This window comes from Sphaerisporangium sp. NPDC005289 (assembly GCF_040607455.1).
In the GTDB taxonomy this organism is placed as follows: domain Bacteria; phylum Actinomycetota; class Actinomycetes; order Streptosporangiales; family Streptosporangiaceae; genus Sphaerisporangium; species Sphaerisporangium rhizosphaerae.
On the sequence record NZ_JBEXGS010000031.1, the window covers coordinates 1 to 55,270 of the forward strand.

Annotated in this window: 55 protein-coding genes and 1 tRNA gene (1 of these 56 cut by a window edge); 33 read left to right on the forward strand and 23 right to left on the reverse strand. The window is 71.7% G+C overall.

Annotated features, from left to right (window positions below):
* The first annotated feature begins 304 nt into the window (after nt 1-304).
* Together ABZT47_RS35795 and ABZT47_RS35800 are read left to right on the forward strand one after the other, a co-directional pair.
* Nucleotides 305-1,036, forward strand: a complete 732-nt coding sequence (locus ABZT47_RS35795) for a GntR family transcriptional regulator (protein WP_354852246.1) — start codon at nt 305-307, stop codon at nt 1,034-1,036.
* A gap of 115 nt (nt 1,037-1,151) precedes the next feature.
* Complete coding sequence (locus tag ABZT47_RS35800) at nt 1,152-2,024, forward strand: site-specific integrase (protein ID WP_354852247.1); 873 nt, start codon at nt 1,152-1,154, stop codon at nt 2,022-2,024.
* A gap of 83 nt (nt 2,025-2,107) precedes the next feature.
* On the opposite strand, the gene ABZT47_RS35805 is transcribed toward ABZT47_RS35800, so the two are convergent.
* A tRNA-Gly gene (locus ABZT47_RS35805) sits at nt 2,108-2,178 on the reverse strand.
* A 124-nt stretch (nt 2,179-2,302) separates the two neighbouring features.
* Here ABZT47_RS35805 and dcd point away from each other — a divergent pair.
* The 3 genes from dcd (at nt 2,303) to ABZT47_RS35820 (ending at nt 4,846) form a co-directional block, all read left to right on the forward strand.
* On the forward strand, nt 2,303-2,878 hold the full coding sequence (dcd, locus tag ABZT47_RS35810; RefSeq protein WP_354852249.1) for a dCTP deaminase: 576 nt from the start codon (nt 2,303-2,305) through the stop codon (nt 2,876-2,878).
* 351 nt (nt 2,879-3,229) lie between these two features.
* On the forward strand, nt 3,230-3,847 hold the full coding sequence (locus ABZT47_RS35815) for a DUF47 family protein (RefSeq protein WP_354852251.1): 618 nt from the start codon (nt 3,230-3,232) through the stop codon (nt 3,845-3,847).
* On the forward strand, nt 3,848-4,846 hold the full coding sequence (locus ABZT47_RS35820; RefSeq protein ID WP_354852252.1) for an inorganic phosphate transporter: 999 nt from the start codon (nt 3,848-3,850) through the stop codon (nt 4,844-4,846).
* Nucleotides 4,847-4,862: 16 nt separating this feature from the next.
* On the opposite strand, the gene ABZT47_RS35825 is transcribed toward ABZT47_RS35820, so the two are convergent.
* Both ABZT47_RS35825 and mshD read right to left on the reverse strand, forming a co-directional pair.
* Nucleotides 4,863-8,615: a tetratricopeptide repeat protein gene (locus tag ABZT47_RS35825; protein ID WP_354852254.1), complete on the reverse strand. Its 3,753-nt coding sequence runs from the start codon at nt 8,613-8,615 to the stop codon at nt 4,863-4,865.
* A gap of 168 nt (nt 8,616-8,783) precedes the next feature.
* Nucleotides 8,784-9,755, reverse strand: a complete 972-nt coding sequence (mshD, locus tag ABZT47_RS35830) for a mycothiol synthase (protein ID WP_354852256.1) — start codon at nt 9,753-9,755, stop codon at nt 8,784-8,786.
* Between the two features lie 100 nt (nt 9,756-9,855).
* Between mshD and ABZT47_RS35835 the strand changes: the two genes are divergently transcribed.
* A complete protein-coding gene (locus ABZT47_RS35835; RefSeq protein ID WP_354852258.1) occupies nt 9,856-11,568 on the forward strand; it encodes a bifunctional metallophosphatase/5'-nucleotidase in 1,713 nt (570 codons plus the stop codon).
* A 244-nt stretch (nt 11,569-11,812) separates the two neighbouring features.
* Here ABZT47_RS35835 and ABZT47_RS35840 read toward each other — a convergent pair whose 3' ends face one another.
* Nucleotides 11,813-12,532, reverse strand: a complete 720-nt coding sequence (locus tag ABZT47_RS35840) for a response regulator transcription factor (protein WP_354852260.1) — start codon at nt 12,530-12,532, stop codon at nt 11,813-11,815.
* A 294-nt stretch (nt 12,533-12,826) separates the two neighbouring features.
* Between ABZT47_RS35840 and ABZT47_RS35845 the strand changes: the two genes are divergently transcribed.
* From ABZT47_RS35845 to ABZT47_RS35890, 10 genes are all read left to right on the forward strand, one after another.
* Nucleotides 12,827-13,084, forward strand: coding sequence for a MoaD/ThiS family protein (locus ABZT47_RS35845; RefSeq protein WP_354852262.1), 258 nt, complete (start codon nt 12,827-12,829; stop codon nt 13,082-13,084).
* 216 nt (nt 13,085-13,300) lie between these two features.
* Nucleotides 13,301-13,978, forward strand: coding sequence for a DUF2993 domain-containing protein (locus tag ABZT47_RS35850; protein ID WP_354852263.1), 678 nt, complete (start codon nt 13,301-13,303; stop codon nt 13,976-13,978).
* 31 nt (nt 13,979-14,009) lie between these two features.
* On the forward strand, nt 14,010-14,522 hold the full coding sequence (locus ABZT47_RS35855; RefSeq protein WP_354852265.1) for a sigma-70 family RNA polymerase sigma factor: 513 nt from the start codon (nt 14,010-14,012) through the stop codon (nt 14,520-14,522).
* On the forward strand, nt 14,519-15,337 hold the full coding sequence (locus ABZT47_RS35860; RefSeq protein ID WP_354852267.1) for a zf-HC2 domain-containing protein: 819 nt from the start codon (nt 14,519-14,521) through the stop codon (nt 15,335-15,337). Before ABZT47_RS35855 ends, ABZT47_RS35860 begins: the two co-directional genes overlap by 4 nt.
* A 384-nt stretch (nt 15,338-15,721) precedes the next feature.
* Complete coding sequence (locus tag ABZT47_RS35865) at nt 15,722-16,051, forward strand: thioredoxin family protein (protein ID WP_354852414.1); 330 nt, start codon at nt 15,722-15,724, stop codon at nt 16,049-16,051.
* 32 nt (nt 16,052-16,083) lie between these two features.
* On the forward strand, nt 16,084-16,167 hold the full coding sequence (locus ABZT47_RS35870; RefSeq protein ID WP_352231756.1) for a putative leader peptide: 84 nt from the start codon (nt 16,084-16,086) through the stop codon (nt 16,165-16,167).
* Nucleotides 16,168-16,253: 86 nt separating this feature from the next.
* On the forward strand, nt 16,254-16,664 hold the full coding sequence (locus tag ABZT47_RS35875; RefSeq protein WP_354852268.1) for a DUF4395 domain-containing protein: 411 nt from the start codon (nt 16,254-16,256) through the stop codon (nt 16,662-16,664).
* A gap of 15 nt (nt 16,665-16,679) precedes the next feature.
* Nucleotides 16,680-17,519 (forward strand): sulfurtransferase, encoded by an 840-nt coding sequence (locus tag ABZT47_RS35880; protein ID WP_354852270.1) that lies wholly within the window; start codon nt 16,680-16,682, stop codon nt 17,517-17,519.
* Nucleotides 17,516-17,818, forward strand: coding sequence for a DUF1416 domain-containing protein (locus ABZT47_RS35885; RefSeq protein ID WP_354852272.1), 303 nt, complete (start codon nt 17,516-17,518; stop codon nt 17,816-17,818). The genes ABZT47_RS35880 and ABZT47_RS35885 overlap by 4 nt, the downstream gene beginning before the upstream one ends.
* Before the next feature lie 201 nt (nt 17,819-18,019).
* Complete coding sequence (locus ABZT47_RS35890; protein WP_354852274.1) at nt 18,020-19,357, forward strand: hypothetical protein; 1,338 nt, start codon at nt 18,020-18,022, stop codon at nt 19,355-19,357.
* Here the strand turns inward: ABZT47_RS35890 and ABZT47_RS35895 are convergent.
* Genes ABZT47_RS35895 through ABZT47_RS35905 form a run of 3 tightly spaced genes read right to left on the reverse strand, consistent with a single transcriptional unit; the run spans nt 19,302 to nt 21,639 of the window.
* Entirely contained in the window at nt 19,302-20,252 is a 951-nt protein-coding gene (locus tag ABZT47_RS35895) for a hypothetical protein (protein ID WP_354852276.1), read from the reverse strand. The genes ABZT47_RS35890 and ABZT47_RS35895 overlap by 56 nt on opposite strands.
* On the reverse strand, nt 20,249-20,914 hold the full coding sequence (locus tag ABZT47_RS35900; RefSeq protein ID WP_354852278.1) for a hypothetical protein: 666 nt from the start codon (nt 20,912-20,914) through the stop codon (nt 20,249-20,251). The genes ABZT47_RS35895 and ABZT47_RS35900 overlap by 4 nt, the downstream gene beginning before the upstream one ends.
* Complete coding sequence (locus ABZT47_RS35905; RefSeq protein WP_354852280.1) at nt 20,914-21,639, reverse strand: hypothetical protein; 726 nt, start codon at nt 21,637-21,639, stop codon at nt 20,914-20,916. The genes ABZT47_RS35900 and ABZT47_RS35905 overlap by 1 nt, the downstream gene beginning before the upstream one ends.
* A gap of 229 nt (nt 21,640-21,868) precedes the next feature.
* Here ABZT47_RS35905 and ABZT47_RS35910 point away from each other — a divergent pair, with 229 nt between their 5' ends.
* Complete coding sequence (locus ABZT47_RS35910) at nt 21,869-23,224, forward strand: hypothetical protein (RefSeq protein ID WP_354852282.1); 1,356 nt, start codon at nt 21,869-21,871, stop codon at nt 23,222-23,224.
* On the opposite strand, the gene ABZT47_RS35915 is transcribed toward ABZT47_RS35910, so the two are convergent.
* From ABZT47_RS35915 to ABZT47_RS35925, 3 genes are read right to left on the reverse strand one after another with little or no spacing between them, the layout of a single operon-like run.
* Nucleotides 23,191-24,327, reverse strand: a complete 1,137-nt coding sequence (locus tag ABZT47_RS35915) for a hypothetical protein (RefSeq protein WP_354852284.1) — start codon at nt 24,325-24,327, stop codon at nt 23,191-23,193. The two genes, ABZT47_RS35910 and ABZT47_RS35915, sit on opposite strands and share 34 nt — an antisense overlap.
* Nucleotides 24,324-25,070: a hypothetical protein gene (locus ABZT47_RS35920; RefSeq protein ID WP_354852285.1), complete on the reverse strand. Its 747-nt coding sequence runs from the start codon at nt 25,068-25,070 to the stop codon at nt 24,324-24,326. Before ABZT47_RS35920 ends, ABZT47_RS35915 begins: the two co-directional genes overlap by 4 nt.
* Nucleotides 25,070-25,738: a hypothetical protein gene (locus ABZT47_RS35925; RefSeq protein ID WP_354852286.1), complete on the reverse strand. Its 669-nt coding sequence runs from the start codon at nt 25,736-25,738 to the stop codon at nt 25,070-25,072. Before ABZT47_RS35925 ends, ABZT47_RS35920 begins: the two co-directional genes overlap by 1 nt.
* Nucleotides 25,739-25,942: 204 nt before the next feature.
* Between ABZT47_RS35925 and ABZT47_RS35930 the strand changes: the two genes are divergently transcribed.
* From ABZT47_RS35930 to ABZT47_RS35945, 4 genes are all read left to right on the forward strand, one after another.
* Nucleotides 25,943-27,886, forward strand: coding sequence for a hypothetical protein (locus ABZT47_RS35930; protein WP_354852287.1), 1,944 nt, complete (start codon nt 25,943-25,945; stop codon nt 27,884-27,886).
* Nucleotides 27,887-27,979: 93 nt separating this feature from the next.
* Nucleotides 27,980-31,063 carry an ATP-binding protein gene (locus tag ABZT47_RS35935; protein ID WP_354852289.1) on the forward strand — a complete coding sequence of 1,028 codons (3,084 nt, stop codon included), beginning with the start codon at nt 27,980-27,982 and terminating at the stop codon, nt 31,061-31,063.
* A 76-nt stretch (nt 31,064-31,139) separates the two neighbouring features.
* A complete protein-coding gene (locus ABZT47_RS35940; RefSeq protein WP_354852291.1) occupies nt 31,140-32,369 on the forward strand; it encodes a MurT ligase domain-containing protein in 1,230 nt (409 codons plus the stop codon).
* A complete protein-coding gene (locus ABZT47_RS35945; RefSeq protein ID WP_354852292.1) occupies nt 32,359-33,072 on the forward strand; it encodes a glutamine amidotransferase in 714 nt (237 codons plus the stop codon). The genes ABZT47_RS35940 and ABZT47_RS35945 overlap by 11 nt, the downstream gene beginning before the upstream one ends.
* Before the next feature lie 11 nt (nt 33,073-33,083).
* On the opposite strand, the gene ABZT47_RS35950 is transcribed toward ABZT47_RS35945, so the two are convergent.
* Entirely contained in the window at nt 33,084-33,446 is a 363-nt protein-coding gene (locus ABZT47_RS35950) for a DsrE family protein (RefSeq protein WP_354852294.1), read from the reverse strand.
* 100 nt (nt 33,447-33,546) lie between these two features.
* On the opposite strand from ABZT47_RS35950, the gene ABZT47_RS35955 reads away from it, so the two are divergent.
* From ABZT47_RS35955 to ABZT47_RS35975, 5 genes are all read left to right on the forward strand, one after another.
* The gene (locus tag ABZT47_RS35955; protein WP_354852295.1) at nt 33,547-34,035 is read left to right on the forward strand and encodes an FABP family protein; all 489 of its coding nucleotides are present in this window, start codon (nt 33,547-33,549) and stop codon (nt 34,033-34,035) included.
* 415 nt (nt 34,036-34,450) lie between these two features.
* On the forward strand, nt 34,451-34,864 hold the full coding sequence (locus ABZT47_RS35960) for a Fur family transcriptional regulator (protein WP_354852296.1): 414 nt from the start codon (nt 34,451-34,453) through the stop codon (nt 34,862-34,864).
* 38 nt (nt 34,865-34,902) lie between these two features.
* Nucleotides 34,903-35,967: a folate-binding protein gene (locus ABZT47_RS35965; RefSeq protein WP_354852298.1), complete on the forward strand. Its 1,065-nt coding sequence runs from the start codon at nt 34,903-34,905 to the stop codon at nt 35,965-35,967.
* A gap of 451 nt (nt 35,968-36,418) precedes the next feature.
* Nucleotides 36,419-36,982 (forward strand): DUF3887 domain-containing protein, encoded by a 564-nt coding sequence (locus tag ABZT47_RS35970; RefSeq protein WP_354852416.1) that lies wholly within the window; start codon nt 36,419-36,421, stop codon nt 36,980-36,982.
* Between the two features lie 53 nt (nt 36,983-37,035).
* Nucleotides 37,036-37,974 carry a CPBP family intramembrane glutamic endopeptidase gene (locus ABZT47_RS35975; protein ID WP_354852417.1) on the forward strand — a complete coding sequence of 313 codons (939 nt, stop codon included), beginning with the start codon at nt 37,036-37,038 and terminating at the stop codon, nt 37,972-37,974.
* 137 nt (nt 37,975-38,111) lie between these two features.
* Here ABZT47_RS35975 and dtd read toward each other — a convergent pair whose 3' ends face one another.
* A complete protein-coding gene (dtd, locus tag ABZT47_RS35980) occupies nt 38,112-38,537 on the reverse strand; it encodes a D-aminoacyl-tRNA deacylase (protein ID WP_354852300.1) in 426 nt (141 codons plus the stop codon).
* Between the two features lie 311 nt (nt 38,538-38,848).
* On the opposite strand from dtd, the gene ABZT47_RS35985 reads away from it, so the two are divergent.
* Nucleotides 38,849-39,805, forward strand: coding sequence for an asparaginase (locus tag ABZT47_RS35985; RefSeq protein ID WP_354852301.1), 957 nt, complete (start codon nt 38,849-38,851; stop codon nt 39,803-39,805).
* 58 nt (nt 39,806-39,863) lie between these two features.
* On the opposite strand, the gene ABZT47_RS35990 is transcribed toward ABZT47_RS35985, so the two are convergent.
* The 7 genes from ABZT47_RS35990 to ABZT47_RS36020 all read right to left on the reverse strand — a co-directional run bounded on the left by ABZT47_RS35990 (nt 39,864) and on the right by ABZT47_RS36020 (nt 46,636).
* Nucleotides 39,864-41,492: a DUF2207 domain-containing protein gene (locus ABZT47_RS35990; RefSeq protein WP_354852303.1), complete on the reverse strand. Its 1,629-nt coding sequence runs from the start codon at nt 41,490-41,492 to the stop codon at nt 39,864-39,866.
* Between the two features lie 102 nt (nt 41,493-41,594).
* Entirely contained in the window at nt 41,595-41,936 is a 342-nt protein-coding gene (locus tag ABZT47_RS35995; protein WP_354852305.1) for a DUF2516 family protein, read from the reverse strand.
* 132 nt (nt 41,937-42,068) lie between these two features.
* Nucleotides 42,069-42,515, reverse strand: a complete 447-nt coding sequence (locus ABZT47_RS36000) for a hypothetical protein (protein ID WP_354852307.1) — start codon at nt 42,513-42,515, stop codon at nt 42,069-42,071.
* A gap of 3 nt (nt 42,516-42,518) precedes the next feature.
* The gene (locus tag ABZT47_RS36005; RefSeq protein ID WP_354852309.1) at nt 42,519-43,001 is read right to left on the reverse strand and encodes a helix-turn-helix domain-containing protein; all 483 of its coding nucleotides are present in this window, start codon (nt 42,999-43,001) and stop codon (nt 42,519-42,521) included.
* 69 nt (nt 43,002-43,070) lie between these two features.
* Nucleotides 43,071-43,997: a M56 family metallopeptidase gene (locus tag ABZT47_RS36010; protein WP_354852311.1), complete on the reverse strand. Its 927-nt coding sequence runs from the start codon at nt 43,995-43,997 to the stop codon at nt 43,071-43,073.
* A complete protein-coding gene (locus ABZT47_RS36015) occupies nt 43,994-44,353 on the reverse strand; it encodes a BlaI/MecI/CopY family transcriptional regulator (protein WP_354852313.1) in 360 nt (119 codons plus the stop codon). Before ABZT47_RS36015 ends, ABZT47_RS36010 begins: the two co-directional genes overlap by 4 nt.
* 72 nt (nt 44,354-44,425) lie before the next feature.
* Entirely contained in the window at nt 44,426-46,636 is a 2,211-nt protein-coding gene (locus tag ABZT47_RS36020; protein WP_354852315.1) for a transglycosylase domain-containing protein, read from the reverse strand.
* A gap of 142 nt (nt 46,637-46,778) precedes the next feature.
* On the opposite strand from ABZT47_RS36020, the gene ABZT47_RS36025 reads away from it, so the two are divergent.
* Nucleotides 46,779-47,297 carry an O-acetyl-ADP-ribose deacetylase gene (locus tag ABZT47_RS36025; protein WP_354852317.1) on the forward strand — a complete coding sequence of 173 codons (519 nt, stop codon included), beginning with the start codon at nt 46,779-46,781 and terminating at the stop codon, nt 47,295-47,297.
* Nucleotides 47,298-47,363: 66 nt separating this feature from the next.
* Here the strand turns inward: ABZT47_RS36025 and ABZT47_RS36030 are convergent, their stop codons facing one another.
* Both ABZT47_RS36030 and ABZT47_RS36035 read right to left on the reverse strand, forming a co-directional pair.
* The gene (locus tag ABZT47_RS36030) at nt 47,364-48,206 is read right to left on the reverse strand and encodes a class I SAM-dependent methyltransferase (protein WP_354852319.1); all 843 of its coding nucleotides are present in this window, start codon (nt 48,204-48,206) and stop codon (nt 47,364-47,366) included.
* 330 nt (nt 48,207-48,536) lie between these two features.
* Nucleotides 48,537-49,277 (reverse strand): SDR family NAD(P)-dependent oxidoreductase, encoded by a 741-nt coding sequence (locus ABZT47_RS36035; protein ID WP_354852321.1) that lies wholly within the window; start codon nt 49,275-49,277, stop codon nt 48,537-48,539.
* A gap of 203 nt (nt 49,278-49,480) precedes the next feature.
* Between ABZT47_RS36035 and mshA the strand changes: the two genes are divergently transcribed.
* The 3 genes from mshA (at nt 49,481) to ABZT47_RS36050 (ending at nt 52,279) form a co-directional block, all read left to right on the forward strand.
* Nucleotides 49,481-50,761: a D-inositol-3-phosphate glycosyltransferase gene (mshA, locus tag ABZT47_RS36040; RefSeq protein WP_354852323.1), complete on the forward strand. Its 1,281-nt coding sequence runs from the start codon at nt 49,481-49,483 to the stop codon at nt 50,759-50,761.
* 84 nt (nt 50,762-50,845) lie between these two features.
* Entirely contained in the window at nt 50,846-51,370 is a 525-nt protein-coding gene (locus tag ABZT47_RS36045) for a YbjN domain-containing protein (RefSeq protein ID WP_354852325.1), read from the forward strand.
* 159 nt (nt 51,371-51,529) lie between these two features.
* Nucleotides 51,530-52,279, forward strand: coding sequence for a phosphoglyceromutase (locus tag ABZT47_RS36050; protein WP_354852327.1), 750 nt, complete (start codon nt 51,530-51,532; stop codon nt 52,277-52,279).
* Nucleotides 52,280-52,483: 204 nt separating this feature from the next.
* Here the strand turns inward: ABZT47_RS36050 and phoU are convergent, their stop codons facing one another.
* Nucleotides 52,484-53,143 carry a phosphate signaling complex protein PhoU gene (gene phoU / locus ABZT47_RS36055; RefSeq protein ID WP_354852329.1) on the reverse strand — a complete coding sequence of 220 codons (660 nt, stop codon included), beginning with the start codon at nt 53,141-53,143 and terminating at the stop codon, nt 52,484-52,486.
* A 106-nt stretch (nt 53,144-53,249) separates the two neighbouring features.
* Here phoU and ABZT47_RS36060 point away from each other — a divergent pair, with 106 nt between their 5' ends.
* Nucleotides 53,250-54,431 carry an ATP-binding protein gene (locus ABZT47_RS36060; RefSeq protein ID WP_354852419.1) on the forward strand — a complete coding sequence of 394 codons (1,182 nt, stop codon included), beginning with the start codon at nt 53,250-53,252 and terminating at the stop codon, nt 54,429-54,431.
* Nucleotides 54,428-55,117: a response regulator transcription factor gene (locus ABZT47_RS36065; RefSeq protein WP_354852330.1), complete on the forward strand. Its 690-nt coding sequence runs from the start codon at nt 54,428-54,430 to the stop codon at nt 55,115-55,117. The genes ABZT47_RS36060 and ABZT47_RS36065 overlap by 4 nt, the downstream gene beginning before the upstream one ends.
* 63 nt (nt 55,118-55,180) lie before the next feature.
* Here the strand turns inward: ABZT47_RS36065 and ABZT47_RS36070 are convergent, their stop codons facing one another.
* Nucleotides 55,181-55,270 carry the end of a copper chaperone PCu(A)C gene (locus ABZT47_RS36070; RefSeq protein WP_354852332.1) on the reverse strand. It continues 537 nt past the right edge of the window, so 90 of the gene's 627 nt are visible here — the last part of the coding sequence; its start codon lies off the right edge, out of view; the stop codon is at nt 55,181-55,183.

Here is a 55,270-nt window from a genome sequence, read left to right on the forward strand (position 1 = left end):
ATCTTCGGATGTCATCACAAACACCGATGATCACGCGGTGGCCGTACCCATGTCCCCACAACCAGCGAGATCACGAACGGTCACTGGAGTACTAGAGCCGGCCGGCGAGACAGGCGCTCTTCCCAGGGTTCGGGCCTGGCGAGGGGCCCGCCTCCTGTCTCGTCGCGCCGTTCCAATTCGATCTACCGCTGATCGGCCATGCTCCATGGGGTGGGCTGGGACGATTCCTGTTTGCGTGACAGGCGAACGGGTGCGGGTTACGCTCAGCTTGGTAAAACAACCTGTCGGGTGATGGACGGTCGTGATGTCGCTAGAATCCGTGCCGCCGAAGTACGCACAAGTCGTGCAGACGCTTCAACGGCGCATCGATGCGGGAACTTACCCGCCCGGGTCACTGCTGCCCAGTGAGAACCAACTGATCCAGGAGTTCGGCGTCTCGCGCCCCACGATCGTGGCCGCGCTGAGGATGCTGCGGGAACAGGGGTGGATCGACTCCCAGCAAGGCAAGGGCCGTTACGTACGGGGCCGGCCGATGCTGTCGACGGTCGAGCAACCCCGGCCGGGACAGGCGTACATGGCCAACCCGGAGACCGGCTCGCCCGGTGAGGTGCTGGATGTCGGCGCGGTGGCGGCACCCAACCGGGTGGCGGTCCTGCTCGGCGTCAAGCCCAAGACCAAGGTGTTCCTGCGTCGTCGCGTTGTCTCCCATGAGGGTGAGCCGTCGGAGATCGTCTCGGTCTGGCTGCCCTTGGAGTTGTCGGAGGGAACCGATCTGACCAGCGCTGAGCCCCTGCCCCAAGGGCTCCGTGAGCACATCGAGGCGCGCAAGGGCGTCCGGTTCGATCACGCGGTGGAGCAGATCCTTGCCCGGATGCCCACTGCCACGGAAGCGCGCCAGCTCGGCATGCCCAAGAACGTGCCGTTGCTGGTGGTGTTCGCCTCCTTGCGGGATGCGGCCGGCCGCACTCTGGCCGTGATGGACGTGCTGCTTCCCGGTGATCGTCATGAGTTGGAGGACGCCTATCCGATCAGTTGACCCGGTTTGCTCGGAGAAAGCCCGCTTAGGCACTTGACCTATCAAGCGGGCTTTCTTTATGCTCTAGTCAGTTGACAGGTTAAGTGCCTGTCATCCAAGACAAGGAGTAACGGCCATGGCCCTGCAAGGCCCCATCCCCGTCACCTTCGACATGGTCTTCCCGCACGGCTGCTACGTCGTCGGAGAGGTCGAGAAGGTCAAGGACTTCGACGCATCCACCAACGGCCGGTTCGTCCAGGCGCGGGACAAGCAGACCAGCGAACTGGTCTGGCAGGTCGCGGTCATGGACGCCGACCCGACCCTCAAGCCCGCTCAGAAGACCGTCGCCGTGAAGATCCTGGCGCCCGAGGAGGAATCACCGGAGCGACCAACGCTGACCATGGAACAGGTCTTCGTGTTGGCCGGTGCGATCGATCCGCGGTTCCGGGCGCTGGTGCTGGTGGCGACATTCGGCAGTCTGCGTTGGGGTGAACTGGCGGCGCTCCGGCGCAAGCATGTCGACCTGGAGGTCCGGACGGTGCGGGTCGTGGCCTCGACCACCGAACTCAAGGACGGATCGGTCACCGTTGGGCCGCCCAAGTCCGCAGCCGGCCTGCGTACGGTCACGTTGCCCGTGGTGGTGAACTCGGAGCTTCGGGCGCACCTGGATGCCTACACCGGTTCGGATGATGAGGCGTTCGTCTTCGTGGGTGCGAAAGGGGCGGTGCTTCGCCGGCCGACGTTCAGCCGTACATGGGCCAAGGCTCTCAAGGCGGCAGAGCTTTCCGGCTTCCATTTCCACGATCTTCGTCATACAGGGAACAAGTTCGCCTCACAGTCGGGCGCGACGCTCCGGGAGTTGATGAACCGCATGGGGCACTCGACCACGCGGGCCGCGTTGATCTATCTGCACGCGGAGGGTGAGCGGGACCGGATGATCGCGGACAGCATGGGGAAGCTCGTCGCAGAGGCGTTCCCGAGCGAAGATCACGGCGCATCGGGCACGTAACGGGCACGGAAGATCGAAAACGGCCGCAGAAACGATCAAAGCCAGGTCGGGAAACTATCCCTGACCTGGCTTTTCGTGAGGAGAGCGGGTGACGGGAATCGAACCCGCGCTGTCAGCTTGGGAAGCTGATGTTCTGCCATTGAACTACACCCGCGTCGATCAGTAGCTGACGACGGACCTAACTCTAGCGGAACTTGGGGCGTGCCACCTCCCCTCGTGTGGGGTGAGTTGGTGTGGAGGGGCCTTGGGGGTGGCGGGCGGGTTGGTAGGTTGCTGAGGTGCTGCTATCCGATCGTGATATCCGGGGCGAGATCGAGTCAGGGCGGGTCAAGATCGATCCGCTGGACATGGTGATGATCCAGCCGTCGAGCATCGACGTGCGCCTCGATCGGTACTTCCGAGTGTTCGAGAACCACCGTTATCCCCATATCGATCCCGCGGTCGAGCAGCCGGAGCTGACGCGGCTCGTGGAGCCGGACGGGGAGGAGCCGTTCATCCTGCATCCGGGGGAGTTCGTCCTGGCGTCGACCTACGAGGTGATCGGCCTGCCGGACGACATCGCGAGCCGGCTGGAGGGGAAGTCGAGTCTGGGGCGCCTTGGGCTGTTGACGCACTCGACGGCGGGGTTCATCGACCCGGGGTTCGAGGGGCATGTCACCTTGGAGCTGTCGAACGTGGCCACGCTGCCGATCAAGCTGTGGCCGGGGATGAAGATCGGTCAGCTGTGCATGTTCCGGCTCAGCTCCCCGGCGGAGCACCCGTACGGCAGTGCCAAGTACGGGTCGCGCTATCAGGGGCAGCGGGGTCCGACACCGAGCAGGTCGTTCATGAACTTCCACCGGACGAGGGTGTGATCGGACCCTTCCCGGTGAGCGGGGGTCTGATCGGACCCTTCCCGGTGGGCGGGGTCTGATCGGACCCTTCCCAGTAGGCGGAGGTCTGATGGGATCTTCCGCCGGACCCGGACGGAAGGTGTGATCGATCTTTCGCGGAGAAGGGGCGATCGGTCTTTCGCGGAGGGGAAGGCGGGGGCCGGTGGAACGTTCTGGGGGGAAGTTGCGATCTATCGGTGTGAACGGGCGAACGGAGGGCAACGCCCAGGGGAAGGGAAGGTTACAACGGGGAGTGCATGTCACGAACTTCGCATTTCAGCCGGTACCCCTTACTCTTCTCTGCGGACCGTCCCCGCACATCTGGAGAACGACGTGCGCCTGCGTCTCACGCCTCGTGAGGACAGCTACTACGACTTGTTCGCCGACTCGGCGAACAATCTCGTCACCGCATCCCGTCTGCTGGTGGAGATCATCAGCGACGGCTCGGACCGGGAGACCCTGGCCGAGAAGATGCGTGCCTGCGAGCACGCGGGCGACGAGCGTACTCACGCGATCATGAACCGTCTCAACGAGAGCTTCATCACGCCGTTCGACCGCGAGGACATCTATCGTCTCGCGTCGAATCTCGACGACGTGATGGACTACATGGAGGCCGCCGCCGATCTGATCGGCCTCTACCAGATCGACCACCTGCCCAAGGAGGTCGTCCGCCAGGTCGAGGTGCTCGAACGCGCGGCCGAGCTCACCGCCGAGGCCATGCCCCGCCTGCGCGGCATGAACAACCTCAACGAGTACTGGATCGAGATCAACCGGCTGGAGAACCAGGCGGACCAGGTCTATCGACGCCTGCTCGCCAAGCTCTTCGGCGGTGAGTACGACGCGCTCACCGTCATGAAGATGAAGGAGGTCATCGACCAGTTGGAAATGGCCGCCGACGCCTTCGAGCACGTGGCGAACACGATCGAGTCGATCGCGGTCAAGGAAAGCTAAGTGGAGCTAGCACTTGTCATCGGCGTCATCGTCATCGCGCTGGTGTTCGACTACACCAACGGGTTCCATGACGCCGCGAACGCGATCGCGACCTCGGTCTCGACCCGCGCTCTGACCCCCCGGGCCGCGCTGTTCATGGCCGCCGCCATGAACTTCGTCGGCGCCCACATCAGTACGGAAGTGGCGAGAACCGTCGGGACGGGCATCATCGAGCCGCCGTCGGGGACGCACGGTCTGGTCGTCGTCGGCGCCGGTCTGATCGGCGCGATCACCTGGAACCTCATCACCTGGTACTTCGGCCTGCCCTCGTCGAGCAGCCACGGCCTGATCGGCGGGCTGGTGGGCTCGGCGCTGGCGGCCTCCAGCGTGGTCCACTGGGACGGCGTGGTGCAGAAGGTCGTCATCCCGATGATCCTGTCGCCGTTCGTCGGGTTCCTCCTGGGCGCGATCATCATGATCGCCATCCTGTGGATCTTCCGCCGGTCGAACCCGCACCGGACGAGCAAGGGGTTCCGGTACGCCCAGACTGTCTCGGCGGCCGCCATGGCGCTCGGCCACGGCCTTCAGGACGCGCAGAAGACGATGGGCGTCATCTTCCTCGCCCTCTACACCGGCGGTTTCCTGGCGATCAACGACCCGATTCCGCAGTGGGTGATCCTGGCCGCCGCCGCCGCGATCTCGCTCGGCACCTACTCGGGCGGCTGGCGCATCATGCGGACGCTGGGCCGCCGCATCATCCACCTGACCCCGGCGCAGGGGTTCGCGGCCGAGTCCGCGGCCTCGGTCGTGCTCTACACGATGGCCATCGCCGCCAAGGCGCCCATCTCCACCACCCACACGATCACCAGCGCCATCATGGGCGTCGGCGCGACCAAGCGCCTGTCGGCCGTGCGGTGGGGCGTCGCCGGCAACATCGTCACGGCGTGGGTGCTCACGATCCCCGCCGCCGCGTTCGTGGCCGCGTTGTCGTACTTCCTCCTCCACTGGGTCATCGAGTAGCGCGGGCGGGCGTGGATCACGCGCCGCCGAGCCAGCGCTGGATGTTCTGGATGCGCTGGTCGCACTCCTCCACCTCGCGGACGTTGCCGATGGCCTGGTGGGACAGGCGCAGCGCGCGCAGGGCCTCCACCTGGCCCGAGTGGTTGCCGGTCTCGCGGTGCAGGCGCAGGTTCTCCGCGAGGTCGCGCAGCGCCTCGGCGTGGTCGCCGCGGCGCTGCGCGACCAGTCCGAGGGTGTGCCGGCAGGCGGCCTGTTCCCACAGGTCTCCCACCTCCTTGACGATGTCGAGCGCCTGCCTGGCGTAGGTCTCGGCCTCGTCGGCCCGGCCGAGGGCGAGGAAGACGCGCGCCAGGTTGTTGACCGCGGCCCCCTCGTACTGCCGGTCGCCGGTCTCGCGGATCTCCCTGATGGCCCGCACGGCCTTGTCCAGGGCCTGCTCGGGCTGGCCGGTGCGCAGCAGGACGCGGGCCATGGTGTCCAGACCGAGCCCCGTGCCGTTCCCGTCGCGCTGGCGGATGGACAGCGACGCCTCGGCGGTCCGCAGCGCCTCCTGGGAGCGGCCGAGCCGGACGTAGGTGCGCGCCAGGCCGCCGAGCGCGCGCGCCTCGCCGGTGCGGACGTCGAGCTCGCGCCACAGGTGCAGCGCGTGCAGGCCGTTCTGCACGGCGTCCTCGTACCGGGCCAGCCTGCGCAGGGTGCGGTTGAGGTTCTCCAGGTCCTGCGCCTCCCCGGCGCGGTCGGCGATCTCCCTGCGGATCTCCAGGGCGAGGTTGAGGTGCTCGCGCGACTCGGCGTAGCGGCCGAGCTTGAAGTACACCAGCCCGATGGCGGCCCGGGCCTCGGCCTCGCCGCGCCGGTGGCCGATCTCCTGGGCGAGCCGCACGGCGTACCAGAGGCGCGACAGCGCCTCGGCGTGGGCGCCCTCGTCGCGCAGGAGCTTGCCCAGGACGATGAGCGCCTCGCCCTCGCCGTGACGGTCGCCGCTGGCCCGGCAGATGCGCAGAGCCTGGGCGGCGTCGTGGCGGGCGATGCCGCGCAGGCCGAGCTGGCGGTGGATGCGGGCCAGCTCGCGGTAGGCGTCGGCGCACTGCGGCTCGTCGCCCAGGTCGACGCGCAGGGCCAGGGACTCAAGGCCGTGGAGGGCGGCCTGGCGCGGCGCGCCCCAGTAGTAGTACAGGCGGGCCAGGTTGAGCAGCGTCTCGGCCTCGCCGGCCCGGTCCTCGATGGCCTTCCTGATGGCCAGGGCGCGAAGCGCGTACTCCTCGGCGCCGGCGTACTCGCCGAGCCGGCGCAGGTTCTGCGAGATGGTGTCCAGCGCCTCGGCCTCGCCGCCGCTGTTGTCGGCGACGCGGTGCAGGCGCAGGGCTTCCTCGGAGTGCTCGATGGCCAGGCGGTAGCGGCCGAGCACGCCGCGCACGTCGGCGAGGTTGTCCAGGGCGTTCGCCTCGCCGAGGCTGTCGCCGAGCCGTTTGAACCCCCACCGCGCGTCCTCGCCGTAGCTGAGCGCCTTGACGTTCTGGCCGATGGTGCGGTGGGCGATGGCCAGGTGGTGGAGCATCTGGGCGGTCGCGGGCCACTCGTCCACGGCCTGGGCCGAGGCGAACCCGGCCTTGTGCACGTCGATGAGGTCGCGGACGTAGCCGCGCGAGGTCATGAAGTCGAACACCGCGTCGGCGAGGTTGAAGGCGTAGGAGTGCAGGCCGTGCTTGACGGCCTGGTGGACGGCGGCGACGAGGTTGGAGCGTTCGATCTCGAACCAGCGCAGGTGCGGCTCGCGTTCGGTGTCGGAGGTGGCCGGGGGCGGGACGGCGCGGTCGTGCAGGACGCGCCGCGGCCGGCCGAGCGCGTCTCCGGCGCGCATGGCGGAGGCGAGGTAGTGGGTGAGCAGCCGCCGGACGGCGCCGGCGCGTTCGGTCTCGCCGTCCTCCAGCAGGACGCGTTCCCTCGCGAAGGCCCGCAGCAGCTCGTGGACGACGAACCGCTCGCCGCCCGGGCGCTCGGCGCCGGTCGCGGTGATCAGGTGGAGGCGGGTGAGAGCCCTCAGGCGGCGCCGGGTGTCGGGCACCGCGTCGTCCAGCAGGGAGGCGCAGGCCTCGGCGCCGACGTCCGGGCCGGTCATGAGGCCCAGGTAGCGGAAGGTGCGCCGCAGTTCGGGGGAGAGCGCCCGGTAGGACACCTCGAACGCCGGCCGCACGGCGGCGCGCGGCTCGTCCTCGCGGGCCAGCTTGGACAGCCGGTCCTGCCCGTCCAGGTCGCGGACGGTGTCGGCGATCTGCTCCCGGGGGTTCTCCACCAGCTTGGCGGCGGTGATGCGCAGCGCGAGGGGGAGCATGGCGCACTGCCGGACGAGCCGGGTGGCGTCGGAGGGGTTCTCGCGGACCCGGGAGTCGCCGGGGCCGAGGACGGCGGCGACGAGCTGGATCGCCTCGTCCTCGGGCAGGACGTCCAGTTGGAGCGGCTCGACGCCGTCGGCGGGGGTGAGGCCGGGACGGCCGGCGAGCCCGGCCTGGGTGGTGACGAGCATGAGGCAGCGGTTGGAGGGCGGGATGAGCGCGCGGACCACCTCGGGGTCCTCGCCGGCGTTGTCCAGGACGATCAGCAGCCGCCGGTCGGCCAGGCGCCGGTGGTAGGCGGCCAGGAGCTCGGTCTCCTCTACGGGCATCTGGCGGCCGCCGAGGCCGAGGCCGCGCAGGAGCTGCCCGGCGGCCTCGGCGACGGTGAGCGGCCGCGTGGCGGTGCCGTGCAGGTCCAGGTACAGCTGCCCGCCGCTGAAGTGCTCGTCTTTGACCGAGTGGCCCCACGAGGTGGCCAGGGCGGACTTGCCGACCCCGGCCATGCCCTCGACGATGACCGCCCGCGGGCGGTTGGCCTCGGCGACCAGCGTGTGGAGGAACTTCAGCGCGGTCTCCCTGCCGGTGAAGCAGGGCACCTCCGGCGGGAGCTGCGCGGGGCCGCTGCCGGTCGCCGGGATGCGCAGCGCGGGAAGCTGCCGCTTGGACGCCGCGCGGCCGGTGAGGCCGCCGGGAGAGGCCAGGGGGGAGTCCCACTCGGCGGCCCAGGCGCCGGCCGCGCCGCGCAGGGCGTCCATGTCCTTGACGGTGATCGTGGACCCGTGCTGTTCGATGATGTCGGCGTGCGGGTGGGCGCAGGTGGCGCGGGCGCCCTTGGGCCGCCACACGTGGAAGGCGCGGGCGACGGCGATGCGGTCGACGCCGGCGAAGCTGGCCAGGTCGGACTGGGTGAGCGGCGGCCCGATGGCGAGGCCCGCTCCGACCGGCCGCCCGAAGCGCAGCGCCAGCTCGATGAGGTGCAGGGCGATCTTGGCGGGCGCGCGCACGGCGGCGCCGGGGGCCCGGCGCCGGGCGGCCAGGACGCGGCGGTGGCCGAGGCTCTTCATCAGCGCCGCCCCCGCGGACAGCTCCTCGGCCAGGAAGTTGACGAACTTGTCCTTGGGCACGTGCAGCGCGCGCACGGCGGTCAGGGTCTCGATGCGGCCGCGGTGGGGCCAGTCCCACAGGGCCAGCTCGCCCTCCAGGTGGCCGGGGCCGAAGATCTCGATGATGGCCTCGTCGCCGTCGGCGGAGCCGTACAGCTCCTTGGCGTAGCCGTCGAGCAGGACGGTGACGCTGTCGGGCAGGGCGTCGCGGTCGCCGAGGGTCTCGCGGGGGGCCAGTTCCCTGACCCAGCCGATGGCGTGGAGGGATTCGCGCTCGATGCGGCCGAGCAGGGACCAGAACGTGCCGGGCCCTCCGGAGCTGAGACTGTTCACGTCGTTGCCTCGCTGTGCTTGTCGGCGGCGGGGCGGGCACGCGCCGGGGGTGTGCGCGCGCCTTCAAGCGTGACTGTCGGCTCGGCCGCGAGGTGTGTCAAATGACACCTCACGGGATGTTCCGCGGGCCGGTGACCACGTTCGGACATGCCACCGGCCCGGCGGAGGTCAGATGTGGCGGTACATGACGTCGACGTCCCACCGGGTGAAGCCGAGGGACTCGTACAGGCGGATGGCGGAGGTGTTGTCCTCGTCGACGTAGAGCATCACCTGGGGGAGCCCGCGCGAGCGCAGGTGGGCGAGGCCGGCGAGGGTGAGCGTGCGGCCGAGGCCGCCGCCCTGCTCGGAGGGGTCGACTCCGACGACGTACACCTCGCCGATGGCGTTGTGGCCGTGCGGCGCGTCGTGGTCGTCGTCGCCGTGCACCTTGGTCCAGTGGAACCCGACCAGCCGCGATCCGTCCCCCGTCACGGGCGCGCCGTCCCCCGCGTCCTGCCGGTCGTCCGCCGCGTCGCGCACGGCGAGGAAGAAGCCGGCCGGGTCGAACCACGGCTCCTGCTCGCGGCGCCGCAAATCCTCGATCGTCCACGACCCCTGCTCGGGGTGGTGGGCGAAGGCGCGCGCGTTGATCTCCAGCCACGCCTTCTCGTCCGAGCCGGGCTCGAACGTGCGCAGCCGCACCCCCGGGGGCAGGTCGGCGCCGGGGAGCGGCGCGAACAGCGAACGGCGCATCTGCCACAGCGAACGCACCCGGGTGAAGCCGAGGGAGGTGGCCAGCCGTTCGGCCTCGGGCTGGTCGCCGTGGGCCCACAGGCGCAGCCGGCCGTCGCTCTGGGCCAGGGCGACCTCGGTCAGCCGCCGTCCGAGGCCCTTGCGCCGGTGGGCGGGGTGGACGACCAGCTCGCCGCTCGGCCCCTCGACGGGGTCGGTCGGGTCGATGTGGGCGAAGCCGGCCAGCGTGTCCCCGTCGTACAGGAGCACCACCTTGGCGCCCGGATCACCGCCGTAGCGCAGGTGGAGCATGACGTGTTCGTTGAGAGGACGGACGGAGTCGGCGTCGGTGGCGGCGTCGACCAGGGCGACCACCGCGGCCACCTCCTGCTCGCCGAGCCGCTCCCGGATGTCCACGCGCGCATTCATGTACCGACTTTAAACGGGGGGGACATGTCACGAAGTCGTAGGGTGAATCGTTACCTCGGCGTCGTTTCGCGCTGAGGTTGCCTCTCTAACCTCGTGACTTATGAGCTCACGATCGTTCACGCGGATCGCGGTCGCCGGCATCGTCGCGGCCACCGGTCTCGCGTTCGCCGCCGGCCCCGCCTCGGCGCACCCCAAGCCCCCGAAGCCCCCGGTCACGGTTCCCGTCCGGCTCATTTCGATCAACGACTTCCACGGCAACATGGAGCCCCCGACCGGCTCCGGCGGCGCCATCGTCAACGAGAGCGGGGTCTCGGTCCCGGCGGGTGGCGCCGCCTACCTGGCGACCCACCTCAAGTCGCTGGTCAACGACCACTCCACGGTCGTCGCCGCCGGCGACCTGATCGGCGCCTCGCCGCTGATCTCCGCCGCCTACCACGACGAGCCGACCGTCGAACTGCTCGGCAAGCTCGGGCTGAAGGTCTCCTCCGTCGGCAACCACGAGTTCGACGAGGGCATCACCGAGCTCAAGCGCATCCAGAACGGCGGCTGCCACCCCACCGACGGCTGCTCCCCGGCCGGCAGGTGGAAGGGCGCCAAGTACGAGTACCTCGCGGCCAACGTCCTGAAGCAGGCCAACGACCGGTACGCCCTGCCGCCGGTCGCCGTCAAGAAGATCAACGGCGTCAAGGTCGGCTTCATCGGCCTGGTCACCCAGACCACGCCGTCGATCGTCACCGCTTCGGGCATCGCGGGCCTGAAGTTCGACGAGGAGGTCGCCTCCGGCAACCGCGCGGCCGCGCTGCTCAAGCGGGCCGGCGTGAAGGCCATCGTGGCGCTGGTCCACGAGGGCGACTCGATCGCCCCGAACCAGAGCCCGGACTCCTGCCCGGTCACCCCGGGCGCCGGCACCCGCATCGCCCAGGGCCTCAGCGCGGACGTCGACCTGGTGGTCATGGGCCACTCGCACCAGGCGTACATCTGCAAGACCAAGGACCCGGCCGGCAACGACCGCTTCTACACCCAGGGCTCGTCGTTCGGCCGTGTGCTGACCACGATCGACTTCAGTGTGGACAAGAAGACCGGCGACGTCGTGCGCTCCTCCGTGGTCGCCGACAACCACGTCGTCACCCGGGACGTCACCGCCGACCCCGAGATCTCGCAGTTCGTGCAGACCTGGAAGGACCGGGTCTCCACGGTCGCGAACAAGGCGATCGGCGGCATCACCGCCGACCTCACCCGGGCCGCCGGCCCGTCCGGTGAGACCGCGCTCGGCGACGTCATCGCCGACGCCCAGCTCGAGGCGACCAAGACGGGCGGCAACGCCGAGATCGCGCTGATGAACCCGGGCGGCGTGCGCGCCGACCTGACCTATGCCCAGAGCGGGTCCGAGGGCAACGGCGTGGTGACCTACGGCGAGGCGTTCACCGTGCAGCCGTTCAACAACCTCATGCAGGTCGTGACGCTGACCGGGGCCAAGCTGGACGCGCTGCTGGAGCAGCAGTGGCAGAGCGGCGGGGCGACGGTGCGCATCCTGCAGCCGTCGGCGTCCCTGACCTACACGATGAACCTCTCGCAGCCGATCGGCTCGCGGGTGTCGGACATCAAGATCAACGGTACGCCGGTGACGGACACCCAGACGATCAGGGTCGCGGCCAACAACTTCCTGGTCGGCGGCGGTGACGGGTTCTCGGTCTTCAAGGACGGCACCGACCTGTGGAGCGGCCCGCTGGACATCGACGCGTTCGTGGCCTACCTGGGCGCGCACTCGCCGATCGCCCCGCCGGCGCTCAACCGCATCACGGTCGCCGGCTGAGCCTCTGGTGACCGGGCACTGACCGGGCACTTACAGGGCACGTCCCCGCGGGTCCGCCCCCGGGGACGTGCCCTTGGGCGTGAAAGGACGGACCAGGCGTGACACCCCGCTGGCCAGGCGTCACCCGAGGCTCAGCGTCACGTCATGGATCAGGCGCCAGGCCGGTGGACGGCGTGACGAACACGGGCGGCGGCGCGTGCCGGCGCGGGGCCGGCGTCGTCGGCGGCCCGTCGCGGGAGCGGCGTCAGTGGTGCGCGGGCGCGGGCTCGCGGTCGTCGGCCTGCTCGCCGCCGCGGTCGGGCACGAAGCGGTAGCCGACGTTGCGGACGGTGCCGATCAGCGACTCGTACTCGGCGCCGAGCTTGGCGCGCAGGCGCCGGACGTGGACGTCCACCGTGCGGGTGCCGCCGAAGTAGTCGTACCCCCAGACCTCCTGCAGCAGTTGGGCGCGGGTGAACACCCGGCCGGGGTGCTGGGCGAGGTACTTCAGGAGCTCGAACTCCTTGAAGGTGAGGTCCAGCGCGCGGCTGCGCAGCCGCGCGGTGTAGGTGGCCTCGTCGATCGACAGGTCGCCGCTGCGGATCTCGTCGGGCACCTCGTCGGTGGCGGCGATCGAGAGCCGGCCGACGGCCAGCCTGAGGCGGGCCTCGACCTCCGCGGGACCGGCCGTGTCGAGCAGGACGTCGTCGGCGCCCCATTCGGCGGTCATCGCGGCCAGGCCGCCCTCGGTGACGATCACCATGAGCGGGCAGTCGATGCCGGTCGTGCGCAGGAGGCGGCACAGGCTCTTGGCGTGCACGAGTTCCCTGCGCGCGTCGACCAGTACGGCGTCGGCGGGCGGGGCGTCGATCAGGGCGGACGCCTCTGCGGGGGCGACCCGCACCGAGTGGAGCAGCAACCCCAGCGCGGGCAGGACCTCCGCTGAGGGTTCCAGAGCGTTCGTGAGCAGGAGCAGGTTACTCACAGCACCTCCTAATCCAGAGGCTGATCGGGGGCCGGGCGGCACGGCTTCGCTCACTCACCGCGTTCGCCTCCTCCCCGCGTTGTAACGGCGGTAGCCGTACAAACACGTAAAGGACCCGGGGGCTACGTCGCCCAGGTCCCGTCAGTACGTGAGGATAGCCCACAGGAAAGGAGCGTCCATAGGGCGGTCCATCTGGTGAACGATCCATCACGCGGGAAATAACCGTAACCATTCCCTCGCGGTGAGTGATCGAAGCATCGGCGGTGCGAAGTGGTGAGCAGGGAGAGGGCGCTAATGGCACGAGGATTGGTGCGCTACTGGGCCGCGGCGAAGGAGGCCGCCGGGGTGGCGGAGGAGCCGTTCGAGGCGGTGACGCTTGGCGACTTGGTGGTGCAAATCACATCAAAACATGAAAATCCCGACCTAACGCGCGTGCTCGGCCGCTCGTCGTTCCTCGTCGACGGCGCTCCGGCGGGCACCCGCGACCCGCACGTGGTCGAGCTCCCCGACGGCGCGACCGTGGAGGTCCTGCCGCCGTTCGCCGGCGGGTAGCCGCGAGAGCGGCCCCGGGCCGATTCCGGGGTTCGCGCGCGGATGGCCGCCCGGCCGGTCACCCACCGTCACCGACGCCCGCCGACGGCGACCGGCCTCATGCGGCCGAGCTGTGGGGGGCGGGCGGTCGTGGTGGTAGGCCGTTTCGCCGGTGAAGGCGGGGGAATGAGGGCGGCGCGCAGATAGTCTGGTGCAGATTGACCCCGAAGGAGCCGGATGCGCAAGCTGATCGTTTTCCTCATCTTCCTGGGGGTCCTGCTCGCCGTGCTCGACCGTGTCGCGGTCGCCGGCGTCGAGAGTGAGGTGGCCCGCCAGGTGGCGGCGAAGTACGACCTCGCCCAGCCCCCGGCCGTAAAGGTGAACGGCATCCCCTTCCTCACCCAGGCCGTCGCCGGCCGGTACGAGGAGGTCACCGTCTCGATCGGCAAGATGACCCTGCCCGACGGGGCGCGCATCGCGCGCATCGACGCCGTTCTGCACGACGTCCGCGCCCCCCTGATGGACCTCATCCAGAACTCCGCCACCGCGAGCGTGACGGCCGACAAGGTCACAGGCACCGTGGTGATCGCCCGGCAGACCCTGGACGAGCGGGCGCCGCGCGGGCTGCGCGTGGCCGGCAACGGCGACGACAGCCTCCAGGTCACCGGCAAGGTCACCGTCGCGGGCATCGCCATCCCGGTCACGGCCAAGATGAAGATCGAGGTGGTCCAGGGCGGCGTCCGGCTCACCCCGGAGAACGTCAACGGCATCCAGGTGCCGAACGCCAGCCGCCTGCTCAGCTTCACCGTGCCCGTCAAGAACCTGCCGCTCAACCTGAAGATCGAGAAGGTGCGCTCGACGCCCGAGGGTCTCGCGGTCGAGGGCACGGCGACGGACGTGCCGTTGCGTGGCTGAACCACAGCGGGCCGCCGTACGTCATGAGGATGTGAGTCCCGCCGGAACCGCCGACGAGCAGCTGATTCGAACGCTTTTCGACGAGCACGCCGGGTCACTCTACGGTTACGTGTTGCGGCTGACGGGCGATCCGGGCAAGGCGGAGGACGTGGTACAGGAGACGCTTTTGCGGGCGTGGAAGCACCCTGACGTGCTGGCCGACCGCCCCGTACGGGCGTGGCTGTTCACCGTCGCCCGCAACCTGGTCGTCGACCACGCGCGCGCCCGCCGGTCCCGGCCGCAGGAGACCGGCGACGAGGCCCTCGCCGTCCTGCCGGCCGACGACGAGCTCGAACGCGCCGTGGAGTCGTGGGGGGTGGCCGACGCCATCGCGACCCTGCGGCCCGAGCACCGCGAGGTGCTGCTGGAGACCTACTACCGCGGGCGGTCGGTCAAGGAGGCCGCCGAGGCGCTGGGCATCCCGCCCGGCACCGTCAAGTCGCGCACGTACTACGCGCTGCGCGCCCTGAAGCTCGCGCTCGAAGAACGGGGGCTCGCGCCATGAGCGCCTGTGAGGACGTGAGGATGTCGCTGGCCGCCCACATGCTGGGCGGGCTGGAGCCGAACGAGGCCGTGCTCGTCGAGGCCCATCTGGTGACATGCCCCGAATGTCGTGCGGAGTTCGACGAGCTGAGTGGGGTCACCGCGATGCTCGCCCGCGTCTCGGAGCAGGACATCGAGCAGGCGGCCAGCCCGCCGCAGGCCGTCCTCGACCGCCTGGTCGCCGCCTCCGCCCGTCGCCGCCGCGCCCACCGGCTGCTGCTCGGCCTGGCCGCGTCGCTGGTCGCGGTCGTCGTCGGCGGCACGGCCTGGGTCGTCGTCGGCCGGCCCCACGAAGGGACCGTGACCGCCGCGAGCGCCCCCAGTGTGAGCCGGCCGGCCCCGGACCCCGCCAGGCGCGGGCAGCAGGACGGCGCCGGTCGCATGTTCGCCGCCACGCCCGTCCCCTCCGCGTCCGGGCAACCCATGCTCAAGGACGCCCCGGCCACCCCCGCCGTCCCGAACACGGAGAGCGCGCGCGTCGGCGTCCCCATGGAGGGCGGCACGGACCAGGTGCACGCGAAGATCCTGATGATCCCCGGGAGCGAGGGGACGACGGTCGAGGTGTCCATCACCGGCGTGCCGGACGGCACCTCCTGCCGGGTCAGCGCCCTCGGGTCCGACGGCACCGTCTCCCCGGCGGGGAGCTGGACGATCGGCCAGGCCGACTATCAGGGCGGGCCGGCCACCTTCACCGGCCACACCGAGCTGACCGTGGACCGCATCCGCGGCTTCGAGATCCGCGAGTCCAGCGGCAGGCGCCTGCTGTCGCTTCCCTAGCCTCCCGCTCGGATGCGGGCCGGTCGAGACCGGGTTTGGGGGCGTCCATTACTCCTGCGGACAGGGCGCCGTCCATCCCGTACGGCCCCCTGAGGTGGGGTGCCGCCCCCTGCCCCGGAGCGCGGCGCCCCGACCGGCGGCACCTCCACCCCCTGCGCCGCCCACCCGCGTCCCCCCTGATCGCAGCGCCGGCCGCACGGTCCCGGCACGGGCGGCCGACCGCGGGGAAGGCGGGCCGCTGGGGCGGGAATGGCGCACCGAGGGCCGATGTTGGCACCGTCGATGACAGGTCTGCTGGTGCTGTGCGCGACGCTCGCCGCCGGTCTCATCGTCGGGGTGACGATGCGGCGGCGCGGTGGCGCGGTGCGCGCCGTGAGGAGCGACATGGACGTGGTGGCGGCGGGTGACCTCGGCGCCGAGCTGGGCGAACGCGCCACGCTCGTGCAGTTCTCCAGCGCCTTCTGCCAGCCCTGCCGGGCCACCCGGCGCGTGCTGTCGGAGGTCTGCGGCATGGTGCCCGGGGTGCGGCACGTCGAGATCGACGCCGAGTCCCGGCTGGACCTGGTGCGCCGGTTCGACGTCATGCGCACCCCCACGGTGCTCGTCCTCGATCACGAGGGCAGGGTGGTCAAGAAGGCGTCGGGTCAACCCCGCAAGGTGGACGTGATCGCCGCCCTCGGTTTCACCGCGTCTCATGAAACGGACGCGACGTGACAGATGGCGAGACGGCGAGTACTGTCGTGCACATGACACCCACGACAGAGCTGCTGACGAAGCGGCGCGCGGTTGATTTCTGCCGCGTCGCCACCGCGCTCTGTCGCATGGCCTGAGGGCGATCTCGCGGCCTTCCGCCGCACCGATCTGAACAGTGCCCGATCTTAGCGTCTCCGGCACGATCCTTCAGGAGCGTCTCGCCATGCAGGTGGATCCCAGAAGCACGCGGTTCTCCGCGGCCGTCACGACGGTCGTTCTGGCTCTGGTCCTGCTCACGGGCAACGCGTGGCTGCTGCTGGTCCAGGGCCTGCTGTTCGCTCTCGGTCTGGCCGGGGTGTCGCCGTACGGGCTGATCTTCAGACGGTTGGTGCGGCCGAGGCTCGGTCCGCCGGCGGAGATGGAAGATGCCGCCCCGCCCCGCTTCGCGCAAGGGGTCGGGCTGGTCTTCGCGCTCGCCGCGCTGGCCGGGTTCGCCGCGCAGGTCCCGGCGCTCGCGCTCGGCGCGACCGCCGCGGCGCTGCTCGCCGCCTTCCTCAACGCCGCCTTCGGCTTCTGTCTGGGCTGCGAAATGTACTTGATCATCCGCCGTCTAATGCCCGCCGCAACCCGATAAACGGGAGGTTCCCTAATGAGCCGCTCCGCCGTACTGGTGGACGCCGACTGGGTCGAGGCCAACCTCGACACTCCTGGCGTCGTGCTCGTCGAAGTCGACGAGGACGCCAGCGCCTATGACAAGGGCCACATCCGTGGCGCCGTGAAGATCGACTGGAAGAACGACCTGCAGGACCCGGTCCGCCGCGACTTCGTGGACCGTGAGGGCTTCCAGGCCCTTCTGTCGGCTCGCGGCATCGGCAACGACGACACCGTGGTCCTCTACGGTGGCAACAACAACTGGTTCGCCGCGTACGCCTATTGGTACTTCAAGCTCTACGGTCACCAGAACGTCCGCCTGCTCGACGGCGGCCGCAAGAAGTGGGAGCTGGACTCCCGCGAGCTGGTCAAGGACGTGCCCGCGCGTCCCGCGACGCAGTACACCGCCCAGGACCAGGACCTCACGCTGCGCGCCTTCCGCGACGACGTCGTCGCCGCGATCGGCAAGCTCAACCTGGTCGACGTGCGCTCGCCCGACGAGTTCACCGGCAAGCTCCTGGCTCCGGCCCACCTGCCGCAGGAGGCCGCGCAGCGAGGTGGCCACATCCCGACCGCGCGCAACATCCCGTGGTCAAAGGCGGCCAACGACGACGGCACCTTCCGCTCCGACGACGAGCTGCGCACGCTCTACGGCGAGGCCGGCGTCGACTTCGACAAGGACACCATCGCCTACTGCCGCATCGGTGAGCGCTCCGCGCACACCTGGTTCGTGCTGCACGAGATCCTCGGGCAGCCGAACGTGAAGAACTACGACGGTTCGTGGACCGAGTACGGCTCGCTCGTGGGCGTGCCGATCGAGCTAGGGGAGGCCCGATGACCACCGTCCAGGGGTGCGCCGCACCCGAACAGACCATCGCGCTGCCGGCGGGCATCGACCTGTCGACGCAGGCCGTCATCCAGGGTGTGGTCACCGGCACGGGCACCGCGTACGCCCGCCTGCTGGACCACTCCGGCGAGTTCACCGGTGAGGTGGTCGTGTCCGACGAGGGCGTCTTCCGCTTCTTCGCCGCTCCCGGCTCCTGGACCGTCCGCATCATCGCGGGCGGCGGCGTCACCAAGGACATCGCGGTGGAGGCCCGCCTCGGCGAGGTCTCCCAGCTCCAGGTCACCGTCTGACACTCGCGCTCCGCGCATCCAGGGCCGGCGTTCCCCGCGAGGGGGCGCCGGCCCTCGCGGGTTCCAGGGGGTGTGCGCGGGGCGTCGGCGCCGCGGCGGGCTTCGCGGGGTCGCCGGGCGCGTCCTCCCGGGGCATGGCGCTGGCGGTGAAACGGGCGATGCCGCTGCGGCGAATGGGGCCGCGTCGATAGGATGCACCGGATGTCCGAATCCATCCGTACTCCGTCGGTCTGGTCCCTCCCGCTGCACGCGCTGCGGCTGGCGGGGCGGTGCGTTCTGCCGCTGGTCATGTGGTACTCGGCCGGGCAGCTCGTGCGGTTCGGGCTGATGGTCGGCGGCACCGAGCTCGGCCACGGCTCGATGAAGGACCTGCGGTACGCGCTGACCATGCTGGTGTTCATCGTCATGGTCATGGCGGGCCTGGTGGTCAGCGTGGGCATGTTCTCCTCGCTGCGCGGCGCGCTGTGGGAGATGCGGGCCAGGCGGGCCGACGGGGACCAGGACGAGGGGTTCGTCTCCACCCAGAGCAGGGTGATCATCCCGTTCGTCGCGCTGTACCTGGCGTGGGGATGGCATCTGGACGACGTCCGCGACTACCTGTCCATGGACATCCTGCGCCAGAGCGACGACAAGGGGGCCCTGGGCGCCTTCTACGACCTGGCGACCGGGGAGCAGCCGGACACCGCGCGGATCTTGATCGGCCTGAACTTCACCGCCACGCTGGTGATCATGGCCGTGGCCTTCCTCGCCCGTTACTTCTTCACCCTCTGGTACGAGCGCGACCAGGCCCGCACGGCGGCGCTCGCGGTGGCCTTCTGCGAGCTGTCCTTCTTCTACTACGGCGCGCAGGTCGTCGCCTCCCGGGGCGAGGTGGTGGGCGGCTGGCTGGGCAGCCGGGTGGCCGCGTCCTGGATGGGGAATCTTTTCGACGGGTTGCAGGTGCACATTCCGGGCCTGGCCGCGCTCGGCGAACTCCTGGACGCCGTCAAGCCGTACGCGTGGGACGCGCTGGTGCTGCCCGCCGCGTGGCTGACGGTCGCGATCCTGATGTACGGCGCCTACGCCGAAGACGCCCGTGGGGTGATCAGGGGCACCCGGCTGGAGGGCGTGGCCACCCAGGCGGGCACCATGCTCACCGCGCGCACGCACTCGCTGACCCGCCGCACCCTGGTGCGACTCTTCGGCCGGTGGGCCGACTGGGTGCCGCTGATGAACACCCTGCGCCTGACGATCCGAGGTGGCGCGCCGTTGTTCGGGTACTTCGCCCTGTGCTTCGTCGGGCTGCGCGTGGGGGCGGACTACGCCTCGCGCGGCATCGTGTACCTGCTCGGCAGCGACCATCCGATGCTCTACCTGAATGTGCTGCTCGTGCCGGTGGACTTCGCCGTCGACCTGGTGGTCACCGTTCTGACGATCTGCCTGCTGGCCGCGACGTTCGACATCGCCGCCGGCGCCGAGCGTCGCCGCCGGGCCGTCGCCGGCGTCAGCGGGCGAAGCGCAGAGCGGGCCCCCACTCCCGCTCTCCAACATACGAGTTAGGCCACAGCAGCAGCTCGACCTGGCCGGCCACGTCCTTCGGGACCGAGCTGATCAGGGTGAAGCGGCCGGGCACGCCCGGGGTCAGCCGCTCGGGAGCCTTCCACGACAGCGCCATCCAGGTGCGGCCCGCCGCGTCTCCCGTGTAGTAGTACGGCGGCGTGGTGGTGAAGCGGGTGCCGTCCTGGTTCAGCGCGGTGCCTTCGAGGTCGATCTGCAGCATGACGGTGCCGGGCGCGAGGTTGTCCGGCTGCTGCGCCATGGGCGCGATCTTGAGCAGCCGCCAGCGGGCGTCGGCCAGGTCGGCCGCCTGGCCGGAGGCGACGTGGCGCACCTGGGCCGCGGGGTTGTCCCGTTCGAACCGGGTCAGCTCGTCGTATCCCTTGACGCCGAGGAGGGCGGCCGTGAGCGCGACGGCGCCGAGAAGCTGCAGGCCGATCTTGGCCGGCCTCGGCATCCGGCGGCGGCCCGAGGGCGCGGCCGCGGAGGCGGCGCGATCGGCGGGCGGCGGCGCGGTGGGCGCGGGCGGCGCGGCGGACGGAGAGGACGAGAGGGACATCGGGGGCGCGGGGGCCGGGGCGGACGCGGCGCGCTCCGCCGAGGCTTCACCAGGGAACGGCGACGCGGCGGGGCCGGGGGACGGTGATGCGGCGGGGGCGGGGGACGGTGACGCGGCGGGGACCGGGGGCGGCGGCGGCCAGGTCCGGCGGCCGGGAGCCTGTCCGTCCTGCACGGCCGGCATCGGAACCGTCGAGGACCCGCGCGGCTCCTCCTGCTCCGGCGCGGGCGGGGGCCAGACCCGGGCGTCGGGCCGGGGCAGGCGCGGGGCGGGGGTGAACCACGACGGCTCGGCGGCGGGCGGCCGCCACACGCCGGTGTCGTTGGGATTCTGGCTCATATGCCGCTCACCTCGTAGCCGTCCTTGGCGGCGCTCATCGCCTCGCGGGCCTTCGCCTCGTCCAGGCCGAGGTCCATGGAGACCTCGGGGATGTACTGGTCGCCGTACAGGGAGTTGACCGGCTCGGACACCACCACGCGGGCGCCGGCGACCTCGTCGGGCGGGATCTCGAAGAAGCACAGCCCCGAGCGCCACCATCCCGGCTGGATCCACTTGGCGGTGATCGTCGCGTTCTCGTCCACCTTGTCGGTGGCCGCGAAGCGCAGGCCGCCCGCCGTGACCAGGTGGGGGACGAGCTTGGTCGGCCGGCGCGGCGAGGTGGCGCCGACCTTGACGACCAGGAAGATCTGGTCGGTCGTCGCCTCGTCGGTGCTGTAGGCCTTCTTCACCCGGATCGAACGGGCGAACTCGATGCGTTCCAGCCGGGCGGAGAAGTGGTCGGTCCGCAGTTCCTCGCGCATGCCGCCCGACACGGTGAGCGGGGCGGTCTTGTCGTTGACGGTCATCACGTAGGTCTGCGCGTACACCGCGCCGATCGCCAGGGCGACGCCGGCCACGGCGGAGACGATCACGCGCCAGGCGGGCCGTCGCGGAGGCGGCGGCTGCGTGGGGGACGGCGACGCCGACGCCGGATGGGGTACGAAGTCGGACGAGACGGCCATCACGAGGTCTCCACTCGGACCGGGAGATCGACCTGGGCGGCCACCACGGGCGGAATGCGGGTCTTCGGCTCCGCCAGGCCGAGCCGCGGGGCGTCCGTGCCGGACGGCGAGGAGGCCTGCGTCGCGCTCGCCGCGGGCGACGGCGTCTCCGCGGTGTCCTGGAAGATCTGCGACCACTCGCGCCGCCGGCTGAAGAAGTCCTCGTGCAACTCGAAGGCGCCCAGGTCGATGCTCAGCCTCTTGGGCATGGGCCGGCCCGGCTCCAGCTCGAACGACATGATCACGGTCGTGGGCACGCCCGGATGCAGTTGCGCGTACGAGTGCCCCTGGGAGATGGACCTGATGTAGGGGCCGAGGTCGCCGGGCTTCGGCTTGATCGTGGTCGAGTCGGCGCGCACGGTGGGAAGCGCGTGGTCCATCTCCTGCGCCTGGATGGTGCGGTCGGTCTCGTTGGTGACCTTGAGGACGATCTGGAGGTAGCGCTTGCCGGGGACGCCCATCTCGAACTTGCCGCCGGAGCGCACCACGGCGTCCTGGACGACCGTGAGCATCTTCCCCTGGTTGATTTCGGCGCCCTTGCCCAGCTTCTCGACGGAGGTGTCAGGCGCCTGCGCCAGCCCGCCGAGCGCGGCGCTCACTCCCACGGTCGCGGCCGCCAGGACGGCGACGGCCGGGATGAGCACCGGCCGTCTGCGTCGGGCGCCGCGAGGAGGGGTGGACGTCATGGCACAGGATGGTAGTCGCTACGTGATCCCCATCCGTCTCCTTAGTCTCATAGATACACACCAGACACCTGTAGAGGGCCACATAAGCCGCAAATCCCCGGAGGGTGACCGGGCCGCCACCGCACGCGTTCGGCGAGGCCGGGCGACACGCGGCTCCGGCACGTCGTTCTGACACCGCATTATGGCGATGCCCTGCGAGGGTTGTGGCGCCGTGGATACCATGCCCAGGATGTCCGATTCGTTGACCTTGGGGGCTGGGTCACGGCCCGTGTCCGACGCCGTCCGCTGGTGGCGGCGCTCGCCGTACGGGCTGCCACTGCACGCGCTGGCGCTGTGGGCGCGGTGCCTGGTGCCGATGACGCTGTGGTTCGGCGCCGGCGAGCTGGGCCGGTTCGGCCTGCTGGTGGCCGGGTCGGAGTTCTCCCACGGCTCCCACCGCGAGTGGCGCCTGGCCGGCACCATGTTCCTGTTCGTCGTCATGGTCATGCTCGGCATGATCGTGACCGTCGGCATGCTGCACACCGTCCGCGGGGCGCTGACCGAGACCGCCGCCAGGCGCGCCGAGGGGCAGGCGGACGAGCCGCTGTTCACCGCGCTCGGCCGGGCGATCATCGCCTACGTCGCCATCTACCTCGCCTGGGGGTGGCAGGTCGCCGACTGGCGCCAGTTCGCCGACGCGGACATGGAGCGTTACGCCAAGCAGTACGACGATTTCGTGGCCGCGGAGCTCTCGGGCGCCCTCGGCACGACCGGCGGCGCCCAACCGGCGAAGCCCGTGCCGCCCGACGCCGGCACCAACCTCCTGCTCGACATCAAGATCGCACTGATCTTCACCGGCGTGGCGATCGTGGTGCGTTACATCCTGGCGGCCCTGCACGAGCGCCGGGGCGGGTCGCGGCTCGCCTTCGGCGTCGCCTTCTCCGAGCTGGCCTACACCTTCTACGGAGCGGCCCTGGTGGTGGCGCTGGTCGGCGAGCGGTCGCAGTGGCTGGGCCGGCGCGTCGTGGTGTCCTGGTGGAACGAGCACTGGGCCGCGCTGGAGCGGGCGGTGCCCGGCTGGCGCGCCGCGATGGAGTGGCTCGCCGGAATCCGCCCGGACCTCGGCGGCGCGATCCTCACCCCCCTCATCCTGCTGACCCTGGCCGTCCTGGTGTACGGCGCGTACGCGGAGAGCGGGCGGGAGGCGGTCAGGGGCACCCCGCTGGAGGAGGCCGCCACCCGCGCGGGACGGCGCGCCCACCGGATCACCCGGCGCGGCGCAGGCCTGGTCGCGGTGCGGGCCGGGCTGGACCGGTGGCCGCCCGTGCTGCACGCGCTGCGCCTCACGCTGCGGGGCGGCGCGCCGCTGTTCACGCTCATGTGCCTGTGCTACGTGCTGCTCGCCGTGGCCATGGACTACGCCGAACGCGGCGCGTACTACCTGATCGGCACGGCGCACCGGCAGCTCGACTGGGAGGTCTACCAGATCCCGGTGCACTTCGCCCGCGGGCTGGTCTTCACCACGCTGACGCTGTGCCTGTTCGCCGCCACCTTCGACATCGCGGCGACCCGTCAGCGGGCGAAGCGCAGCGCCTCGGTGTCGTAGTTCAGCACGAACTCGGCGGTGTCGCGCAGCCGTTCGGGCACGACCGCCACCACCTTCATGCGCACAGGCCGCCCGACCTTGAGATCGTCGCGGATCAGCGTCTGCTCGGCCTGGGCGAGCCACCTGTGCCCGGCCCGGTCACGCATGCTGAAGTCCGGCGGGAAGGACTTCTGGATCTCCGCGGCCGAGGTGGGCGTCACCAGCACGTCCGCCACCAGGGACGCCGTGCCCGCGTCCTGGCCGGAGGCCGGAGGGCCGGAGGTCACGCTGACCTGCCAGCTCACGCCGTGCAGGGTGGCCTCTTGGCCGTGCCCCACCTCCTTGGCGGTCTCGGGCCTGTACCGCTCGGCCACCCACGCCGACTTGTCCCACCACTGCACGCCCACGGTGGCCGCGGCCAGCGCCGCCGCCGCGACGAGCAGGCCGGCGCCCCGCGCCGCCCGGACGAGCCGGCCGCGCTCCTGGCGGGCGGAACGTGTGCTGCCGCGAGGGACCGCCGCCGTCTCCGGCGCGGCCTCCGGCGCGCCGGCCGCGGGGATGACCGGCGCGGGGTCCACCGGCCCGGTGGCGGTCCCCGAGTAGCCGAGTGCCGAGGCGGGTACGGCGCCCGCCGTGCTCGGCCTCGATGCCGGTGTGGCGCCGGCCGTGCTCGGCCCCGCACCTGGCGTGGCGAAAGCCGCGTTCGGCCCCGCTCCTGGCGTGGCGCCCGCCGTGCTCAGCCCTACGCCTGGCGTGCTCAGCCCTACGCCTGGCGTGCCCGGCGCCGCCGCCGGTGTGGCGTCCGCGGTGCCCGGTCCCGCTCCTGGCGCGGCCCCCGCCGGATTGGGGGTGCTCCCGCCCGGATGCTGCGGTGCTTCGCCTGGACGCGGTTTCTTGCCCGGATGCGGCGCCTTCCCCGGCGTGCGGCGCGGGAGCGGCGACGGAGGCGGGTCGTCCGGCGAGACCACCGGGATCGGGAAGGTGGTGGGGAACGCCTCCCAGGAGCCGGTCGAGGTGACCGCGCTCTCTCCCGGCGGCGGGCTGTTGCGCGGGTTCGGCGCGAAGGCGTCGAACGGCTCCTCCTCCGGCTCGGGCTCCGGGCCGCGCCCGCGGGGCCGGCTCACAGCCGCGCCATCAGTCGCACCGATTCGGCCATCTCGGAGATCAGGCGCCGCGTCGCGGCGTCGTCGGCGGTGAGGGACAGGGAGACCTCCGGGAGGAGCTGGTCGTACCGGCCGGGGTAGATGTCGTCGTTGATGCCGTTGGAGGAGGGCGCGGTGACCATGATGGACGCCCCGGGCAGCGCCTCCTTCGGCACCTCGAAGACGTAGTCGAGCTCGGACCACCAGCCGTGCTGGATGGGGTGGTCGGCGCGCCGGTAGATGCCGTAGACCCGGTCGCTGACGGCGTAGTCCAGCCCGTCGCGGGTGTGCAGCCAGGCCTCCTTCAGCCACAGCGGGTCGCCGGCGGAGGTGGCCTGGACCGTGGCGACCACGAACACGTCGCCGGTGCCCACGCGCCCGGTCTCCTTGATCACCTGCGCCCCGGTCTCCGGATCGTTCGACGGGGTGGCCAGCCTGATCGTCCGGGTGACGGCGACGCGTTCCAGCCGCATGCCGAACCGCCCGTTCGCGGCCACCGCGCCGGCGGCCGCGTGCGTGGTCAGCGGGGCGTCCAGGTCGTCCTTGTCCATGACGTACGTGTGCGCGTACACGGCCCCGGCGGCGATGGCCAGCGCGACCGTCCCGTTGGCCAGGCGCCGCCCCGCCCGCCGGGCGCGCGACGCGGCGGGGGCCGGTTCGGCGGCGCGGCGCCCGGTCCGGTGGTCGGTGCCGTCCGGGGGCGGCGCGACGGCCGGCCGGACCATCACGCCTCCTCGCGCACGGGGACGGTGACCCGCGCGGCGACCACGGGCTTGAGATCGTCGCCGGTCACCAGTTGGGCCCGGTGGCGTCCGGTGAAGGCGTCCTCGTGGTTCTCGTAGCGGCCGAGCTCGACGGTCAGCGAGCCGGGGAAGGCGGGGGGTCGCTCGTCGGCGCCGACGTTCGAGTGGAACCGCATGACCACCAGAGAGGTCCGCTTCGGGGGAAGTGTCCTTCCGGGCAGCCCCTCGCCGGGGATCGAGTCGCCGAACCGCCACTTACCGACGTCCCGGCCGCCCTGGGGGCTTTTCAGCGGGTCGCCCTCGGGCGGCGCGATGAGCAGCAGCGACTCGTCGAGGGCCTCCAGCGGCACGCTGCTGCGGGCGTCGTTGTAGACCCGCAGGCTGAGCTCCAGTACCCGCTCCTTCGGTGCGCCGGGAGCGTCCGTGCCGGTGGGCGCCGACCGCACGACCGCGTTCTCGATCTTCGTGCGGAACAGGTGCTGGTCGACCTCCTCGCCCGCCCCGCGCCGCGGGGGCTGCTCGGCGGGGGCCTCGCGCAGCCCGCCGAGGGCCGCGGTGGCGCCGAGGCCGGCGGCGGCGAGCAGGACCACGGCCGGCACCAGCATCGGGCGTCGACGACGGCGGCCGCGACGAACGGGGGACGACGTCATGCCACACGATCGTAATCGCTCCCTCTGTCCCGTCCGCCTCGTTCGTACCAATGTGTAGGGGCAGAGGGCAGATATCTGGTCCGAATGGCGAGAACCGTGCCCGAATGCGGGCCCCACCTCTTACGCTGTCACAGTCGGAGAGCGGACCACGAGAGCGCCGGCGAGCTTTCCGGCAGGCACGACCCTTGATCAGGTGGAGGTCCGGTGGCGGACGTGCACCCCGAGCATGCGCAGCTGCAGGCTGACCGGATCTACCTCGGCTGGCAGTACGCGATGCTGTTCCCCGACCCCGGCCCGCCTCCCAGGCGCCCCTCGCCGGCCGAGGCCCCCGCCGAGCCCGCCGCCGTCGACCCCACCTGGGTCCGCAGGGAACGCCTCCAGGAAGACCTGCTCAACCGCCCCGTGAAGATCGTCGGTGTCTTCATGTCGCTGCTGGCGGTGCTCATCCTCGCCCTCGGCCTCACCGAGATCATGGGCTGGCCGTTCGTCGTCATCGGGCTGGTCGCCACCGGCGGCATCGCCGCCATCTGCGGGTACGCCGTCCACCAGGGCGAGCGCGCCCTGCGCTCACGCATCCGCGAGCAGGAGACGCGGGCGGGCAAGCAGCGCGAGCAGCGCGAACACGAGTTGTTCCTGGCCCAGGAGGAGCACGCCGCCCGCTACCGCGAGTGGGCCGCCAAGAAGGAGCAGTACGACAAGCAGCTCACCTGGTACGCCGTCGCCGTGCCCGACGAGATCGACCGCATCGACGTGGCCGGCGGCACCCTGCCCGGCTGGTCGGCGCTGATCACCCTGCTCGGCGCCACCCGCCTCTACAGCGGCGGCCACCTCACCGTGCTCGACCTGTCCGAGGGCGCCATCGCCAAGGACCTCATCGAGCTGGCCAGGCGCGGCGGCGACGACCCGCTGGTGTGGGTGCTGCCCACCGACCTGCCCCGGCTCGACCTCGGCGCCACGCTGCCGCCCGAGGCCTTCGCCGACGTGCTCGCCCACGTCGTCAGCGTCAGCGAGGAGCACCGCACCACCCGCGACCTGAGCTTCGACAACGCGATCCTCGAACGGGTGCTGGAGGTGCTGGGCGAGAACGCCACGATCAACCAGGTCACCGCCGCGCTGCGCGCCCTGGCCCAAGTGGGCGACCCGCGCGACGACCTGCGGTTCGGCCTGCTCACCGCCACCCAGCTCGAACGCATCGGCACCCTGTTCGGCCGCGGCGTCACCGACCGGGTGGTCATCGAGCGCGCCTGGGCCCTTGAGTCCCAGCTCCGCAAGCTCGAGACGCTCGGCTCCGAGGCGGTGCGGCTGCCGCCGGCGCGCCTGCGCGTGGTCTCCATGGACCGCCAGGCCGGCGTGTTCGGCAACCGCGTGCTCGGCACCTACGTCGCCACGGCGCTGACCCACATCCTGCGCCAGTCCCCGGCCTCCGAGCGGCCCTGGTACCACACGATCATCGTCGCGGGCGCGGACAAGCTGCGCGGGGACGTGCTCGACCGGCTGATGGACGCCTGCGAGACCTCGCAGACCGGCCTGGTGCTCACCTACCGCGCGCTCACCCCGACGGTCAGGGAGCGCCTGGGCCGCGGCCACGCCGCCGTCGCGTTCATGCGGCTCGGCAACGCCGAGGACGCCCGCGTGGCCAGCGAGCACATGGGCACCGAGCACCGTCTGGAGCTGGCGCAGCTCACCGAGACCATCGGCACCAGCGTGGACGGCCTGAACGGCTCCTACACCTCGACGGTCGGCGACGGGGCCGGCCGGGCCGGGCCCGAGGGGGAGGACAAGGCCGAGGGGGACCTCAAGGAAGGCATCACCGAGTCCACCGAGTGGGGCCGCAGGGCCAGCAAGGCGATGGGGGAGGAGCGCGTGCTGCACCGCAGCCGCGAGTTCCTGGTCGAGCCGCACCAGCTCCAGCAGCTCCCCACCACCTCGGTGATCGTCACCCACGCGACGGCCGAGGGACGCCAGGTGCGGCTCGCCGACGCCAACCCGGCCATCCTCACCTTCCCCAAGACCACTCTGGGGGAGTTCGAGGAGGTCCGCCGGGTCATGCTCACCCCCGCAGAACCCGAAGGCGAGCCCGAACCCGACCCGTTCCCGCCCAACCTCGGCCCCCCGCCGGAGCGGCTCGACTGGCGGAGAGGCCAGTGATCCGCGCCCGGACGGGAGGAGAAGGCATTGAAGAGGTAATCCCCTGGCAAACGCCGGTGGCGATAAGGATCCGAGCTTGATATGCAGGCAAGCGTGTCCTCCGCAGCGCCTAGCGCGCCGTTCCCGCTGAGTGGTCCGTGGTATCGCATCCAGGCGATCACCGCCCCCTCGCGTAGCTCGTCGGCAGAGTGGGACTTCGTCACCGTCCTGCCCGCCGTGCTCTCCGCCGCCCAGCGCAACCGGCCGTTCGTCATCGGCTGGCTGTCGCGCGGGTCGGGCGCGCCGCTCGAACTCATCACCAACGCCGGGCCGCTCACCCCGCCGCGCCCGCCGCGCCGCGCGTCCAGCGCCACCGTGGAGGAGCCGCCGCACGGCCCCCAGCCGCTGCTGTTCCCCGGCGGCGCGCGGGGCGTCGAGATCGGCGACGACTGGCTCGCCGACCTGGCCGACCTCGCCTGGACGCCCTGCCCCGGCCGCCAGGCGCCGCCGCTCAACGGCCGCAGGGAGCCCGGCCCCGACGACCTGCTGCGTCCCACCCTGTTCGAGTCCACGCTGGTCACGCTCATGTCGCGCCCGTTCGCCTGGCTGGTGGTGGCCGAGCCCACCGACCTGCTCGACGCCGAGGTGGCCCACCTGCGCACCCAGCTCAATGTGCTGCGCCAGTACGGCGACGCCTCCGAGCGCAGCCGGTTCGACGCCGAGCGCGCCGAGCGGCGCATGCAGGAGCTGGACGCCTTCCGCGAGGCCGGGCTGTGGAACGTCCGCGTGCTGGCCGGGGCGGCGGGGCCGGACGAGCTGCGCCAGATCGCCCCGGTGCTCGTCGGGTCGGTCGAGATGAGCCACCACCCTTACCGGCTGCGCAGCGCCCTGTCGCTGCCCATCCTGGCCGGGTTCGGCCGCTCCACCTCCGGTGAGCCGCTGTACGGGTTCGCCGAGGCGCTCGGGGTCACTCTGCAGGACCCGGCCGACGGCGCGGCGGCGCCGTTCGCCGCCACCGCCGGGGCGCTGGCCGCGCTGGCCGGGCTGCCCCGCCGCGAGGTGCCGGGCGTGCGCGTGCTGGACGCCGGGTTCTTCGACGTCACCAGCGAGGCCGACGTGCGCAACACCGGCGAGCCGGTGCTCGACCTGGGCGCCATCATCGACGGCCAGGACCGCGCGGTCGGCTCGTTCCGGGTGCCGCTCGCCACGCTCAACCGGCACGCCTTCGTCACCGGGGCCACCGGCTCGGGCAAGTCGCAGACCGTCCGCCACCTGCTGGAGCAGCTCACCGAGGCCGGCATCCCGTGGCTGGCCATCGAGCCCGCCAAGTCCGAGTACGCGGCCATGGCGGGCCGGGTCGAGCGCCTGTCCCCGCTGACCGTGATCAACCCCTCGGCGCCCGACAACGTGCCGTTCAGCGTCAACCCGCTGGCCCCCGAGCCCGGCTATCCGGTGCAGGCGCACATCGACATGGTCCGCGCGCTGTTCATGGCGGCCTTCGACGCCGAGGAGCCCTTCCCGCAGATCATGTCGCTGGCCTTGCAGCGGGTCTACGAGGCCAACGGCTGGGACGTCGTCACCGGCGGCGGCATCCCCGGCGCCGCGGTCCAGCCGGCCGTGCCGACGCTGGAGCAGTTACAGGCGCAGGCGCTCGAGGTCATCCAGGAGATCGGGTACGGCAACGAGGTGCAGGCCGACGTCGAGGGCTTCATCAGCCTGCGGCTGCGCAGCCTGCGCGTCGGCTCCGCCGGCCGGTTCTTCGAGGGCGGCCACCCGGCCGACATCGGCGGCCTGCTGCAGCGCAACGTCGTGTTCGCGATCGAGGACGTCGCCAACGACGAGGACAAGGCGTTCCTCATGGGCACGTTGATCATCCGCATCGTCGAGCACCTGCGCATGCGCGCCCGCCAGGAGAAGTCCAAGGGGCTCCAGCACGTCATCGTGATCGAGGAGGCGCACCGGCTGCTGCGCGACCGCGGCTCCCAGCGCGCCAGCACCCACGCCGTCGAGCTGCTCGCCGGCATGCTCGCCGAGATCCGCGCCTACGGCGAGGGCATCGTGGTGGCCGAGCAGATCCCCACCAAGCTCATCGCCGACGTGGTCAAGAACACCGCGCTCAAGGTCGTGCACCGCCTGCCCGCCGAGGACGACCGCCGGCTGGTGGGCGCCGCGATCAACCTCAGCGAGGAGCAGTCGCGGCAGGTCGTCTCGCTCCAGCCCGGCATCGCCGCCGTCTTCGCCGACGGCATGGACCGCCCGCTGCGCATCCAGGTGCCGCTCGGCGAGGACCGCGAGCGCACCGTGCTCGGCCCCATCCCGCCGATCCGCGGCCGCCGTTCGGCCGCCTGCGGGCGCGAGTGCACCAGCGGCAAGGCGTGCACCCTGTTCGAGCTGCGCGAGGCCGACCTGCTCGCCGACGCCCCCGAATGGGCGTGGCTGCGCATCTGGACCGACACGGTGGTGCTCGCCTTCTGCACCAACCGGTCGCTGCCGGGCGTGCCGCGCGTCCTTCGCGAGATCTGGGCCGAGCTGCCGCCCCGGCGCCGCGAATGCCTGCTCGCGACGCTCGTCGAGCGCGCGGTGGCCCGGCGGGCCTGGTCGCTGCGCACCTTCTACGACCCGACGCTGCTCACGGTGAAGGCCGCCGAGGTGGCGGCCGGCCTGCTGGACCCCTCCCAGGACACCAAGCCCTCGTCAGGCGAGCGGCCGGGCGCGGCGTGGGTGATCCCGCAGGTGCGCTGGGTGCACGAGGTCGACCGGCTCTTCCCCTACGGCCGCCCGGCGCCCGACCTGCGCAGCCCCGCGCCCGCGATGGAGTACGCCCTGTTCGGCACCGACCCCACCGGCCGCCCGTACCCGCACCTCGGGGTGAACGGGGCGGCAGGGGCGGAGGCCATGGCCCGCGCCGAACTGCTCGGCCACCGCGCCAAGGCGCTGCGCCACCACCCGCTGTCCATGGAGATGGACCGTAACCGGGCGCTGGCCTGGCGGGTGCTGCTCGGCGACGACGAGCACGAGGGCGTCGGGCGCGACTTCGCCACCGTGGCCATCGGCGTCGAGCCCCGCGACCGGCTGCGGCACGTCGCCCAGACGATGGGCGCGGCCTGGCTGGAGACGGTCCTGTCCTGGCCGCGGCGCTTCGTCCTGCCGTTCGAGGGCGGCGCCGAGAACCGGGCCGAGCTGTCCTTCATGGACTGACCGGCGGCCCGCTCGAGAGGGGCGCTTTGGGTGCTCGTGAGGGACTCTTCGCGCGGGCGGCACTAGGATCTCGGGCATGACCCAGCTACCGCTGCGGGCTCAGCTCGCGAGTGCCCTCGGGCGTACGGCAGCGACCCTCTCCCGGGTCACCGGACGCGGCGACGGATCGGTGATCGGCGGGCGCGTCGGGCTGATCCTCGAGCCTGACCTGCTGCGCAAGCTGGCCGCCGACCGCAAGCTCGTGCTGGTCAGCGCCACCAACGGCAAGACCACCACCACCCGTCTGATCACCTCCGAGCTTCAGGAGCTCGGCGAGGTGGCCACCAACGCCTTCGGCGCGAACATGCCCGCCGGCCACGTGTCGGCGCTGTCGCAGTCCAAGCAGGCGCCGTTCGCCGTGCTGGAGGTCGACGAGAAGTACCTCCCCGAGGTGCTCGACACGACCGGCGCCAGCGTCGTCTGCCTGATGAACCTCAGCCGCGACCAGATGGACCGCGCGGCCGAGATCTGGCTGCTGGCCCAGAAATGGCGGCGCGCCCTGGCCGGCCAGGACGTCCACGTGGTCGCCAACTGTGACGACCCGCTGGTCACCTGGGGCGCCTCCACGGCCGCCCGGGTCACCTGGGTGTCGTGCGGGCAGCCCTGGAAGGAGGACTCCTGGTGCTGCCCCGAGTGCGGCGGCCCCCTCGACCGCAAGGGCGACGACTGGGCCTGCCGCGAGTGCACCTTCCGCCGCCCCGAGCCGGCGTGGGTGCTCGACGACGACGCGGTGATCGACCCGCGCCGGCAGCGCTGGGTGCTCGACCTGAGCCTGCCCGGCCGGGCCAACCGCGCCAACGCCGCCATCGCCCTGGCCGTCGCCGAACTGTTCGGCATGCCCGTCCAGCAGGCCCTGCCGCGGCTGCGCGAGGTGACCTCGGTCGCCGGGCGCTACACCATGGTCGAGCGCGACGGCCGCGCGATGCGGCTGCTGCTCGCCAAGAACCCCGCCGGGTGGCTGGAGGCCTTCGAGGTCTCCGACCCGGCCCTGCCGATCATCCTGTCGGTGAACGCCCAGGGCCCCGACGGCCGCGACACCTCGTGGCTGTGGGACGTCGACTACCGCATCCTCAGCGGCCGCCCGGTCTACGTGACCGGCGAACGCCGCCTGGACCTGGCGCTGCGCCTGGACGTCGCCGGGGTGCCCTTCCAGCTCTGCGAGAGCTTCGCCGAGGCCGTCACCCGGCAGGCGCCGGGCAGGGTGGACGTGATCGCCAACTACACAGCCTTCCAGCAGATCCGAGCGGAGTTCGGCCGTGCCCTCTGACAGCGCCCTGCGCATCGTGTGGATCTACCCCGACCTGCTGAGCACCTACGGCGACCAGGGCAACGTCCTGATCCTGGAGCAGCGGGCCCGCAAGCGGGGCATCCCCGTCGAGACCGTCTACGTCCGCTCCGCCGACCCGGTGCCCGACTCGGGGGACATCTACCTGATCGGCGGCGGGGAGGACCGTCCGCAGATCCTGGCCGCCGAGCGGCTGCGCCGCGACGGCGGCCTGCCCCGGGCGGTCGACCGGGGCGCGTCGCTGCTGGCCGTCTGCGCCGGCTACCAGATCATGGGGTCGGTGTTCGGCGGCGAGGAGGGCCAGCCGGTGGCGGGCATCGGCCTGCTGGACATCGAGAGCGCCCGCGGGCCGGCCCGCGCGGTGGGCGAGCTGGCGGCCGAGGTGGACACCGGGCTCGGCGGTCACATGCTGACCGGCTTCGAGAACCACATGGGCGTCACGCGCCTCGGCCCGGGCGTGCGTCCCCTGTCGCGCACGGTGGTCGGCACGGGCAACGGCGACGGCACCGAGGGCTGCCACGCGGGCAAGATCGTGGGCACCTATCTGCACGGCCCGGCGCTCGCGCGCAACCCCTGGCTGGCCGATGTGTTCCTGAGCTGGGCGGCCGGGCCGCTGGCGCCGATCGACGACGCCTGGTACGACCGCCTGCGCGACGAGCGCCTCAGGGCCGTCCTGCCCCGTTAGCGCGCCGGCGGTCAGTAGACGAGTGCCTGCGCGTCCTCGGCGAGGGCCTCCTCGACGAAGGTCGACGCGCCGGCGATGCGGACGCCCTCGATGAGGTCCTGCGGGCCGATGTCCCGGCGCGCCGCGCACTGCGTGCAGACGGTGACCTTCCCGCCGGCCAGCACGACGTCGAGCAGGTCGGCCAGGGGTGTCGCGTGCGGCAGGGCGAACTCCTTGGCCCGGCCGGGCAGGCCGTACCAGGCGGACTCGCCGGTCAGCCACAGCGAGACCGGCACGCCGCTCGCCACGGCCGCCGCCGCGACGGTGAACGCCTGGTTGCACCTCTCGGGGGCATCCGCGCCCGCCGTCACCTTTATCACCATTGATCGTGCCATGGCTCTGAGCCTATTCGCGGACACGGGCGCTTCACCAGGCGATTCCCGGTTCCGATGTCCTGGCACGGGCCCCGTGGGCGGGCATCTAGGCTCAGATGCCATGGACTCCCAGTCAATTCATCCGGACCTCGAGCCGATCGCCTTCCTGCTGGGCAGGTGGGAGGGGGCCGGGGTGGGCGGCTACCCGACGATCGAGAGCTTCCGCTTCGGCCAGGAGATCGTCTTCGAGCACAACGGCAAGCCGTTCCTGAGCTACCAGAGCAAGACGTGGCTGCTGGACGACGAGGGCGCCATGGTCAGGCCCCTGGCCACCGAGTCGGGGCACTGGCGCTCGCTGCCCGAGCGGCAGGTGGAGGTGCTGCTCTCGCACCCCACGGGCATCGTCGAGATCTACGTCGGCGAGGTCGTGTTCCACAAGATCGAGTTGCAGACCGACGTCGTGGCCCGCACGGCCACCGCCAAGGAGTACACCGCGGGACGCCGCCTCTACGGCCTGGTCAACGGCAACCTCATGTACGCCTACGACATGGCCGCCGTGGGCCGGCCGCTGACCTCGCACCTGTCGGCGGAGCTGAAGAAGGTCGGCTGAGACCCCTCCGGGCCCGCGCGGGCCCGGGCGGGGACGCCGTCGCGGCGGTGAGGACCTGGAGGAACGTGAAAACCCCGGGCGCGCTCCGCCTCCGAGGGAGACGGGCCGGCTGGACCATGGGAGGAGAAGACTCCCCCCGCCGGCTGCCCGGGGTTCCGGTGTCTGCTTGGATTCGCCGGACGTCGCCGGTGCCCGGGAGGGCACGACATCATCTGGACGAAGGTCCCGATGGGCGATGTCCTAGCGGACAGCCACCTCGCTAGCCCAATAATGACTAACCATTGTTTGGACCACCTCCCTTCTGCGTGCTTCGTACGCTATGCGAGCCTCCGGCGCGGGGGCAAGCGATTATTTACGGCGGGCCGCAACCGGTTACACCGGCGTTGCTTCCCTCCGCTGCTCGTAGACTCATTCCATGACCGGGACATGGCACGAGGAGTTGCGCGCGCGCGGATACCGGGTGACTCCGCAACGGCAGTTGGTGCTGGAGGCGGTGACCCGGCTCGGACACGCCACTCCTGAGGACATCTGCGGGCAGGTGCAGGAGACCGCGAGAGGCGTCAACATCTCCACCGTCTACCGCACGCTGGAACTGCTCGAAGAGCTGGGCATGGTCACCCACACCCATCTCGGCCACGGCGCGCCCACCTACCACCTGGCGAGCAAGGCCGACCACGTCCACCTGGTCTGCCGGGGGTGCGGCCAGATCACCGAGGTCCGTCCCGAGATGGTCGACGGCCTGGTGACCACGCTCAACGACCAGCTCGGCTTCGAGACCGACGTCCACCACCTGACCGTCTTCGGCCGCTGCCGCGACTGCCGGTCCTGAAGGTCCCCGCGACCTGCCCGGCGCAATAACCTTGGGGCATGCGTAGCCCTCTGCTTGACACGCCAGGCGCGGTCGCCGCCGAGTCTCCCGACCACGCCGTGGCCGCCCACTACGGCGAGCCGTACGCCGAGCAACGCGCGCTGGCCGAAGGGCGGGCCCTCGTCGACCGCGGCAACCGCGACGTCCTGCGGATCTCCGGCCCCGACCGGCTCGGCTGGATCAACAGCCTCACCTCGCAGAAGGTCGACACGCTCCCGCCGGGCACCCCGTCGCAGACGCTGTTCCTCGACCCGCAGGGCAGGCTGGAGCACCATCTCACCCTGGTCGACGACGGCGAGTCGCTCTGGGCCCACGTGGAGCCCGGCACCTCGGCCGCGCTCATCGCCTTCCTGCTGAAGATGCGGTTCATGATGCGCGTCGAGGTCGACGACCTGACCTCCGCGTACGCGGTCGTCACGGTCCGGGCCCCGGGCGCGGGAGACGAGGGCGCCGCCGTGTCCGCGCCCGAGGGGGCGATCGCCATCGGCGGCGACCTGCTGGTCCCGCGCGAACGGCTGGCCGGGCTCCCGGCCGAGCTCGGCCTGCGCCCGGCGGGCCTGTGGGCCTACGAGGCGCTGCGCGTCGAGGCGCACCTTCCCCGCGAGGGCTTCGAGACCGACCACAAGACGATCCCGCACGAGGTCGGCTGGATCGGCTCGGCCGTCCACCTGTCCAAGGGGTGCTACCGCGGGCAGGAGACCGTCGCACGGGTGCACAACCTCGGCCACCCGCCGCGCCGCCTGGTCTTCCTGCACCTGGACGGCAGCGTCGACACCCTGCCGCCGCACGGGGCGCCGGTGACGTTCGGCGTCGGCTCGCCGCGCGAGGCCGACCCGGAGGCCGCGGTGGAGGGCGCCGCCGAGCCGGGGCAGGTCGGCTTCGTCGGCACCGCCGTCCGCCACCACGAGCTCGGCCCCATCGCGCTGGCCGTGGTGAAGCGCACCGTGCCGGTGGACATCGCGCTGCTGGCCGGCGGGGTCGCCGCCACCCAGGAGGTCGTGGTGCCGCCGGACGCCGGGCGCAACGTCACCATCGACCCCGCTCTGCGCCGCCGCATCCGCTGAAGAGGTCCCGGTAGCAATAGAGAAATTTTCCACGAAGTCGCGTCTGACCTGCGGTAACGAAAGATCCCCCGGCTGACGTCTCCGTTCGGTCACCGCGGTGGGTCGGTGCCGGACCGGTTCGCCGTGCCGCTCGCGTTCAGGCGCGGTGACCGGCACCGATCACACCGGCCGGTTCGTCAAAGCCGCGCGCTTGTCGACGTTGCCGCGAGTGCCGACCCCGGCCGACGCCATGCGCGCCGTGGACCCGATGCCCCGGTCCGCAGTGAATCCGGGAATCGCCGCGGACCGGGGCATCGCAAGGTCAATGCTCTGAGCTGCTAAAACGCTCGCTACCGTTCGACTCCAGCCAGATGGTCCCAGCAATCCCTCTTGACGCGCAGCCCGTTTGTAAAGCTATGGTTTACGAGTGCGAGAGATGTTGACAGAGGCGGTGCGGGCCTTGAAGGCACGCATGGAGGCGTTCCTCGCCTCGCGTGTCCTGACGAGGAGCGACGACTGGGCCGACTCGATAGGGCGCGCCGTGAGCATTCAGGCGGCCGCCGATGACGTCGTGCGTGCCGTCGTGCAGCAGGCGCGCCAGAACGGCGCCACGTGGCAGGTCATCGGTGATGCGCTCGGCGTGAGCCGGCAGGCGGCGTTTCAGCGCTACGGCAGACCGATCGATCCACGAACAGGAGAATCCATGAACACCACGCCCCTGCCCGGCGTCGCAGAACTGGCCGCCTTGGTGATCGAGGACCTCGCATCCGGGCGATGGGCGCGGGTCACCGAGCAGTTCGACCCGAGCATGCGCGATGGCCTGTCGGAGGACGCGCTCGCGGCCGCGTGGGCGCAGATCGTCGGCCTGTCGGGAGCCTTCGAGGGGTTCGGAGAGCCTGAGGTCACCCGGGCCGGCGACGTGACGATCACGAACACGCCGCTCGCGTTGGAGGCGGGCGACTACACGGCACGCATCGCGTTCCGCGACGACCGCACCATCGCCGGTCTGCACATCCTCGAAAGGCAGACTTCGTGACCATCGAATCTCCGGGCGGAGCGAAGACGGCCACGCCCCGGGGCGGACCCCGCATGAGCGGCCGCGATCTGCGATCCATCGGTGTGTTCACCATCCTGGCGTTCGCGCTCGCCTGGCTCCTCGCGCTCCCGCTCTGGTTCGGTGACGGACTCGCCAGCCCCTATTTCACCCTCGTGGCCGCCGCGACGATGATGACCCCCGCGATCGCCGCCCTCGTCGTCGTGTTCTTCGTCGAGCGGCCGCAGCACAAGACGTGGACGCTCGGACTGTGGCCGTTGCGACCGGTCCGGAGCCTGCTCGGCTACGCGGCGTTGGGGATCATCGTGTCCATCGCGCTCGTCCTGGTGGCGCTCCCGGTCGGCGCGCTGCTGGGGGTCTACCCGGCAGATTTCGTGAACTTCTCCGCCTTCCAGCAGGTCCTCGACGAGCAGGCGGGCGCCGCGGGAGTGGCCGAAATCCCGATACCGATCGGCGCGCTCATCGTCATCCAGCTCGCCACACTCCCCTTGGCGGCGTTCATCAACCTCATCCCTGCGCTGGGCGAGGAACTCGGGTGGCGAGGGTGGCTGCTGCCGAAACTGATGCCGCTCGGTACACTCCCAGCCCTCCTGATCTCGGGCGTGATCTGGGGCCTCTGGCACGCTCCGCTCATTCTCCTCGGGTACAACTACCCGGATGCGCCGGGCTGGCTCGGCGTGACCATGATGGTCGGCATGTGCATCCTGGTCGGCACGGTCTTCGGCTGGCTGCGGCTGCGATCGGGGTTGGTGTGGCCCGCGGCCCTCGCGCATGCCGCGTTCAATGGGGCGGGCGGGACCTACCTCCTGTTCGCCAGGGCCGGCGAGCACGTCGACACCACGCAGGCGACGGTCCTCGGCTGGAGCGGGTGGATCGTGCCGCTCGCGCTCGTCGTGATCCTGATCGCCACGGGACGGTTCGCTCCGCGAAGCACCCATGACCGTGAAGCCCGTCTCACACAAAGCACAGGCTGACCAGGAGACCTTTTCCTCATTGCCACCGGGCCCCCTGAAGCCCCGGCCGGACGTCGCCCTCGGCGGGAGGTCGCCTGCGGCGGGCTGTCGTGCTCGGGCCGACCGGGGTTCCGCCGGCCCGGACCGGGTGGGTGGTGTCAGATGTCGATGACGAGTGTGATGGGGCCGTCGTTGACCAGCGCGACCTTCATGTCGGCGCCGAACACGCCGGTCTCCACCCGGGCGCCGAGCGCGCGCAACTCGGCCACGACGGCCTCGACCAGCGGCTCGGCGACCGGCCCGGGCGCCGCCGCCTGCCAGGTCGGCCGGCGGCCCTTGCGCGCGTCGCCGTAGAGGGTGAACTGGCTGACCACCAGCAGGGGGGCGCCGATGTCGGAGCAGGACTTCTCGCCGGACAGGATGCGCAGGCCCCACAGCTTGGCGGCGAGCTTGGCCGCATGGGCGGGGCCGTCGTCGTGGGTCACGCCGACCAGCACGAGCAGGCCGGGCTCGTCGATGGCTCCGACGGTCCGCCCGTCGACGACCACGGAGGCGGAACCGACCCTCTGGACAACGGCGCGCATGGTCCCCGATTCTTCCACCGCCTGTGGACCCCCGCGAACCCCGCCGCGCCCTCGGCGAGGCGCGGGCGCCGGTCACCTGGACCCCCGGCGAGGTGCGCCCGGCCGGTGACCCGCTTCTCGGCGAGGCGCGGACGCCGGTCGCTCGCGCTCTCGGCCGGGTGCGGCGGGCCGGTCAGCCGCGTCCCGCCGTCGCGCGTCAAGGTCCACATCGTGGGTACGCCGGGCAAGCCGTCCGCGTGCCGGCGCCGAATGGTCGCCGGATGAACGGCACTGATCGTCCGTCCGTAGACTCATGTGCGAGAGGAGATGACGTGTCCGTTGCGCCGTTGATCGTGGAAGTCGTTCGTTCGGGGTTCGTCGAGTCGGTCCACCGGGCCTGGGTGTTCGCCGTGGACGCCGAGGGCAAGACCGCCGTCGTCCACGGGGACGTCGCCGCCGCGGCCTCGCCGCGCTCGTCGATGAAGCCCATTCAGGCGGTCGGCATGCTTCGCGCCGGGCTGGAGTTGGACGGTGAGCTGCTGGCGCTGGCGTGCTCCAGCCACTCCGGTGAGGACTTCCACCTGGAGGGCGTGCTGAAGATCCTGGCCGTCGCGGGCTTGGACGAGTCGGCCCTGCAGTGCCCCGAGGACCTCCCGCTCGACGTCGCGACCGCGCACCGCGTGCTGCGCGCGGGCGGCGGCCCGGCCAGGCTCACCATGAACTGCTCGGGCAAGCACGCGGCCATGCTGGCCACCTGCGTGGTCAACGGCTGGCGCACCTCCGACTACCTCCACCCCGCCCACCCGCTGCAGCGGGCCATCCGCGCCACCGCCGAGGAGCTGACCGGCGAGCGGGTCGCCGCCACCGGCGTGGACGGCTGCGGCGCGCCGCTGTTCTTCTCCTCGATGGCCGGCATCGCCCGGGCGTTCCGCGCCCTCGCGCTGGCCGAGCCGGGCGGCCACGAGCGGCGCGTCGCCGACGCGATGCGCGCCTACCCCGAATGGACCTCGGGCACCACCCGCCCGGAGGCCACGCTGATGCGGGCCGTCCCCGGACTCATGGTCAAGTCGGGCGCCGAGGGGTTCGACGCGTTCGCCTTCGACGACGGCCACGCGGCCACCATCAAGATCGAGGACGGCAACGCGCGCGCCCGGGTCCCGGTGACGGTCGCCACGCTGCGCGCGCTGGGGCTCGGTCTGGAGGCCGCGGAGCTCACCGCGCTGGCCACTCCGCCGCAGTTCGGCGGCGGGCGCCCCGTCGGCGAGGTCCGCGTCCGCGGCCCGGTGTGACCGCCCGCACGGCCTCGCCCGCGGCGGCGCACGCCGGGCGGCGCGCACCGGGAGGAGGTCAGATGGCGCCGCGGAACTGGCGGGAGGTGGAGATGGCGCCGGAGGTGGTCAGCGTGAACGTGCGCATGGAGTCGGCGAACTTCGACAGGTCCCACTCGGCCGGGCCGTGGTACCAGTACAGGTGGTCGGCCCGCGTGCCGTTGCCGTTCAGCGAGCCCACCACGCGCGCCCAGCGGTCGACGTTGTCGAAGACCACGGCGTAGGGCAGGTAGCGCGAGAAAAGCTCGATGCGCTGGGCCGGGGGCACCTCGCCGATCTCACCGGAGGCGAGGTAGTCGCGAAAGCCCAGGGTGTGGGCGAGGGCGGAGGAGCCGCGCGCGGTCTTGGCCGGCATGTACTGCCCGCCCACCGACAGCGCCGCCCCGGCGATGATCAGGGCCAAGCCGATCAGGCCGTAGGTGGTGAACCAGGCCAGCAGCACCGTGGCCAGCACGCCGAGCACCGTGACCACCACCCCGACGGTGGTCCAGCGGGTGCGCACGGAGTCGGGCCGCCTGGCGAACCAGCCCTGGGCGACGACATCGCGGTAGAGCGCGTCGCGCACCTTGCCGAGCCCGGCCGTGAACGAGCCGTGCAGCTCCGACAGCAGCACCGCGTCGCGGCCGTCGAAGATCGCCATGTGCAGTGCCCGCTCGTAGTCGAGCAGGTCGTCCATGGGCGCGCCCGCGACCTTGACCAGCCGCCAGTCGGGCGCGTCGTAGGCGCCGCGCGGCTGCTCCTCGATGTGGACGTAGCCGCGGACGGCGAGGTCGACGATGGTGGCCGTCACGTCGATCACGTCGGCCTGCTCGTCGATCAGCGTGCCGACCTGCCCGGGGCGGACGCCGTCGGGCGGGGAGAAGTGGCCGTCGCGCAGCGTGGTGACCGGGGCGCCGGCCTCGTGGTCGATGACGCGGGCGTCCCGGCCGCGGGTCCAGTAGAGCAGCGCGACGCCGCCGAGCAGCAGCACCAGCAGCCCGCCGAGCGCGCCGCCGGTGACCGGGTTGAGGGTGAAGGCGTTGGACAGTTCGAAGCGCCGCTCGAGGATCGGCCTGCCCCCGCTGGCGCCCGCGGGGAAGCCGGCCACCACGGTGAGCGCCTGGCCGGGGCCGAGCCCCTGCTGCTCGAACTCGGCGCGCGTGCCGCTCTCGTCCATGGAGGCGGCGGTGCAGCCGGTGGCCGCGGTGAGGTCGCCGGCGAAGCATGAGAGGGACTGCAGGGGGGCGGGGCCGCTCAGCCGGACCAGGGCCTGCTGGACGGGGGCCGACCAGCCGTTGACGGCGTACCAGCGCAGTTCCTCGCCGCCGCCGACCGGGGTGACGGCGCCGGCCACGTCGTACTCGATGGTGGCCGTGCCCTTGCCGCCGAGGGTGATGGTGTCGCCGGCGAGGGCGCCCTCGCCCTTGAAGCCGGTGACGCGGTAGACGCGGTCGTTGGCGTCGTCGTAGCGGGTGTGGGTGAGCAGCGTGCGCCGGACCTGGCCGGTGTAGGTGATCTGCTCCTTGACGTGCAGGACGCCGCCGGGCCGCAGCTCCACGGTGACGTCGGCCTTGCTCACGCCGTCCGCGGCCTCGGCGTGGGCGGCCGGGGCGGTCACGAGCAGGCCCAGCGCGGCCGCGAGCGCGCATCGACGAAGGAGATCCACCATGGGGCGTCAGCCTAGCGGTAGGCGCCGACAGCCGTTATGGGAACGCCCACGCCTGATCAACGGCCAACAAACCCGGACAACCCCGGTGGCCGACCGGCGCGGTCACCAGGGGCCGTACGGGCCGTTGTTGCCGCCGCGGCCGCCCCGGCCGATCTCGCCCACGGCCGGCTTGACGTCGGCCAGGTACACCCCGGAGGCGATGACCGAGATGATCGTGAAGAAGCTGATGGCCGTCAGCCCGGCGTACCCGACCACGGCGGCGAAGGTGAACAGGGTCGCCAGGCTCAGGAACAGCAGCCAGAGCTTCTTGCTCAGCTTGCCGGCGATGGCGAACGCGCGGGCGGGAGTGCGGATGGCGTGGAAGAGGGCCCACCCGCACATGCCGAAGGCCGCGATGGCGAGCACCCAGAAAATGAGATCCAGGAAACTGTGAATCTCGAACATCGCCTCTCCCAGGGGGTCATATGAACGGCCGGCTTCAGCCTAGCCCGGCCGGGGGCCTGGCGGACGCCGTCCCGTCCCGTGAACGCACCAAGCCCGCCCCGGAGTTCCGGGACGGGCGCGGAAGCGGGTGGCTCAAGCCTTGGTGCCGGAGCCGGTGGTGCGGGTGGTCCTGCGAGGGCCGGCCGGACGGGAGGCGATCGCCGGCTCGGCGGAGGTGGAGACCTCCTCCAGCTCCAGGGCGGCCTCGCCGGTCACCCGGCTGACGACCTTGCGGCCGCGGTCGGCGAACTGGTCGTAGAGCAGCACGGCCTTGGCGCTGATGGTGTCGGCGTACTCCTTGGCCTTCTCGGGGAAGTCCTTGGCGACGGCCTCGGCCTTGACCTGCACGTCGCTGGCGTACTTCTTGGCCATGGTGGGCAGGTCGCGCGCGACGGCGCCGACCTCGGACCGCCGCGACTGCAGGCGGTGGAGCTGCTCGGGCAGCTCACGGAGCTTCTCGACCGCGAAGTCGCCCGCGCCGGCGACGGCGTAGAACGGCTTGGACTCGGCGAGCTTCTTGACCTCGTCGTTGAGAGGCATGGGTCAACCTTCCTTGGATTCTGGTTGGATGCGGCCGTTCGGCGAGGAGGTCGCGGCCTCCTCCACGGGAACCGCGTCGACCTCTCGGGGTTCCGGCTCGGAGCGGGCGGTCTCGGCGGACTGCTCGGCTTCGGGCGGAGCCTCGGCTCGGTTCTCCTTGCGGAACGACTCGTAGATATCGGTCAGCACCTGGCGTTGCCGCTCGGTGAGAGTGCGGTCGACGCGGATGGCGGCCAGCACATCGCTGTCCGGCTCGCGTTCCTCGATGAGACCGGCCTGGACGTACAGCGCCTGCGAAGAGATGCGCAGGCCCTTGGCGATCTGGTTCAGGATCTCCGCGCTCGGCTTGCGCAGCCCGCGTTCGATCTGGCTCAGGTAGGGGTTGGACACCCCCGCCTGCGAGGCGAGTTGGCGCAGCGAGATCTTCGCCTGCGTCCGCTGATCGCGGATGTACTCACCGATCGAGCCGACCTTCGGTAGTTCCATGCCTCCAGTATGCGTCGCGCTGCTTGCAAATGCAAACACTATGGCGAACGCCAGCAAGCGCGTCGGGGGTCAGCCGGGATACATCCAGAGCAGCGGAGCGGAGGCCGACAGCAGCACCGAGAACGTCACCAGGCTGTAGCGGACCCGCCGGGGAAGCGTGGCGCCCGGCTTGACCAGCCGGTTCACCCGGGCCATCACGTGGTCGCTGCCCGCGCCGAGGGCGCCGTCAGGGGCCGGCACCGCCCCGGCCGTACCGAAACGCAGCAGCGCCGTCGCCAGGCGGCGCGGCGAGCAGTAGCGGCGGGCGCGGTCGTCGGCGGCCATCTCGACCAGCAGGGCGACCGAGGAGTGCGCGTTGCGCACCACGCCGAGCCACGGCAGGGCCCAGCTGAGCGCGGTGAACGGCAGCAGGACCAGGTCGTGCCGCTCGCGGACGTGGGCCGCCTCGTGGGCCAGCACGGCGGTGAGCTCGTCCTGGCTGAGCAGCGACAGCGTGCCCGCGCTGACGACGACCTCCGATCGCAGGCCCGGCAGGCAGTACGCGGCGGCGCCCGGGTGGTCGACGATGCGCACGCCCGGCACTCCCGGGTCGTCGTGGGCGATGAGGGCGAGCAGCACGCGGTGGCGCCGGCGGGCGCGCAGCGTCGTGGCGCCGGCGGCGAGCAGCACCACGACCAGCACCGCCAGCAGGCTCAGGCCCGCGGCGAGCGCGGCCAGGCGCGGCAGGTCCGCGGGGCGGAGCAGGCCGTGGCCCATGCCGAGGGAGATCGCCGAGTCGGCGAAGGTGTGCAGCCCGTACAGCACCCCCGCGCCGTACGGCTCCAACGCGTAGGCCAGCAACGCGCCGACGCTGGCCAGACCCCACGTCACGCCGAGCGACTGCCAGAGCAGGATGGCCGACCGGGGGGCCCGCCACGGCCACCGGGCGAACGTGAGCCGCCATGCCCCGAGCGCGCACGCCGTGGCGAGCGCGGCAAGGACGGCGGCTGCGATCACTCTTCCTCTTCCAGCTCCGTGAGTGCTCTGCGGAGAATGTCGGCCTCGGAGCCCGAGACCGTCTGGGCGAAGCGCGTGAGCGCCGCCGAGCGGTCACCGGTCATGTCGAGGGCTTCCAGCATAAGCTCCGCCACGTACGCGTCGCGGCCGGCCGCCGGAGCGTACCGCCAGGCGCGCCCGTCGCGGGTGCGGTTGAGGAAGCCCTTGCGGGTCAGCCGGTCGAGCACCGTCATCACGGTCGTGGGGGCGAGGTCGCGGTCGGCGATCAGACGGCCGACCTCCCTGGCGGTCAACGGGACGTCCTCCGCCCACAGAATGTCCATGATGCTGCGTTCAAGCTCGCCGAGACCCTTCACGCGGACAAGCCTACCCCGAGTAGTACTACGTCGCGTAGAGGGCCGGACGGTGAGCCTGGCCTACCCACCGGGTCAGCGGCTTTCGGTCACGCCAGGGGTGACGACCACGGCGTCGCCCGGCGGGGTGTCCTCGTCCGGGGTGGGCCGGTCGGGCAGGCACTCGGCGCCGCAGCCGCCGAACCGGTCGGTGTCGAGCGGCGCGAACGGCGTCGGGTCCACGCCCTTCAGCGCGGCCAGGAAGGTGTCCTTCCAGATCGGGCCGGGGATGGTCGCCCCGAACACCGCGCCGAAGTACCGCCCGCCGATGGTGACCCCGTTCAGCTTGTGCGCGATCGCGCCACGCGGGTCGCCGAGGCTGACCGCGGCGGCGAGATCGGGGGTGAAGCCGGCGAACCAGGCGCTCGCCTGGTCGTCGTTGGTGCCGGTCTTGCCGGCGGCGTCGCGGCCGATGCCGCCCACGGCCCGCATCGTCCCCTTGGTCAGCACCCCGGACAGGATGTGCGCCGTGGCGTCGGCGATCGCGGGCTCCAGCGCCTGGCGGCACCGGGGGGAGTGGTCGGTGACCTTGCCGGCCTGGTCGGTGACCTGCGTGATCACCATGGGAGCGCAGTACTTCCCGTGGGCGGCGATCGCGGCGTAGGCGTTGGCGACGGTCACCGGGTCCATCTCGTTGATGCCGAGGGTGAAGGTCTCGAACTCCTTCAGCGGGGCCCCGTCGGCGCGCTTGATGCCCAGCGACTTGGCGGTCTGGACGGTGGGGCACAGGCCGACCCGGCGCTCCAGCTCCAGGAAGAAGGTGTTGACGGAGTTCCAGGTGCCGGTCTGCAGCGTCTTGAAGCCGCCGCCGCCCTCGTCGTTGGTGATGGTGTGCGTCGGGTCGCCGATGCGGCCGCCGGCGCAGTTCTTGAAGTCGCCGTACCCCGACGCGCGGAAGCCGCTGCCGACGGTGAAGCCGTCGTTGATCTTCATGCCCTGCTTCAGCGCCGTGATCAGCGTGAAGGTCTTGAAGGTCGAGCCCGCCTGGAGGCCCCCGATGCCGCCGTGCGCCGTGTCCGCCACGATGTTGTACGACATCTCGCCCTTGCGGGCCGAGGTGCCGTACGGCCGGCTGGCCGCCATCGCCTTGATCGCTCCGGTGCCCGGCTGGAGCAGGGCCTCGGAGGCGACCGGGCCGTCGGTGGCGTAGACGTGCTTCTCGATGGCCTTCTCGGCCGCGGCCTGCATGCGCGGGTCGAGAGTGGACTTGATCGTCAGGCCGCCGCGGTAGAGCAGCCGGGCGCGGTCCTCCTCGGTCTTGCCGAAGGCCGGGTTGCGCAGGAACTCCTCGCGCAGGTACACGCAGAAGTACGGGTAAGGGCTGGCCGTGCAGTTGCCGGGCAGCGGGGTGCCCTTGTAGCCGAGCTTCTTGGACTTGGCCTCGGAGGCCTGCGCCGGGGTGATCTTGCCGAGCTGGGCCATGCGGTCGAGCACGGTGTTGCGCCGCTCGAGCAGCCTCTGCCGGTTCTTCTTGCCGCCCTCGGGGTCGGTGGCGGTGGGCAGTTGCACCGCGCCGGCCAGCGTCGCCGCCTGCCACAGGTTGAGGTGGGAGGCGTGCACGCCGAAGAACCGCTTGGCCGCGGCCTCCACCCCGTTGGCGCCCGCCCCGAAGTAGGCGATGTTCAGGTACTTCTCGAGGATCTCGTCCTTGGTGTACTTCTGCTCGACGGCCATGGCGAACCGCAGTTCGTTCAGCTTGCGCGCGTAGCTGGCCTCCAGCGCCTTCTTCTTCTCCTTGTCGGTGACGGCCGCGTTGAGCAGCACCTGCTTGACGTACTGCTGGGTGATGCTCGAGCCGCCCTGGCTCACCCCGCCCGACTGCAGGTTGCGGGCCAGGGCGCGGGCCGTGCCCTCCAGGTCGATGGCGCCGTGCTGGTAGAAGCGGTAGTCCTCGATGGAGACGATCGCCGTCTTCATCACCTCGGCCACCGCGTCGAGCGACACGACCTCGCGGTAGACGTCCCAGAACTGGGCGATGGGCTTGCCCTTGGCGTCCAGGACGGTGGTCTTCTCCGCCAGCGGCGGCTCCACCAGGTCGGCCGGTTTGAGGTTCAGCTCGTCCGACGCCTGCACCACGGCCGCGCCCCCGCCGCCCACCACGGGCAGCGCCAGGCCCGCGACCAGCACCCCCGCGGCCACCGCGGCGGCGGCGAGGCGGGCGACGCCGGTCAGCGCGCGTCGCGCGGGCGTGCCCTCGTACCGCTCGCCGAGCTCGTGGTCCGGGCCCTGCTCCCCGAGGCTGAACATCAACCCTCCCCTATCGACATTAGGGTTTAACCTAAACCGTAGAGGAGACAATGATTGCCCGTCGGTCCGTCCGTCGCCGGTGAGGAGCCCTTTCGAGGCATCCCGGCTCCAGGACTTCGGCCCGATCACGAAAGGCGGGCGCATGGAGCTGACCCTCGTCCAGGGTGACATCACCGAGCAGAGCGTGGACGCGATCGTCAACGCCGCGAACTCCTCGCTGCTCGGCGGGGGAGGGGTGGACGGCGCCATCCACCGGCGCGGCGGCCCGGACATCCTGCGCGAGTGCCGCGCGCTGCGCGCGTCCCGGTACGAGAAGGGCCTGCCGACGGGGCAGGCGGTGGCCACCACGGCGGGCAGGCTGCCGGCCCGGTGGGTGATCCACACGGTGGGGCCGGTGTACGCCAGGTCGCAGGACCGCTCCCACCTGCTCGCCTCCTGCTACGCCGAGTCCCTGCGCGTCGCCGACGAGCTGGAGGCCGAGACCGTCGCCTTCCCCGCCGTGTCGGCGGGCATCTACGGCTGGCCGATGGACGACGCCGCCCGCATCGCCCTGTCCACGGTGCTGCGGGCGTCCACCTCGGTGGTGGAGGCGCGGTTCGTGCTGTTCGGCGCCCCGGCGTACGCGGCGTTCGAGACGGCGCTCGCCGGCCTGCGCGCGTAGCACGCGGCGGCGTCCTCGAGCGGGCGCGCTCGTGCGCGGGCTCGGTGAGGACACGCGGGCTCGGGGTCAGGCCGAGGGGCGGGCGTCCGGGGCCAGGGCCGTCCAGGGGAGGGTGACCTCGCCCAGTCGCCGGCGCCGCCTGCCGCCGAGCGGCGGTGTGGTCGCCACGGGCCAGGTCTCGGCCAGCCGTTCCACCGCGGCCGTCCACCGAGGGCGGGCGCCGTAGGCCCCGTACGGCGCCGCGAGGGCCCACGCGTGGTCGAAGTCGCGCAGGAAGGCGTGGACGCGCTCCCCGGGCACGTTGCGGTGGATGAGCGTCTTCGGCAGCCGCTCGGCCAGGTCGGAGGGGCGCTCGAAGCCCGCGAGCCGGGCCGAGAGCGTCACCGTCCGCGGCCCCCGCGCGTCCAGAGCCACCCACGCGGCCCGGTGGCCGATCTCCGAGCAGGTGCCCTCGATGATCACGCCATCGGCGGCCAGGCGTGAGCGCAGCAGGTCCCACGCCTGCCAGGCCTGCGCCTCGTCGTACTGCCTGAGCACGTTGAACGCCCGGACGATCAGCGGCCGCCGCTCGACGGGGAGCTCGAACCCGCCCCGGACGAAGCTCAGCCCCGGCCGCTCGAACGGTTTGGCCGCGGCGACGCGGGCCGGGTCGATCTCGATGCCCACCACCTGCACGTCGGGGCGGACGCGGCGCAGGCGGGTGAACAGCTCGGAGGTGGTGACGTGCGAGGCCCCGTACCCGAGGTCGACCACGAGCGGGCGGTCCGCGGAGACCAGCAGTCGGCCGTAGACGGCACAGGTCCAGCGGTCGGCGCGGCGCAGGCGGTTGTGTCCCGTGGTGCCCCGGGTGATCTCGCCGACCGGCCTGCCCGGCGCCGTTCCGCCGCCTCGCGGACGCCCGGCGTTCACAAGCCGCCCACCGGGCGTGGGAAGGCGGACGGGTGGTGCTCAGGACGGGGTGGCATGCCGTGGCCTGGGGGTGGAGGTGCGGAGAAGGCGGACGATACCGGAGCGATGCCGGGCCCGGAAACCATGGGAGCCGCGACGGGGGAACAGCCGCGGGATGTAACCGACATTGTGGGCAAGGCAGGCAAGTAGGACGTGACGCTCAAGACAGGCACAATGGGGAACGCGAGGGCGTTGGATCGCGTCCATGGGAAGGCACGCCCCCGCATCCGGACATGTCCATGCATGGCAGGCAAGCACGCGGATGTCACCATGCTCAGCGGATCGTCACTTTCAGGAGACCCGGTGCACCTTGTGCTGCGCTGCCTGCGCGCGCGGACGGATGACCAGCCGGTCGACGTTCACGTGAGCGGGCCTGGTGACGCACCAGGCGATCGCGTCGGCCACGTCGTCGGCCGTCAACGGGTTCGGCACTCCCTGGTAGACCTGCTGGGCCCGCTCGGCGTCGCCGCGGAACCGGGTGAGCGCGAACTCCTCGGTCTGCACCATGCCGGGAGCGATCTCGACGACGCGCACCGGCTCGCCGCACAGCTCGAGCCTCAGCGTCTCGGTCATGGCGGTCTGGCCGTGCTTGGCCGCGGTGTACCCGCCGCCGCCCTCATAGGAGGTGAAGCCGGCCGTGGAGGTCAGCATCACCAGCACGCCGTCCCCCGACTCGACGAGTTTCGGCAGCAGGGCCTTGGTCACGCGCAGCGAGCCCAGCACGTTGACCTCGTACATCTGGCGCCAGTCGTCCACCAGCCCCTGCGCCACCGGCTCCAGGCCGACGGCTCCGCCGGCGTTGTTGACCAGCACGTCGCAGCGGTCCAGCGAGGCGGCCAGCTCGGCCACCGACTCCTCGGAGGTCACGTCCAGCGTCACCGGGCGGACGGCCGGCACCTCGGCGGCCAGCTTGTCCAGCCGGTCACGGCGCCGCGCGGCGGCCACGACGTCGTAGCCCTCCGCCGCCAGCCGGCGGGCGGTCGCCTCCCCGATGCCGCTGCTCGCCCCCGTCACCACAGCCGTTCTCGTCATATGCGGTCCTCATGGTCGGATTCGGTTTCTCCATACCCGGCGCCCCGGACGGGCTCGCGCTCGGTCCGGCGGTGTTCGCGCGCCGCCCGTCCGTCATCTTGCCAGCGCGAGCCCGGCAGGCCGCGCGCGGGACCGAGGCCGCCGGGAATCTCGCGAACTTTCCGACAGTTAGTAACCTTCTGGAGGTGGTAACGGTGCCGCGAGTGCCGGTCGCACGCCGGATCAACCGGGTCGCGACGATCAGCATGCACACGTCCCCGCTTGACCAGCCGGGCACCGGCGACGCGGGGGGCATGAACGTCTACATCGTCGAGGCCGCCAAACGGCTCGCGGCCCTCGGGATCGAGGTCGAGATCTTCACGCGCCAGACGGCCCGCGACCTGCCTCCCGCCGTCGAGCTCGTGCCGGGCGTGACGGTGCGGCACGTGACCGCCGGGCCGTACGAGGAACTGGACAAAGGCGACCTTCCCGGCCAGCTCTGCGGCTTCCTGTCCGGCGTGCTGCGCACCGAGGCGATGTTCGAGCCGGGGCACTACGACGTCATCCACTCCCACTACTGGCTGTCCGGCCAGGTCGGCTGGCTGGCCAAGGAACGCTGGGGCGTGCCGCTCGTGCACACCATGCACACCATGGCCAAGGTCAAGAACCTGCTGCTGGCCAACGGCGACAAGCCCGAGCCGGTGGCCCGCGTGCTCGGCGAGGAGCAGGTCGTGGAGGTCGCCGACCGCCTGGTCGCCAACACCGCCGCCGAGGCCCGCGAGCTGATCGACCTGTACCACGCGCCGAAGGAGCGCGTCGCGGTGGTGAACCCCGGGGTCAACCTCCAGGTGTTCCGGCCCGCCTCCAAGGGCGCGGCGCGGCACCGGCTCGGGCTTCCGCAGGACGCCCACGTCATGCTCTTCGTCGGCCGCATCCAGCCGCTCAAGGCCCCCGACGTGCTGCTCAGGGCCGCCGCCCGGATGATCGCCGATGACCCGTCCCTGCGCGCGCGCCTGGTCGTCGCGTGCGTCGGCGGGCCGAGCGGCAACGGCCTGGCGCGCCCCTCCTACCTGACCGACCTGGCCGCCGAACTGGGCATCTCCGACGTCCTGCGGCTCGCGCCGCCCGCGGCGCAACCCGAGCTGGCCGACTGGTACCGCGCCGCCGACGTCACCGTCGTCCCCTCGCACAACGAGTCGTTCGGCCTGGTCGCGCTGGAGTCGCAGGCGTGCGGCACCCCCGTGGCCGCCGCCGCGGTGGGCGGCCTGCGCACGGCCGTCCGCGACGGTGTGTCCGGGCTGCTGGTCGACGGGCACGAGACGCACGCCTGGGCCAAGGCGCTGCGCGCGTTCGTCGAACGCCCGCTGTGGCGCGACACGCTCGCCGCCGGGGCCACCGAGCACGCGGCGGCCTTCGGCTGGTCGGCCACCGCCACGCGCCTGCTGGAGGTGTACTCGGGCGCGATGGCCCGGTTGCGGCGCACGCCCGTCGGCGTGCACCTCTGAGCGCGGACGGGGCAGTACTGTCCTTGCGACAGTACGCGACCGGCGAGACCGGCGCCCGGCACGACGAACGCGGGAGTGTGCACGGTGACAGATCACGAGGCGGCCGTCGAGTCCGCGCTCAAGGCGGCCGAGGTGTCCTACGAGCGGCCGCAGCCGGGGGCGTTCCTGGTGCGCCTGCCCGGCCAGCACAAGCTGGCGACCATGACCTGGCTCACCGTCTCCGACCAGGCGCTGCACGTCGAGGCGTTCTTCTGCAGGCGCCCCGACGAGAACCATCTGGAGTTCTACCGCTGGCTGCTGGGCAAGAACGGCTCCATGTACGGGGTGCACTTCGCCCTGGACCAGGTCGGGGACGTCCACCTCGTCGGGCGGCTGCCGCTCGCGGCGGTGTCGGACCAGGAGATCGACCGCCTGCTGGGCTGCGTCCTCACCTACGCCGACGAGTGGTTCGACCGCGCGCTGGAGCTGGGGTTCGCCTCCTCCATCCGCCGCGAGTGGGACTGGCGGGTCAAGCGCGGGGAGTCCCTCGCCAACCTGCGCGCCTTCGAGGGCATCGTCGAGCGCGGCCGGCGGGAGAACCCCGAAGCCGGTGAGAACCCCGGGGGCTGACAGGAGCCTCGGCAGCATACCGAGAACCCCCGGGCCGGTGAGAAGCCCGGGTGGCGCGTCCCGGGGCCGCCGCCGGGGCGGCCGAGCCCAGGTGAAGGGGGCCCCGCCCAGGGGGCGGCGCGGCGCCGGGTAAAGCGGGCACGGCCTAAGCTTGGGCGCATGGCTACTTTGGTGCTATTGCGGCATGGCGAGAGCGAGTGGAACGCGAAGGGCCTGTTCACAGGCTGGGTCGACGTGTCCCTCTCGCCGGTGGGCGAGGAAGAGGCGCGGCGCGGCGGCAGACTGCTGGTCGAGGCGCAGGTGCGGCCCGACGTGGTGCACACCTCGGTGCTGACCCGTGCCATCCACACCGCCAACCTGGCGCTCGGCGCGGCCGACCTGCTCTGGCTGCCGGTGACGCGCTCGTGGCGGCTCAACGAGCGCCACTACGGCGCGCTCCAGGGCAAGAACAAGGCGCAGACCCGCGAGGAGTTCGGCGACGAGCAGTTCATGCTCTGGCGCCGCTCCTACGACGTGCCGCCGCCGCCGATCGCCGACGACGACGAGTTCTCCCAGGCCGGCGACGCCCGGTACGGCGCGCTGCCCTCGGAGCTGCTGCCGCGCACCGAGTGCCTGAAGGACGTCGTCCAGCGCATGCTGCCCTACTGGTACGACAACATCGTCCCCGACCTCGCGGCGGGGCGCACCACCCTCGTCGTCGCCCACGGCAACTCCCTGCGCGCCCTGGTCAAGCACCTCGACGGCATCGGAGACGAGGAGATCGCCGGCCTGAACATCCCCACCGGCATCCCGCTGCGCTATGAGCTGGACGAGGACTTCCGGCCGGTCAAGCCCGGAGGGGAGTACCTCGACCCCGACGCGGCCAAGGCGGCCATCGAGGCCGTGGCCAACCAGGGCAAGGCCAAGTAGCGAGCGCGGGGACGGGCGCGGCCGTCCGTCCCCGATCATGGTGAAGCCCCGGACCCGCCAAGGGCCCGGGGCTTTCGCATGCGCCCTGTTCCCGCATGCGTTCAAGTTCTCATGGCGCGGCGCCGATCAGGCCGGCCTGCGGCGCGGGTCGTCGGACACGGCGCCGGACACGCTGAGGCGCGCGGTGCCCGCGCGCCCGCGCGCTCAGGAGGCCGAGGAGCTGTCCGGCCGGTCGCCGGTCACCAGGTAGACGACGTCGCGGGCGACGCGCACGGCGTGGTCGGCGTACCGCTCGTAGTAGCGGCCGGTGAGGGTGATGTCGATCGCCGGCTCGATGCCGTGCGCCCAGTCCTTGGACAGCAGCACGCGGAACAGCCTGCGGTGCAGCCGGTCCATCGCGTCATCGTCGTCGTCCAGCTCCTTGGCCAGCTCGACGTCCTGGGTGGCGATGCAGCTGCCGGTCTTGGTGACCAGGCGCTCGGCGATCTGCCCCATCTCCAGGATCGTGTCGCGCACCTCGGCCGGGATCGCCGACTCGGGGTGGCGCATCCGCGCGATCTTCGCCACGTGCTCGGCCAGGTCGCCCATGCGCTCCAGGTCGCCGCCCATCCGCAGCGCCGTGATGGCGGTGCGCAGGTCCACGGCCACCGGCTGCTGGGTGGCCATGAGCTCGAAGATCGAGGTTTCGACCTCCTTGTAGAGGCGGTTGACCTCGGCGTCCTGGGAGATCACGCTCTCGGCGAGCTGCAGGTCGGCGTCCAGCAGGGCCGTCGTGGCCCGGGAGATGGCCGACCGGACCAGATGCGTCATCTGCACCAGGCGGTCGGTGAGAGCGTTGAGTTCTTCGTGGAAGGCGTCGCGCATGCGGTTCACGCTACGCGCGCGTTCATGAACGAACTTCGTCCAAGAGATGAACTCTCCAGGAAACAGGCGGTATGAGGGGCCTGGCCAGCGGCGGAGGCCGCCTACCATCGAAGGCGTGAGTGAGATCGTGGCAAGCCTGGCCGCTCTGGCGGGTTTTGTCGTCGGGGCGATCGCGATGATGGCGGTGCGGTCCCGGGACAAGAATCTCCCTGATCCCGTCGACAACCCCGACACCGTCCTGCCGCAGGGAGTGGCATCGGTTCTCGCCGTGCTGCCCTCCTCCGCCGTCGTGCTCGGCCGGGACGACCGCGTGCTGCGCGCCAGCTCGGCCGCGCGGGCCTTCGGCCTGGTCAAGGGCGATCACCTGATGGCCGCCGAGCTGCTCGCCCTGGCCCGCCAGGTGCGCAGGGACGGCGAGATCCGCGAGAGCGAGTTCGAGGTGGCCCGCCACAAGTTCGGCATGGAGGTCACCACCTTCGCCGTGCGGGTCGCCCCGCTCGGCACCCACGGCCAGGTGCTGGTGCTCGCCGAGGACCAGACCGAGCGGCGGCGCGTCGAGGCCGTGCGCCGCGACTTCGTCGCCAACGTCAGCCACGAGCTCAAGACCCCCGTCGGCGCACTCAGCCTGCTCGCCGAGACCATCCAGGACGCCTCCGACGACCCCGTCGCGGTCGACCGCTTCGCCGGGCGCATGCAGCACGAGGCCGCCAGGCTCACCTACCTCGTCCAGGACCTCATCACCCTCTCGCGTATCCAGGGCGGCGAGCCGATCCCCACCCCCGGCTGCGTGCCCGTCGACGAGGTCGTCCACGAGGCCATCGACCGCTGCAACACCAAGGCCGCCGCCAAGGAGATCGCCCTGGTCGCGGGCGGCACCGAGGGCCTGCGCGTCTGGGGCGACGACGAGCTGCTGGTGACCGCGCTGCGCAACCTGATCGACAACGCCGTCGCCTACAGCCCTGAGAGCACCCGCGTCGTCGTCAGCGCCCGCCCGGCCGGCGACACCGTCGAGGTCAGCGTCAGCGACCAGGGCATCGGCATCCCCGAAAGCTCCCAAGAACGCATCTTCGAGAGGTTCTTCCGCGTCGACGCCGCCCGTTCACGGGCGACCGGCGGCACGGGGCTGGGCCTCGCGATCGTCAAGCACGTCGCCGTCGCGCACGGCGGTGAGGTGAACGTGTGGAGCAAAGAAGGCTCGGGCTCCACCTTCACGCTTCGTCTGCCGGCCTTCGGCGGCACGGCGATAGCCGTACCAAGCACAACGAACTCTCTGGAGGCCGCGAAGTGACCCGCGTGCTCGTCGTCGAGGACGAGGAGTCGTTCTCCGACGCCCTGTCCTACATGTTGCGCAAGGAAGGGTTCGAGGTGGCGGTGGCCGCCACCGGCCCGGAGGCGCTGGACGCCTTCGACCGCAACGGCGCCGACCTGGTGCTGCTCGATCTCATGCTTCCCGGCCTGCCGGGCACCGAGGTGTGCCGCTCGCTGCGCCAGCGCTCCAAGGTGCCGGTGATCATGCTCACCGCCAAGGACAGCGAGATCGACAAGGTCGTGGGGCTGGAGCTCGGCGCCGACGACTACGTCACCAAGCCGTTCTCCTCGCGCGAGCTGGTCGCGCGCATCCGCGCCGTCCTGCGCAGGCAGGGCGACGCCGAGGAGATCGAGCAGGCCGTGCTGGCCGCCGGTCCGGTGCGCATGGACGTCGACCGCCACATCGTCGCGGTACGGGGCCGTCAGGTGCAGCTCCCGCTGAAGGAGTTCGAGCTGCTGGAGGTCCTGCTGCGCAACGCCGGCCGGGTGCTCACCCGCGGCCAGCTCATCGACCGGGTGTGGGGGGCCGACTACGTGGGCGACACCAAGACGCTGGACGTCCACGTCAAGCGTCTGCGGGCGAAGGTCGAGGCCGACCCGTCCGACCCGCGGTGCATTCTCACCGTCCGCGGCCTGGGGTACAAGTTCGACCCTGCCGAGGGCTGACGGACACGCGAAGGCCCGGTGGCGCGAGGTCGCGCCACCGGGCCTTGTCGCGTGCTACGCGCTTCAGCTGTTGGCGGACGGGTCCGGCGTCGGCGTGGCGCTCTCGGAGGTAGCGGGGGCCGGCGTGGCCGAGGCCGACGGCGCGGCGCTCGG

Excerpts from the sequence above, each read along its gene's own strand:
- ABZT47_RS35940 (WP_354852291.1), top strand. The coding sequence starts at position 31,140 with ATGACCCAGCTACCGCTGCGGGCTCAGCTCGCGAGTGCCCTCGGGCGT.
- ABZT47_RS35850 (WP_354852263.1), top strand. The coding sequence starts at position 13,301 with ATGCGCAAGCTGATCGTTTTCCTCATCTTCCTGGGGGTCCTGCTCGCC.
- ABZT47_RS35835 (WP_354852258.1), top strand. The coding sequence starts at position 9,856 with ATGAGCTCACGATCGTTCACGCGGATCGCGGTCGCCGGCATCGTCGCG.
- ABZT47_RS35995 (WP_354852305.1), bottom strand. The coding sequence starts at position 41,936 with ATGTTCGAGATTCACAGTTTCCTGGATCTCATTTTCTGGGTGCTCGCC.
- ABZT47_RS35965 (WP_354852298.1), top strand. The coding sequence starts at position 34,903 with ATGCGTAGCCCTCTGCTTGACACGCCAGGCGCGGTCGCCGCCGAGTCT.
- ABZT47_RS35970 (WP_354852416.1), top strand. The coding sequence starts at position 36,419 with ATGGAGGCGTTCCTCGCCTCGCGTGTCCTGACGAGGAGCGACGACTGG.
- ABZT47_RS35900 (WP_354852278.1), bottom strand. The coding sequence starts at position 20,914 with ATGGCCGTCTCGTCCGACTTCGTACCCCATCCGGCGTCGGCGTCGCCG.
- ABZT47_RS36020 (WP_354852315.1), bottom strand. The coding sequence starts at position 46,636 with ATGTTCAGCCTCGGGGAGCAGGGCCCGGACCACGAGCTCGGCGAGCGG.
- dtd (WP_354852300.1), bottom strand. The coding sequence starts at position 38,537 with ATGCGCGCCGTTGTCCAGAGGGTCGGTTCCGCCTCCGTGGTCGTCGAC.
- ABZT47_RS36005 (WP_354852309.1), bottom strand. The coding sequence starts at position 43,001 with ATGGAACTACCGAAGGTCGGCTCGATCGGTGAGTACATCCGCGATCAG.
- ABZT47_RS35925 (WP_354852286.1), bottom strand. The coding sequence starts at position 25,738 with ATGACGTCGTCCCCCGTTCGTCGCGGCCGCCGTCGTCGACGCCCGATG.
- ABZT47_RS35880 (WP_354852270.1), top strand. The coding sequence starts at position 16,680 with ATGAGCCGCTCCGCCGTACTGGTGGACGCCGACTGGGTCGAGGCCAAC.
- mshD (WP_354852256.1), bottom strand. The coding sequence starts at position 9,755 with ATGAATGCGCGCGTGGACATCCGGGAGCGGCTCGGCGAGCAGGAGGTG.
- ABZT47_RS35960 (WP_354852296.1), top strand. The coding sequence starts at position 34,451 with ATGACCGGGACATGGCACGAGGAGTTGCGCGCGCGCGGATACCGGGTG.
- phoU (WP_354852329.1), bottom strand. The coding sequence starts at position 53,143 with ATGCGCGACGCCTTCCACGAAGAACTCAACGCTCTCACCGACCGCCTG.
- ABZT47_RS36000 (WP_354852307.1), bottom strand. The coding sequence starts at position 42,515 with ATGCCTCTCAACGACGAGGTCAAGAAGCTCGCCGAGTCCAAGCCGTTC.
- ABZT47_RS36050 (WP_354852327.1), top strand. The coding sequence starts at position 51,530 with ATGGCTACTTTGGTGCTATTGCGGCATGGCGAGAGCGAGTGGAACGCG.
- ABZT47_RS36025 (WP_354852317.1), top strand. The coding sequence starts at position 46,779 with ATGGAGCTGACCCTCGTCCAGGGTGACATCACCGAGCAGAGCGTGGAC.
- ABZT47_RS35875 (WP_354852268.1), top strand. The coding sequence starts at position 16,254 with ATGCAGGTGGATCCCAGAAGCACGCGGTTCTCCGCGGCCGTCACGACG.
- ABZT47_RS35955 (WP_354852295.1), top strand. The coding sequence starts at position 33,547 with ATGGACTCCCAGTCAATTCATCCGGACCTCGAGCCGATCGCCTTCCTG.
- ABZT47_RS35860 (WP_354852267.1), top strand. The coding sequence starts at position 14,519 with ATGAGCGCCTGTGAGGACGTGAGGATGTCGCTGGCCGCCCACATGCTG.
- ABZT47_RS36035 (WP_354852321.1), bottom strand. The coding sequence starts at position 49,277 with ATGACGAGAACGGCTGTGGTGACGGGGGCGAGCAGCGGCATCGGGGAG.
- ABZT47_RS35890 (WP_354852274.1), top strand. The coding sequence starts at position 18,020 with ATGTCCGAATCCATCCGTACTCCGTCGGTCTGGTCCCTCCCGCTGCAC.
- ABZT47_RS35845 (WP_354852262.1), top strand. The coding sequence starts at position 12,827 with ATGGCACGAGGATTGGTGCGCTACTGGGCCGCGGCGAAGGAGGCCGCC.
- ABZT47_RS35920 (WP_354852285.1), bottom strand. The coding sequence starts at position 25,070 with ATGGTCCGGCCGGCCGTCGCGCCGCCCCCGGACGGCACCGACCACCGG.
- ABZT47_RS35800 (WP_354852247.1), top strand. The coding sequence starts at position 1,152 with ATGGCCCTGCAAGGCCCCATCCCCGTCACCTTCGACATGGTCTTCCCG.
- ABZT47_RS35895 (WP_354852276.1), bottom strand. The coding sequence starts at position 20,252 with ATGAGCCAGAATCCCAACGACACCGGCGTGTGGCGGCCGCCCGCCGCC.
- ABZT47_RS35865 (WP_354852414.1), top strand. The coding sequence starts at position 15,722 with ATGGACGTGGTGGCGGCGGGTGACCTCGGCGCCGAGCTGGGCGAACGC.
- ABZT47_RS35905 (WP_354852280.1), bottom strand. The coding sequence starts at position 21,639 with ATGACGTCCACCCCTCCTCGCGGCGCCCGACGCAGACGGCCGGTGCTC.
- ABZT47_RS35795 (WP_354852246.1), top strand. The coding sequence starts at position 305 with ATGTCGCTAGAATCCGTGCCGCCGAAGTACGCACAAGTCGTGCAGACG.
- ABZT47_RS35975 (WP_354852417.1), top strand. The coding sequence starts at position 37,036 with ATGAGCGGCCGCGATCTGCGATCCATCGGTGTGTTCACCATCCTGGCG.
- ABZT47_RS35950 (WP_354852294.1), bottom strand. The coding sequence starts at position 33,446 with ATGGCACGATCAATGGTGATAAAGGTGACGGCGGGCGCGGATGCCCCC.
- ABZT47_RS35990 (WP_354852303.1), bottom strand. The coding sequence starts at position 41,492 with ATGGTGGATCTCCTTCGTCGATGCGCGCTCGCGGCCGCGCTGGGCCTG.
- ABZT47_RS35870 (WP_352231756.1), top strand. The coding sequence starts at position 16,084 with ATGACACCCACGACAGAGCTGCTGACGAAGCGGCGCGCGGTTGATTTC.
- ABZT47_RS35885 (WP_354852272.1), top strand. The coding sequence starts at position 17,516 with ATGACCACCGTCCAGGGGTGCGCCGCACCCGAACAGACCATCGCGCTG.
- ABZT47_RS35910 (WP_354852282.1), top strand. The coding sequence starts at position 21,869 with ATGTCCGATTCGTTGACCTTGGGGGCTGGGTCACGGCCCGTGTCCGAC.